At 38.0% G+C, this 57,671-nt stretch carries 53 protein-coding genes, 1 other RNA gene and 1 pseudogene (1 of these 55 running past the window's edge); 50 read left to right on the top strand and 5 right to left on the bottom strand.

Annotation, left to right across the window (positions count from 1 at the left end):
- The 20 genes and pseudogenes from MUW56_RS00275 to MUW56_RS00180 form a co-directional block, all read left to right on the top strand.
- Nucleotides 1-1,021, top strand: a pseudogene (locus MUW56_RS00275) (dipeptidase); it begins 358 nt to the left of the window's first position.
- A 215-nt stretch (nt 1,022-1,236) separates the two neighbouring features.
- Nucleotides 1,237-1,524, top strand: a complete 288-nt coding sequence (locus tag MUW56_RS00270) for a T9SS type A sorting domain-containing protein (RefSeq protein ID WP_292011299.1) — start codon at nt 1,237-1,239, stop codon at nt 1,522-1,524.
- 202 nt (nt 1,525-1,726) lie between these two features.
- Complete coding sequence (locus tag MUW56_RS00265; RefSeq protein WP_292011298.1) at nt 1,727-2,647, top strand: T9SS type A sorting domain-containing protein; 921 nt, start codon at nt 1,727-1,729, stop codon at nt 2,645-2,647.
- A 244-nt stretch (nt 2,648-2,891) separates the two neighbouring features.
- Nucleotides 2,892-3,899 carry a T9SS type A sorting domain-containing protein gene (locus tag MUW56_RS00260; RefSeq protein ID WP_292011297.1) on the top strand — a complete coding sequence of 336 codons (1,008 nt, stop codon included), beginning with the start codon at nt 2,892-2,894 and terminating at the stop codon, nt 3,897-3,899.
- A 77-nt stretch (nt 3,900-3,976) separates the two neighbouring features.
- On the top strand, nt 3,977-4,684 hold the full coding sequence (locus tag MUW56_RS00255; protein WP_292011296.1) for an SDR family oxidoreductase: 708 nt from the start codon (nt 3,977-3,979) through the stop codon (nt 4,682-4,684).
- A 151-nt stretch (nt 4,685-4,835) separates the two neighbouring features.
- Nucleotides 4,836-5,582: an electron transfer flavoprotein subunit beta/FixA family protein gene (locus tag MUW56_RS00250; protein WP_292011295.1), complete on the top strand. Its 747-nt coding sequence runs from the start codon at nt 4,836-4,838 to the stop codon at nt 5,580-5,582.
- A 104-nt stretch (nt 5,583-5,686) separates the two neighbouring features.
- Entirely contained in the window at nt 5,687-6,634 is a 948-nt protein-coding gene (locus MUW56_RS00245) for an electron transfer flavoprotein subunit alpha/FixB family protein (RefSeq protein ID WP_292011294.1), read from the top strand.
- A gap of 182 nt (nt 6,635-6,816) precedes the next feature.
- Nucleotides 6,817-7,416 (top strand): bifunctional nuclease family protein, encoded by a 600-nt coding sequence (locus tag MUW56_RS00240; RefSeq protein WP_292011293.1) that lies wholly within the window; start codon nt 6,817-6,819, stop codon nt 7,414-7,416.
- 22 nt (nt 7,417-7,438) lie between these two features.
- Nucleotides 7,439-8,821 carry a nucleoside permease gene (locus MUW56_RS00235; RefSeq protein WP_292011292.1) on the top strand — a complete coding sequence of 461 codons (1,383 nt, stop codon included), beginning with the start codon at nt 7,439-7,441 and terminating at the stop codon, nt 8,819-8,821.
- A 295-nt stretch (nt 8,822-9,116) separates the two neighbouring features.
- Entirely contained in the window at nt 9,117-9,521 is a 405-nt protein-coding gene (locus tag MUW56_RS00230; RefSeq protein WP_292011291.1) for a hypothetical protein, read from the top strand.
- Nucleotides 9,518-9,934 (top strand): hypothetical protein, encoded by a 417-nt coding sequence (locus tag MUW56_RS00225; RefSeq protein ID WP_292011290.1) that lies wholly within the window; start codon nt 9,518-9,520, stop codon nt 9,932-9,934. Before MUW56_RS00230 ends, MUW56_RS00225 begins: the two co-directional genes overlap by 4 nt.
- A gap of 11 nt (nt 9,935-9,945) precedes the next feature.
- Entirely contained in the window at nt 9,946-11,124 is a 1,179-nt protein-coding gene (locus MUW56_RS00220) for a thiolase family protein (RefSeq protein ID WP_292011289.1), read from the top strand.
- A gap of 106 nt (nt 11,125-11,230) precedes the next feature.
- The gene (locus MUW56_RS00215; protein WP_292011288.1) at nt 11,231-12,721 is read left to right on the top strand and encodes an MFS transporter; all 1,491 of its coding nucleotides are present in this window, start codon (nt 11,231-11,233) and stop codon (nt 12,719-12,721) included.
- A 592-nt stretch (nt 12,722-13,313) separates the two neighbouring features.
- Nucleotides 13,314-14,804: a ferritin-like protein gene (locus MUW56_RS00210; protein WP_292011287.1), complete on the top strand. Its 1,491-nt coding sequence runs from the start codon at nt 13,314-13,316 to the stop codon at nt 14,802-14,804.
- Between the two features lie 17 nt (nt 14,805-14,821).
- Nucleotides 14,822-17,080 carry a hypothetical protein gene (locus MUW56_RS00205; protein ID WP_292011286.1) on the top strand — a complete coding sequence of 753 codons (2,259 nt, stop codon included), beginning with the start codon at nt 14,822-14,824 and terminating at the stop codon, nt 17,078-17,080.
- Nucleotides 17,081-17,112: 32 nt separating this feature from the next.
- Nucleotides 17,113-18,489 carry a radical SAM protein gene (locus MUW56_RS00200; RefSeq protein WP_292011285.1) on the top strand — a complete coding sequence of 459 codons (1,377 nt, stop codon included), beginning with the start codon at nt 17,113-17,115 and terminating at the stop codon, nt 18,487-18,489.
- Between the two features lie 11 nt (nt 18,490-18,500).
- Nucleotides 18,501-19,985 (top strand): tryptophan 7-halogenase, encoded by a 1,485-nt coding sequence (locus MUW56_RS00195; RefSeq protein WP_292011284.1) that lies wholly within the window; start codon nt 18,501-18,503, stop codon nt 19,983-19,985.
- 193 nt (nt 19,986-20,178) lie between these two features.
- The gene (locus MUW56_RS00190; RefSeq protein ID WP_292011283.1) at nt 20,179-21,105 is read left to right on the top strand and encodes a mevalonate kinase; all 927 of its coding nucleotides are present in this window, start codon (nt 20,179-20,181) and stop codon (nt 21,103-21,105) included.
- Nucleotides 21,106-21,115: 10 nt separating this feature from the next.
- On the top strand, nt 21,116-22,045 hold the full coding sequence (locus MUW56_RS00185) for a UbiA family prenyltransferase (protein WP_292011282.1): 930 nt from the start codon (nt 21,116-21,118) through the stop codon (nt 22,043-22,045).
- Nucleotides 22,046-22,109: 64 nt separating this feature from the next.
- Complete coding sequence (locus MUW56_RS00180) at nt 22,110-23,297, top strand: proline dehydrogenase family protein (protein WP_292011281.1); 1,188 nt, start codon at nt 22,110-22,112, stop codon at nt 23,295-23,297.
- A 416-nt stretch (nt 23,298-23,713) separates the two neighbouring features.
- On the opposite strand, the gene MUW56_RS00175 is transcribed toward MUW56_RS00180, so the two are convergent.
- Entirely contained in the window at nt 23,714-24,247 is a 534-nt protein-coding gene (locus MUW56_RS00175; protein WP_292011280.1) for a helix-turn-helix transcriptional regulator, read from the bottom strand.
- Between the two features lie 938 nt (nt 24,248-25,185).
- Between MUW56_RS00175 and MUW56_RS00170 the strand changes: the two genes are divergently transcribed.
- Entirely contained in the window at nt 25,186-26,295 is a 1,110-nt protein-coding gene (locus MUW56_RS00170; protein WP_292011279.1) for a M14 family zinc carboxypeptidase, read from the top strand.
- A 417-nt stretch (nt 26,296-26,712) separates the two neighbouring features.
- Here MUW56_RS00170 and MUW56_RS00165 read toward each other — a convergent pair whose 3' ends face one another.
- Nucleotides 26,713-27,213: a DUF4920 domain-containing protein gene (locus MUW56_RS00165; protein WP_292011278.1), complete on the bottom strand. Its 501-nt coding sequence runs from the start codon at nt 27,211-27,213 to the stop codon at nt 26,713-26,715.
- A gap of 124 nt (nt 27,214-27,337) precedes the next feature.
- Here MUW56_RS00165 and MUW56_RS00160 point away from each other — a divergent pair, with 124 nt between their 5' ends.
- The 6 genes from MUW56_RS00160 to MUW56_RS00135 all read left to right on the top strand — a co-directional run bounded on the left by MUW56_RS00160 (nt 27,338) and on the right by MUW56_RS00135 (nt 35,105).
- A complete protein-coding gene (locus MUW56_RS00160) occupies nt 27,338-28,759 on the top strand; it encodes an APC family permease (protein WP_292011277.1) in 1,422 nt (473 codons plus the stop codon).
- A 171-nt stretch (nt 28,760-28,930) separates the two neighbouring features.
- Nucleotides 28,931-29,371 carry a GPW/gp25 family protein gene (locus tag MUW56_RS00155; protein WP_292011276.1) on the top strand — a complete coding sequence of 147 codons (441 nt, stop codon included), beginning with the start codon at nt 28,931-28,933 and terminating at the stop codon, nt 29,369-29,371.
- A gap of 29 nt (nt 29,372-29,400) precedes the next feature.
- Nucleotides 29,401-29,673 (top strand): hypothetical protein, encoded by a 273-nt coding sequence (locus tag MUW56_RS00150; RefSeq protein ID WP_292011275.1) that lies wholly within the window; start codon nt 29,401-29,403, stop codon nt 29,671-29,673.
- A complete protein-coding gene (locus MUW56_RS00145; RefSeq protein ID WP_292011274.1) occupies nt 29,576-31,285 on the top strand; it encodes a type VI secretion system baseplate subunit TssF in 1,710 nt (569 codons plus the stop codon). The genes MUW56_RS00150 and MUW56_RS00145 overlap by 98 nt, the downstream gene beginning before the upstream one ends.
- A 244-nt stretch (nt 31,286-31,529) precedes the next feature.
- A complete protein-coding gene (gene uvrA / locus MUW56_RS00140; RefSeq protein ID WP_292011273.1) occupies nt 31,530-34,361 on the top strand; it encodes an excinuclease ABC subunit UvrA in 2,832 nt (943 codons plus the stop codon).
- Nucleotides 34,362-34,700: 339 nt separating this feature from the next.
- Complete coding sequence (locus tag MUW56_RS00135) at nt 34,701-35,105, top strand: hypothetical protein (RefSeq protein WP_292011272.1); 405 nt, start codon at nt 34,701-34,703, stop codon at nt 35,103-35,105.
- 343 nt (nt 35,106-35,448) lie between these two features.
- Here MUW56_RS00135 and MUW56_RS00130 read toward each other — a convergent pair whose 3' ends face one another.
- Entirely contained in the window at nt 35,449-35,991 is a 543-nt protein-coding gene (locus MUW56_RS00130) for a hypothetical protein (RefSeq protein ID WP_292011271.1), read from the bottom strand.
- A gap of 154 nt (nt 35,992-36,145) precedes the next feature.
- Here MUW56_RS00130 and MUW56_RS00125 point away from each other — a divergent pair, with 154 nt between their 5' ends.
- From MUW56_RS00125 to MUW56_RS00115, 3 genes are all read left to right on the top strand, one after another.
- The gene (locus tag MUW56_RS00125) at nt 36,146-36,658 is read left to right on the top strand and encodes a DUF421 domain-containing protein (protein WP_292011270.1); all 513 of its coding nucleotides are present in this window, start codon (nt 36,146-36,148) and stop codon (nt 36,656-36,658) included.
- A 5-nt stretch (nt 36,659-36,663) separates the two neighbouring features.
- Nucleotides 36,664-37,155, top strand: a complete 492-nt coding sequence (locus MUW56_RS00120; protein ID WP_292011269.1) for a GNAT family N-acetyltransferase — start codon at nt 36,664-36,666, stop codon at nt 37,153-37,155.
- 107 nt (nt 37,156-37,262) lie between these two features.
- The gene (locus MUW56_RS00115) at nt 37,263-37,487 is read left to right on the top strand and encodes a hypothetical protein (RefSeq protein ID WP_292011268.1); all 225 of its coding nucleotides are present in this window, start codon (nt 37,263-37,265) and stop codon (nt 37,485-37,487) included.
- Nucleotides 37,488-37,562: 75 nt separating this feature from the next.
- Here the strand turns inward: MUW56_RS00115 and MUW56_RS00110 are convergent, their stop codons facing one another.
- Entirely contained in the window at nt 37,563-37,877 is a 315-nt protein-coding gene (locus MUW56_RS00110; RefSeq protein ID WP_292011267.1) for a DUF4286 family protein, read from the bottom strand.
- A 148-nt stretch (nt 37,878-38,025) separates the two neighbouring features.
- Between MUW56_RS00110 and gyrA the strand changes: the two genes are divergently transcribed.
- The 6 genes from gyrA to MUW56_RS00080 all read left to right on the top strand — a co-directional run bounded on the left by gyrA (nt 38,026) and on the right by MUW56_RS00080 (nt 45,028).
- Nucleotides 38,026-40,611, top strand: coding sequence for a DNA gyrase subunit A (gene gyrA / locus MUW56_RS00105; protein ID WP_292011266.1), 2,586 nt, complete (start codon nt 38,026-38,028; stop codon nt 40,609-40,611).
- Between the two features lie 29 nt (nt 40,612-40,640).
- A complete protein-coding gene (locus MUW56_RS00100; RefSeq protein ID WP_292011265.1) occupies nt 40,641-41,666 on the top strand; it encodes a tetratricopeptide repeat protein in 1,026 nt (341 codons plus the stop codon).
- Nucleotides 41,667-41,824: 158 nt separating this feature from the next.
- Nucleotides 41,825-42,661 carry a 1,4-dihydroxy-2-naphthoyl-CoA synthase gene (locus MUW56_RS00095; RefSeq protein ID WP_292011264.1) on the top strand — a complete coding sequence of 279 codons (837 nt, stop codon included), beginning with the start codon at nt 41,825-41,827 and terminating at the stop codon, nt 42,659-42,661.
- Between the two features lie 88 nt (nt 42,662-42,749).
- Nucleotides 42,750-43,676: a 1,4-dihydroxy-2-naphthoate octaprenyltransferase gene (gene menA, locus MUW56_RS00090; protein ID WP_292011263.1), complete on the top strand. Its 927-nt coding sequence runs from the start codon at nt 42,750-42,752 to the stop codon at nt 43,674-43,676.
- Between the two features lie 18 nt (nt 43,677-43,694).
- Entirely contained in the window at nt 43,695-44,162 is a 468-nt protein-coding gene (locus MUW56_RS00085) for an SRPBCC family protein (protein ID WP_292011262.1), read from the top strand.
- A gap of 179 nt (nt 44,163-44,341) precedes the next feature.
- Nucleotides 44,342-45,028 (top strand): metal-dependent hydrolase, encoded by a 687-nt coding sequence (locus MUW56_RS00080; protein ID WP_292011261.1) that lies wholly within the window; start codon nt 44,342-44,344, stop codon nt 45,026-45,028.
- 115 nt (nt 45,029-45,143) lie between these two features.
- Here MUW56_RS00080 and ffs read toward each other — a convergent pair.
- Nucleotides 45,144-45,241: signal recognition particle sRNA small type (gene ffs / locus MUW56_RS00075), an RNA gene on the bottom strand.
- Nucleotides 45,242-45,372: 131 nt separating this feature from the next.
- Between ffs and MUW56_RS00070 the strand changes: the two genes are divergently transcribed.
- From MUW56_RS00070 to MUW56_RS00005, 14 genes are all read left to right on the top strand, one after another.
- A complete protein-coding gene (locus tag MUW56_RS00070) occupies nt 45,373-45,975 on the top strand; it encodes a DUF4199 domain-containing protein (protein WP_292011260.1) in 603 nt (200 codons plus the stop codon).
- Nucleotides 45,976-45,991: 16 nt separating this feature from the next.
- The gene (locus tag MUW56_RS00065; protein ID WP_292011259.1) at nt 45,992-46,942 is read left to right on the top strand and encodes a glycosyltransferase family 2 protein; all 951 of its coding nucleotides are present in this window, start codon (nt 45,992-45,994) and stop codon (nt 46,940-46,942) included.
- The gene (locus tag MUW56_RS00060) at nt 46,942-47,334 is read left to right on the top strand and encodes a hypothetical protein (protein WP_292011258.1); all 393 of its coding nucleotides are present in this window, start codon (nt 46,942-46,944) and stop codon (nt 47,332-47,334) included. Before MUW56_RS00065 ends, MUW56_RS00060 begins: the two co-directional genes overlap by 1 nt.
- Nucleotides 47,335-47,833: 499 nt before the next feature.
- On the top strand, nt 47,834-48,535 hold the full coding sequence (locus tag MUW56_RS00055) for a DUF2807 domain-containing protein (protein ID WP_292011257.1): 702 nt from the start codon (nt 47,834-47,836) through the stop codon (nt 48,533-48,535).
- A gap of 345 nt (nt 48,536-48,880) precedes the next feature.
- Nucleotides 48,881-49,234, top strand: a complete 354-nt coding sequence (locus MUW56_RS00050; protein WP_292011256.1) for a four helix bundle protein — start codon at nt 48,881-48,883, stop codon at nt 49,232-49,234.
- A gap of 323 nt (nt 49,235-49,557) precedes the next feature.
- Nucleotides 49,558-51,273, top strand: coding sequence for a phospho-sugar mutase (locus tag MUW56_RS00045; protein ID WP_292011255.1), 1,716 nt, complete (start codon nt 49,558-49,560; stop codon nt 51,271-51,273).
- Nucleotides 51,274-51,292: 19 nt separating this feature from the next.
- Nucleotides 51,293-51,628, top strand: coding sequence for a hypothetical protein (locus tag MUW56_RS00040; protein ID WP_292011254.1), 336 nt, complete (start codon nt 51,293-51,295; stop codon nt 51,626-51,628).
- 39 nt (nt 51,629-51,667) lie between these two features.
- Nucleotides 51,668-52,108, top strand: a complete 441-nt coding sequence (locus MUW56_RS00035) for a hypothetical protein (protein ID WP_292011253.1) — start codon at nt 51,668-51,670, stop codon at nt 52,106-52,108.
- Between the two features lie 93 nt (nt 52,109-52,201).
- Entirely contained in the window at nt 52,202-53,455 is a 1,254-nt protein-coding gene (locus tag MUW56_RS00030) for an aminotransferase class I/II-fold pyridoxal phosphate-dependent enzyme (RefSeq protein ID WP_292011252.1), read from the top strand.
- Nucleotides 53,456-53,596: 141 nt separating this feature from the next.
- A complete protein-coding gene (locus MUW56_RS00025) occupies nt 53,597-54,148 on the top strand; it encodes a hypothetical protein (RefSeq protein WP_292011251.1) in 552 nt (183 codons plus the stop codon).
- A 157-nt stretch (nt 54,149-54,305) separates the two neighbouring features.
- Nucleotides 54,306-55,286, top strand: coding sequence for a phosphatase PAP2 family protein (locus MUW56_RS00020; RefSeq protein ID WP_292011250.1), 981 nt, complete (start codon nt 54,306-54,308; stop codon nt 55,284-55,286).
- Nucleotides 55,287-55,430: 144 nt separating this feature from the next.
- Nucleotides 55,431-56,153, top strand: a complete 723-nt coding sequence (gene kdsB, locus MUW56_RS00015; RefSeq protein WP_292011249.1) for a 3-deoxy-manno-octulosonate cytidylyltransferase — start codon at nt 55,431-55,433, stop codon at nt 56,151-56,153.
- A 99-nt stretch (nt 56,154-56,252) separates the two neighbouring features.
- Nucleotides 56,253-56,915: a histidine kinase gene (locus tag MUW56_RS00010; protein WP_292011248.1), complete on the top strand. Its 663-nt coding sequence runs from the start codon at nt 56,253-56,255 to the stop codon at nt 56,913-56,915.
- 37 nt (nt 56,916-56,952) lie between these two features.
- A complete protein-coding gene (locus MUW56_RS00005; protein WP_292011247.1) occupies nt 56,953-57,528 on the top strand; it encodes a glutathione peroxidase in 576 nt (191 codons plus the stop codon).
- Nucleotides 57,529-57,671: the final 143 nt, after the last annotated feature.

The raw sequence follows: 57,671 nt of genomic DNA, 5'->3' as shown, positions 1-57,671 counted from the left end.
CGAGAGGGGCAGCGGATGATAAAGGCCAGTTTTTCATGCACCTGAAAGCTTTTGAGGCAATGATGAAAACCAATGCTCTTCCTTGTAATGTTAAATTTATTTTAGAAGGCGAAGAAGAAATAGGTTCTGTGAGTTTAGGAGACTTCGTTAATGAAAATAAAGAAAAATTAGCGTGTGACTGTATTTTGATTTCGGATACTCATATCTACAGTAACGAGCAGCCGACTGTTACGACGGGATTAAGAGGGTTAAGCTATGTAGAAGTAGAGGTGGAAGGACCGAACAGGGATTTACACTCAGGCCTTTATGGAGGAGCGGTTCCAAACCCGATTCACGTACTTTCCAGAATGATCGCCAACCTGATTGATGAAGACGGTCATATCACGATTGATGGTTTCTACGATAACGTTGAAACAGTTTCTGATTCTGACAGGGCTGAAATGAACAAGTTGAAAGACAACCCGGAAGAATTCAAAAAGTCAATCGGATTGAGCGGAATAGAGGGCGAAAAAGGGTATACAACGCTTGAAAGAGCTTCTATCCGTCCGACTTTAGACTGTAATGGTATTTGGGGCGGATATACAGGAGAAGGGGCTAAAACCGTAATCCCTTCAAAAGCTTTTGCTAAAATCTCAATGCGTCTAGTTCCTTATCAGACTCCGGAAGAAATTACAGAGAAGTTTACAACGTATTTTAAAAAATAGCACCGGACACTGTAAAAGTAAAAGTAACCCCTCACCACGGAGGAATGCCGTATGTGCTGCAAAGCGATACAAAAGAGTTTTTAGCAGCTAAACAGGCAATGGAAACGGCTTTTGGTAAAGAAGTACTGCCATACAGAAGCGGAGGCAGTATTCCTATTACAGCCATGTTTGAGAAGGTTTTGGGAGCTAAATCCGTGCTGATGGGCTTTGGGCTGGATTCTGATGCGATCCACTCTCCCAATGAGCATTATGGGCTGTTTAATTTCTATAAAGGAATTGAAAGTATCCCATTGTTCTTTGAAAATTATTCAAAATAATTTAGAAAATAATACCGATAATATGCCGTTTCTCTCCAGGGACGGCGTATTTTTTTTTTATTATGTATAGCTGTAAATTATGAAAAATAATCTATTTTAAAATCTTTTTCATTCTTTTTTAAGGGATACTATCATTTTTCAACCCTAAAAGTAGGTTTTTTACCGGGTGAAAAATAACTTTGAACGCAAGATGCAGTAATTCAGTTTATAATCAGATGTCTTTAATTCTGGATAGTGTAAAGATCACGCAAAGTACGTTGGGAACTTCAGAAACCGGCCGGTCTTCAGAGCTTGGTATTTATCCTAATCCTGTTTCTGATTATGTTTACGTAAAATCCGGGTCTAAAATGGTTAAAGCCGAAATATTCGATTGGTCAGGCAGAAAGATTAAGACTGCATCAGGTGATCATAAAATAGACGTAAGAAGCCGTCAGCCGGGAACTTACCTGGTCCGTATTACAACTGAAAATACAACATATTCTCAAAAAATAATTAAAAAATAAAAAAAATAGACCTCCATATAAAAACGCTTCTGATGAAGCGTTTTTTTTGTATGTGTCTGACGGTTAATATTTTTAAAATGGAATTCATAATGTGTTTGGAATTAGATTTATTAAAAATAAAATCATTATTGTTATTTATATGAATGTCTTATTTCACTTTTGGTAGAAAATTTATATTTTTATTCCAAACTTGAATTTTACTATGAAAAAATACTACTCAATCGCATTAGCTTTACTCTCAACGTTTTATTTTGCCCAGGAAGCCATTTCTTTCGAATTGACAGAAGGCTTTATAATGGGAGTAAATATTGATGGGCAAAACGGCTGGATCACCACTCCTACAGGAGGAATACCGGCCAATGTCACCAACCAGATTATATGCACGGATAAAGCCAGTATAGGGAGCAGCTCACTGAACATTGTCAAAGAAACAATGTATGGAACCCAGACAGAGCCTATCATCGGGGCTTTCTATAATTTACAGGCACCCCTTTCCCTGAATGGCTTTTCAGTTTCTTTTGATATCAATATGTCTCAGCTCAATGGGTCTGTTTTTGGATTTCAGGGGGTAAACAGCGCTCAGGAAGCATCTGTGGTAAGAGTTGATTTTGATAAAACAGGCGTTGTCAAAATCCTGGACCTTGTTTCCGGAGCTTTAAATCTTATTCCTACTCCCGGAGTCTTTTCTCCGAATACCTGGTACGCATTCAAAGTCATCGGAACTGCTTCAGAGGTTAAATATTACCTGAATGATACCTTGATCTACATTGGCGCGGCCGTTTCTCCACTCAATATAGACCAGCTGCGCTTTGTACACGATAATGCTTTAGGTTCAGCTTATATTGATAATATTAAAATCAATAACGGGGTGGTTATGGCTGTAAAAGATTCCAAAATCAACCGGAATGAGGTGTCAGTCTATCCTAATCCGGCAACAGATTTTATAAAGATAGCAGGCCTGCATACAATAAAAGAATTTGAAATTTACGATGTTAACGGACGAAAAATGAAGGTTGAATTAAATGGCGATACTGTAGATGTAAGAGGTTTTTCTTCAGGAGTCTACCTGATAAAGGGAAGGACTGCGGAGGCTGGTTTTACTGAGAAATTGGTAAAAAAATAAGTTTTGAAAATCAGTGTGTCAAGCTGATGGGTATTTATTCATTTGATTTCATTTATATATTAAAAAAATTAATTTAATTATGTATTTATAATTATATTTTACCTAATAGATGTGTCTTTTTAAAATGATTAATATTTATTATAAATGCTGTTTTCATTGAATATTTTATTTAATTTTTCATCATTTTGTTTTTTATTTAGAATAAATGGACTATTTTTACCGGAAATAAAAAATAGAAAATATTATGAAGAAATTTTTACTGACTACCCTTGGTGTTACGTTTTCAATTGGAGTTTCAGCACAGACGGTTGCAACTGATAATTTTAATGCTTTGACAGCGGGGAACCTGGCTACAGATCTTACAGGAAATCTTGCGGGACAAGGAGGATTTTTAATTTATGGAGGAGCTGTATCGGATTACCAGATCGCAACAATAGATGCTGCCCATGGTAATTCTTTAAAAATTACGAGCGGGGCAAGCTATAATGCCGCAGATAATACACCCAATGTTAGGTTTGCTTTTAAATCAATTACGACACCAGCCACTGCGGGAAACAATATTTTAAAAGGGACTCTGGAAATTTATACTGGACCGGCGACGGGAACAGGTAAAATCCAGTGTGCATTGTACGATGCAGCCGGGGACGGAGTTGTGGGGATCAACTATGACTTTGCCACCAAGAAGATTGATGGAATGGGAAGACTGACCCAATTGGGAAGTACCGCTAAATTTTACAGTATTGGACTGGGAACTGCAAGCTATGCTGCTAATACATGGGTTTCAGTAGCGTTTACATATAATAAAACGACCGGAGCATATTCATGGACTTATCCTGAGGGAACATTTACTTTTGACAGTACAACGAATCCTCTTTATAGCGTGTCTACAGGATTAGTTGCCGCTGAATATGATATTGTTTCCAGTACGGATGTTGGAAATACTGTAGCTAATACGGCAGCAGTTGATAATATTAATATTGTGTATTCAAACGCAGCTACTTTAGGAACGAATGAAGTGACCAAACCGGCAACAGTTCCTGTTTCAGTTTATCCTAATCCGGTTTCTGATGTCTTAACCATCAAATCAGATGCAAAGGTAAATAAAGTTGAGATCTATGATATGAGCGGAAGAAAGGTGAATGCTGATTTAAATAATGATAAAGTAAATGTTGGAAACCTGAACCCGGGAAGCTACATCATTACTATCGAAACTAAAGAAGGGAAGACCACTGAGAAATTTATAAAAAAATAAGAACTGATAAATCTTAGCATCAGTAAAACGCTCCAATTGGAGCGTTTTTGTTATTTTAGGGAATTAAATTTTATGTTATGTCAGAAAATAAAACAGCTTATATAACGGGCGGAACCAAAGGAATCGGTTTCGGGATCGCCAAAGTATTGCTGGAAAATGGAATTTCAGTCGCATTTTCCGGAAGAAAAAGAGATGATGTCATGAAGGCTGAGGAGGAACTTAAGCAGTACTCAGAAAAGGTATTGGGGATTGTTTCAGATGTAAGGAGCCTTGAGAGCGAACAGGAAGCAATACGATATACAACAGAAAAATTCGGAAGGCTGGACTTTGTGATTGCTAATGCAGGATTAGGTATTTTTAAACCTGTAGATGAGCTGACAGCAGAAGAATGGAATGATATGATTGAAACAAATCTTACAGGAGTATTCTATACCTTAAAAGCGTCTGTAGAAGAGTTGAAAAAGACCAAAGGGTATTATATCACCATTTCAAGCTTGGCGGGAGCCAATTTCTTCGAGAACGGAACGGGGTATAATGCCTCAAAGTTCGGAGTCGTAGGATTTACCCAGGCGGCCATGATTGATTTAAGAAAATACAATATTAAATCTACCGTCATTATGCCGGGCTCAGTCGCAACTTATTTCAACGGAAATACTCCGTCAGAAAAAGACAGCTGGAAGATTCAGCCGGAAGATATAGGGAATCTGGTATTGGATATTTTAAAGATGAATCCAAGAGTTTTGCCCAGCAAAATAGAGTTTAGGGCAACGAAACCAGGTAAGTAAATACATCTAATGTATTGAATAATAATTTAGTAAGTATTATGCATGCATAATATATTTTTTATTTATATTAGCAAAAATTAATTCAAACAAAATCTCTGCATAAACCGTTGTGGGTTTTGTGCATAAAAAGGGAAAAAATAAAATAGTACACATGAAAATATTAGTTTGTATTAGTAGTGTTCCGGATACTACTTCCAAAATTAACTTTACAGCAGACAAATCTGCTTTCGACAAAAATGGAATTCAGTGGGTAATCAACCCTCTAGATGAATTTGCGTTGACAAAAGCGATTAAACTTCAGGAATCTCAGGGAGCTGCGGTAACAGTAATTAACGTAGGAGATGCTACTACAGAACCTGTCATCAGAAAGGCTCTGGCTATCGGTGCAAATGATGCGGTAAGAGTAAACCTTGATCCGAAAGACAGCTATTCTACAGCAAAAGAAATTGCTGCTGTAGCTCAAAACGGAGGATATGACCTTATCCTTTGCGGTAAAGAATCAATCGATTATAACGGAGGTTCTGTTCCGGGAATGGTTGCTCAGTTGTTGAACCAGCCTTTCGTTAATGCATCAGTAGGATTGGATGTAAACGGAAGTGAAGCTACTGCAGTAAGAGAAATTGAAGGCGGAAAAGAAACGATTTCTGTAAAATTGCCGGCAATCATTGCCGGTCAGAAAGGATTAGTAGATGAAAAAGATCTTATCATTCCCAATATGAGAGGAATTATGTCTGCAAGAACAAAACCTCTGCAGGTAGTAGAGCCTGCTTCTTCAGAAGTAAAAGTTCAGGGAGTATCTTATGACAGCGTACCGCCAAGAGCTGCTGTGAAAATGGTTTCTCCTGACAATCTGGATGAACTGGTGAGATTACTTCACGAAGAAGCTAAAGTAATCTAAAGGTTGGAAGCTGGAAGTCAGAAGAAGAAAATTGAAAATCCTGTCTGAATCCAATTTCTTAATCTTTTAATTTTTCAATCTTTTAATTTTTTAAATTTAAAAAAATGGCAGTATTCGTATACGCAGAAAATATAAACGGAGTTTACAAAAAAGCGGCTTTTGAAGCAGTTTCTTATGCTAAAGCTATTGCAGACAAAGCTGGAGATACCGTTACAGCAATTACTGTAAACCCTACTGATTCTTCAGATTTATTATACAAATATGGAGCGTCAAATGTAATCAATATCAAAGACGAAGGTCTTAAAAGTTTTTCGGCAAAAGCATTTGCACAGGCTGTAAGTGAAGTGGCAGAAGGAAACACTATCGTTTTCCCGCATACTACTGATGCTTCTTCAATCGCTCCCATGTTAGCGGTAATGAAGAACTATTCTTTAATTACCAATGCTTTGGAAGCTCCTGAAAGCCTTTCTCCTTTCCAGGTGAAGAGAAAAGCATTCTCAGGAAAAGGATTTATGCATGCAAAAGCTGAAGGAACCGGAGTAATCGTAACCGTTTCTCAAAATGCTTTTGGAGTTAAAGAAAATGCCGTATCAGGTTCTGAAGAGGTTAAAAACCTTTCGGTAGCTAATGAAGATACTAAAGTGATTTCTCACGAACAAAGTTCAGGTAAATTAGACCTTAAAGAAGCTGAAATCGTTGTTTCTGCAGGAAGAGGAATGAAAGGACCTGAGAACTGGGGAATGATCGAAGATTTAGCAAACGTTTTAGGCGCTGCTACAGCATGTTCTAAGCCGGTTTCCGACATCGGTTGGAGACCTCACACAGAACACGTGGGACAAACCGGTAAAGCAATTGCACCCAACCTTTACATTGCGGTAGGGATTTCAGGAGCAATTCAGCACCTTGCCGGAGTAAACTCTTCAAAAACTATTGTAGTGATCAATAATGATGCAGAAGCCCCTTTCTTCAAGTCAGCAGACTATGGAGTAGTAGGAGATGCTTTCCAGATTATTCCTGCATTAACTGAGAAAATCAAAGCAATAAAAGGATAAAAATTGAATGGTGAATAGTCCGTTCGCTCCGCTTGTCAATTTTTAATAATTCACTTGCGGAGCAAAATTCACCCTTAACAATTGACAATCATACACAATACAGTAAAAGCTCGGCTTTCCGGGCTTTTATTTTTGCGTAAAAAAGTGAAATCACAATAAAAAATTAATCTATATTTGTAGTTATGGATTATAAGCAGCTAATTATTCGCGGAATATCGTACAGCCAAACCCAATCCGGGGCGTACGCATTGTTACTGGAACATGAAGAAACACATATAAAATTACCTGTTGTTATAGGAAATTTCGAAGCTCAGTCGATCTCTCTCGGCCTTGAGAAAGATATTCATCCGCCGCGTCCTCTTACTCATGACTTATTTACAAAATTTATAGTTTCTGCCAATTATGAACTGGTTTCTGTTATTATTTATCAGATTGTAGATGGTGTTTTCTTTTCAAATATCAATTTCAAAAATAAAATTACAGAGGAAGAATTGATCCTTGATGCAAGAACCTCCGATGCTGTAGCAATGGCCGTAAGGTTTGACGCCCCTATTTTTACAACACAGCAAGTGTTGAGTGAAGCAGGAATTTTATTGGAACTTGAAGATGTTTCAAAAGAAGAACAGCCTTTCTCAGAAACCGTACAGAATGAAGACAACCTAAAATCTCTTTCCATGGAAGAACTTCAGAAATTACTGGATGAAGCCGTTAAAGAAGAAGATTATGATACCGCCCTTGAAATTCAGGAAGAAATTAAAAGGAGGAAAAAGAAAATTGATTAAAAGAGATACTTTATTATAAACTATGAATTTAAAATTACGACTGACCATCCTCAGTTTTCTCCAGTTTTTTGTTTGGGGAGCTTGGCTGATTACGATGGCAAACTTCTGGTTTGGTACAAAACATTGGGAAGGAACACAGTTTGGAGCTGTTTTCGGAACAATGGGAATTGCTTCCATTTTTATGCCGACCATTACAGGGATTATTGCTGACCGTTGGGTAAATGCCGAGCGTATCTTTTCAGTTTTACATATCCTTTACGGGGCTATTCTTTTCATATTGCCGCATTCTGCAGATCCAAACTCATTCTTCTCGGTAATGCTTGTTGCAATGTGTTTTTATATGCCGACTATTGCCCTTGCCAATTCTATTTCCTACACGATCCTGAAAAATAATAACCTGGATGTCGTGAAAGATTTTCCACCAATTCGTGTATGGGGTACCATTGGTTTTATTGTTGCCATGTGGATCACGAACCTGAGCGGAAACAAAGCAACGGAAGGACAGTTCTATATTGGAGGGGCTGTAGCGATATTTTTGGGAATTTATGCCCTTACTTTACCGAAATGTCCTCCACAGAAGCTTATCGATAAAGACGCTCCGTTATCAGAGCAGTTGGGATTAAATGCATTTAAGCTTTTCGGAAACTATAAAATGGCATTGTTCTTTTTGTTTTCAATGCTTTTGGGAGCAGCGCTTCAGCTGACCAATGCCTATGGTGATGTATTTTTAAGTGAATTTGCCCATTTTCCGAAATATGCCGACTCATTTGTAGTACAGAGATCTACGATCATCATGTCTATCTCCCAGGTTTCAGAGACCCTGTTTATTTTGGCGATTCCTTTCTTCCTGAAGAAATTCGGAATTAAAAAAGTAATGCTGATGTCTATGCTGGCTTGGGTATTGAGGTTTGGATTCTTTGCGTACGGAGTTCCGGACGGTTTCGGATTATCACTGATCATCCTTTCTTGTATTGTGTACGGAATGGCTTTTGACTTCTTTAATATTTCAGGCTCTCTTTTCGTAGAGACCACTACAGATAAAAAGATCCGTTCTTCAGCCCAGGGGTTATTTATGATGATGACCAATGGCTTTGGAGCTGTTTTCGGAAGTTATATTGCAGGCTGGGCCATAGATAAATTCTTTACCCACAAATTTACGACAGTTTCAGATCTGTCTGCCTATTTGGATACAACAGCAGATAACCCCAGTTTCCTGGAAATTTTAAAGACAAGTTTCAATGCCGCAGTCAACCCTGACGGAACCCTTTCCTCTGTGGTTATGGTAAAAGACTGGCAGCAGATATGGCTGTCTTTTGCTGTTTATGCATTGATCCTTGCTCTATTTTTTGCAGTCCTGTTCAGACATAAACATAAGCAGGAAGATGTATCTTCTATCAAGCATTAGTTTAGCTCAACATAAAAAATATGAAATTGCACTTTTGATAAGAAAGTGCAATTTTTTTGTTTAAAAGCTTATGGCTGCCAATCGAATTCGATGCATAACTGATTAGGGTTTAAAATAACACGGAAAGAAGAAAATAGGTTTTACAATTCAGTAATGAAAATTAGGTTTAATTATTAAATTATTAATGGTAACAAGGTTTGTTTGTGATAAATTCCTATTTAAGTGGGAATAGCCTGTTTTTAAATTACATGATTTAAAAATCTGTTTTTTTTTGTATTTTGGCACTTTAAGAAATATGAAAAATATTCAGTTATTAGGATTATTATTAGTGGTTATAGGAAGTTTTTTACCGTTGGTACATGTTCCTATTATCGGAAATTGGGATTATTGGAAGCTTGACCATTATCTAGCCATTGCATGCTGGATCTTTGCAGCATGTGCAGTTTTTGGAATTGTCAATAACAATGTAAAAATGGTAAGATTCTTTGGCGTTCTGCTGACCCTGTTGTTTGTATTTACATTAGTCGCAGTAAAAATGCAGTCTTTAGAGTATTTCAGCTTTTTACCCTTCAAATCCTGGAGAGAAACTTTTGCCGGTGTGGTAAAGCTGAAATGGGGCTGGGCTGTAGAATTTTTAGGAGCTGTACTGATGATTCTTGCAGGAACCGGTAAAAAAGAAAACAAACGAACACAAGTATGAGACTCTTAAAATTTTTTCCGGTACTCATGTTAGTATTGGGTACTTTACAGGCTAAAGCTCAGAGATTTGATCTTAAAAAACCGGATAATCCGGCTAAATGTGCCAATATCAAGGAGGGGAAGTTCTTTCGTATAAATTATCCCGGAGGAATTTGGAATATGACGATTAAAAACAATATTCAAACCGAATATCTTAATAATGGCAAAGACTATATAAAATCAACACTTGTTTTTTTGGACGACTGTACTTATAAAGCTATAGTGATTGAGAAAACAGATCAAAACAACCCGATAAAAGTTGGAGATGTTTTCAGTAATAAAATTACTCAGACTCAAGATAATTATTTAAAAATTTTAACACGTATCGAGGACTCACAAACGGAGCTGATCTACGTAAAAGCAAAACAAAAGTAAAAATTATACACATGAAAGAAGTATTCATTGTTTCCGCAGTAAGAACTCCTATGGGAAGTTTTATGGGAAGCTTATCAACAGTTCCGGCTACAAAATTAGGAGCTACTGCCGTAAAAGGAGCATTAGATAAAATTGGTCTTGATGCCGGTCTGGTTCAGGAGATCTACATGGGGAATGTATTACAGGCAGGAGAAGGCCAGGCGCCGGCTCGTCAGGTAGCGTTAGGAGCGGGTCTTTCAATCAATACACCTTCTACTACGGTAAATAAAGTTTGTGCTTCGGGAATGAAAGCTGTAACCATGGCTGCACAGGCGATCAAAGCTGGTGATGCGGAAGTAATCGTTGCCGGAGGTATGGAAAACATGTCTTTGGTTCCTCACTATTATAATGCAAGGGTAGCTGCAAAGCTTGGAGATATAAAAATGCAGGACGGGATGGTATTAGACGGCCTTACAGACGTATACAACAAAGTACATATGGGAGTATGTGCAGAAAAATGTGCTGCAGACTATAATATCACGAGAGAAGATCAGGATAACTTTGCTGTGGAATCTTATAAAAGATCGGCAAAGGCTTGGAGCGAAGGGAAATTTAATGATGAAATAGTACCGGTTTCAATTCCTCAGAGAAAAGGAGAACCAGTCCTCTTTGCAGAAGATGAAGAATATAAAGCCGTAAATTTCGACAGAATTTCAACACTTCCAACCGTATTTAAAAAAGAAGAAGGAACAGTTACAGCAGCTAATGCTTCTACATTAAATGACGGAGCTTCTGCCCTGATCTTGGTATCTAAGGAAAAAATGGAAGAATTAGGCCTTAAGCCTTTAGCAAAAATTGTTTCCTATGCTGATGCAGCTCAGGAGCCTGAAAACTTTACAACAGCACCGGCTAAAGCATTACCGATTGCTCTTAAAAAAGCTGGATTGGAGATCGCAGATATCGATTTCTTCGAATTTAACGAAGCTTTTTCTGTAGTAGGACTGGCTAACAATAAAATCTTAGGATTGGATGCTTCCAAAGTAAACGTCAATGGAGGAGCTGTTGCACTTGGACATCCACTGGGAAGTTCTGGTTCTAGAATCATTGTAACATTGATCAACGTATTGAAGCAGAATAATGCAAAATACGGTGCTGCAGCTATCTGTAACGGTGGTGGTGGTGCTTCTGCAATCGTGATTGAAAATATATAATATTCTGTTTAAGAATCTATTGCCATTAAGGAATGGATAATTTTTTTAAAAACTTATTCATTTCTTAATGGTTTTTTTATTTTTGTGCTACTAATATTTAATTGAAATGTCTGAAACTGAGATTCAACAGCCTAAAAACATAAAAAATAATCCAAAGATTATGAAAGCCTGGGCTGTATATGACTGGGCAAATTCTGTTTACTCTTTGGTCATTACCTCTACTATTTTCCCTATTTATTATTCCATTCTTACCACAGCTTATGAGAAGAAGGAATATGTAGCGGAAACCAAAAAATGGATCGATGTTCCGGTAAGGCATATGATCAAAATTTTCGGTGAAGAGTACCAGCCCGATGCAGTATATGGATATTCATTAACGATATCCTTTTTTATCGTAGTACTGCTTTCACCGTTTTTATCCTCTTTAGCAGATACCATTGGCAATAAAAAGTCATTCCTGCAGTTTTTCTGCTATCTGGGAGCTACCTCATGTATGGGATTAGCCATGTTTACCGGAATGCATAATGTATTTCTGGGACTTCTGTTCAGTATTACAGCAAGTGTTGGATTCTGGGGAAGTCTGGTTTTCTATAACTCTTTTTTGCCGGATATTGCAACGCCGGATAAGCAGGATGCGCTTTCAGCAAGAGGATATGTGTACGGATATATCGGTTCTGTAGTTCTGGTCGTAATCTGTTTGGTCCTGATTCAGGTTTTTGCCAAAGGAGCAGCCCAACAGTTGCTATTCACAAGAATAAGCTTCTTATTGACCGGAGCATGGTGGTTTGGGTTCTCCCAATATACCTTCAAACATCTTCCTCAGTTTGGAGATGTGAAAGATAAGCTGCCTAAAGATCTGGTTTTATTAAACTATAAGAATATCTTTAAAAAACATGCTGAGCAGGGAGGCTTTTTTGAAGTATTAAAAGATAATATGAGCTTCTATAAAGATATAGCAAAAGAAAGTTTTCATGAGCTATTCAAGGTAGGAGGCGAGCTTTTTAAGGACAGAAACCTGAAGTTCTTCCTATCAAGTTTCTTCTTTTATAGTGTAGGGATGCAGACTATTTTCCTGATGGCGACCTTATTTGGAAAAAGTGAGATCAACCTGGCTCAGGATAAACTGATCGGAACCTTATTGGTGATTCAGATTGAAGCCATCATTGGAGCTGTAATATTCTCAAGACTATCCAAAAGAATCGGGAATAAAAATGTTATTTCGATTGCCATTGTATTATGGATCGTAGCTTGTATATGGGCTTATTTCCTGAACAAAGAAAATCCAACCGTGGAATACCAGTTTTATGGAGTGGCGGCAGTAGTCGGATTGGTCATGGGTGGCCTTCAGGCAATGTCTAGATCTACTTATTCCAAACTTCTTCCGGAAAACTCAATGGAAAATACCACGTATTTCAGTTTTTATGATGTATTGGAGAAAATTGCCATCATTATTGGAACATTTATTTTTGCAACATTGATTGAACATTTCAATAATATGCGCATCGCAGCTTTATCAATGACTTTATTTTTCGGAGCAGGCTTGATTCTGATCAGGTTCCTGAAGGTGAAGATGAGAAAAGACAGAGATACTTTATAAGAGAAAAAAGCTTTTTCAAAAGCAAAAAAATAAAAAAGAGGATGTTTTTACGGTAAGACATCCTCTTTTTATATGATAGTGCCCTGATCCGTTAAATTGGATTTATATTGTTAAAAGACAGGTTTCATCAGTCCTTTAAGCCCGTATCTTTGTAATTATAAACATGTTATGTGCTGTTTTTTCATTTATTTTAATATAAATTAGTTGTTTGATACTGCTAAAAAACCTTATATTAGAATAACCATAAAAACGATGATTACATGTTCCCAAATTCAAAAATTTTAACGATGCATTGCAGGCATGCCCTGCAGTCTCATCACTTTAGGGATTATTCCCTGATTACGAATCCGTTCTCAACAATCCATCATTCAAGTCATATCGCTTGCCATAAATCGGATAGCTGAGGTTTTACTGTACCTTTTTTTTGATCAAAAGAGTTCCAGCTGCTATGCCGGGCTGTATTGAATGCACATTCAGTATCGGCCTTCATATCGTAATCCCTATCTGTAGAGTTTATTTTATTACCTATTTATCTGTAAATAAGGGGTATATCAATATATCTGTTACATTTTAAACACCAAAAAATAATACCATGCAAACTAATTTTGAAAGATTTCTAAAACCTGTTTTTCAACTGGCGGAGACCAACAGGCTAAGAAGCGTAAGTGTAATGAATCTCCAGGGAGATGAAAGTTCTGAATCTTTGGAAACGACAGATCCCAAACAACTAAAGGTAGAAATTCCTTATGAGTTTAATGCCAAAGACTACCTTTCCTTTTTGCTGTATATCAATGCTGAAATTGAACATGGGCTTATGCTGCAGTATCTGTATGCAGGCTACAGTATCGGAGGTTCCCATATCCCGGAAAAATACCAGCAGAAGGTAAAAAACTGGCAGGATATTATTCTGGGAATTGCCAAAGAAGAAATGGGACATTTTATCTCTGTTCAAAATGTGCTCAAATTAATCGGAGCGCCTTTGAACTTTGGAAGAATGGATTATCCCTGGGATACCCCGTTCTATCCGTTTCCTTTTAAACTGGAACGGCTTACCCTGGAATCATTGGGTAAATACGTGTATGCCGAATCACCGGAAGGATGGATCGACAAAGCTGATGATATTGCTAAAGAAGTAAAAAAGGATATTGATAAGGCAACCAGTGATCCGCACAGGGTAGGCGCCTTATTTGCTGTAATATTAAGTCTCATTAATGATGATAAACAGATTCCTGATGACCTTTTTAATGCCAATACCTATGCTTTTCAGGCCAAATTTGATGAATGGGGACGCGGCTATACAGGAGGACAACGCGGGAGTGCCCATGCAGGTCCAAAAGGGAGTCCTGATGTATTAGTCGTTCCTTTAACCTGTAGAGATGATGCCTACGCTGCATTATCAGAAATTTCAGAACAGGGAGAAGCTCCCAAAGAAGCTGAAGATGATGATAAACCCTCACATTTTGAACGCTTCTTGTTTGTGTATAAAGAGCTTCGTGACCTGAAAAAGGAATTGGGAGAATCCTGGGAGCCCTCAAGAAATGTAGCCACCAATCCGTTTATTGCCCAAAGAGAAGAGGATGGTAGCCTGGAATCATCAAAGAATGTAGGCACTGATTATGAAAAGGATGCCATCAAAAACCTTGAAGCGAGATCATGGGGCCACCTTTTTAACGTCCGGTACAGAATGCTGCTGAACTACCTTGCCCATAGTTTTGTATTGGATAACGGCTTTAACAATAATGGTGCTGTTTCACCGAGGGCCACCATCATCAATGCAACGTTTGGAGAGATGTATAATTTAAGAAGTATTTCTAATGTGCTGGTTCAGACTCCGCTCAATCCTGACGGAGAAGGAGATAAGATGGCCGGCCCGCCATTCAGTATTCCTTACACACTAGACCTGCCGGTAGGAGAAGCAAACCGTTGGCGTGAGCATCAGGATCTGATAGAAGCCAGCGAGACAATCATTCAAAGTCTTATTCCTTATGTATCACCGGCCAATTTAAAATACCTGAATGTATTAAGAGAAGCCGATCAGGGACTTTCTGCCATCATCAAAGAACTTATCTCTACTTCCAAATAACCATTAAAATTATTGTTATGAAAATTTTAGAACTTCGCATACTTCCACCCATAGCTATTGGCCGTTTAGGCTCTTCTGATACTCCATTATCAGCCTACGACCTTGGCCTTTCTGAGGATAAACCTCTTGATTTTAGAACTATTATTCCTCAGGAAACGTTCAGCATCGATCAGGTAACTGGAAAAATTACCAGTGAATTTCCGAACCATATCAATTTTAAAAAATCACCCACTATACAGTCAAAAGACGGGGTAATACATCCGGTAGCTCCCTTTTTGGAAGTATTTGCCCGCACCGACGAAGATGACAAGAATCTGGTCCCTCTTACCAAAAGTTTATTGGAAAAGGCCGGGCTGCATGTTGAAAATATAAGCTGGGATGTTGAGGTTGGAAATATTAAAATATTCCGGAGAACAGGAAAGGCGGATGACAAAATCTACGCTAAGATTTCAGGGATTACCAGTCATGATCTGCAACCTTTACTGGGAGAATGCGCTAACTTTTTACCTCATAAAAAATTACCGCTGGGATCAGTACAGTTTATAGCTCCAACGGATGAATTTCCCGAAATAAGGTTCCGTTTCACCCCTGCAGCAGGAAAAGTCTATGGTTCAAGCTGTTTCAGGGATGAAAGTGAAAGCAAGCGCTACCAGCCGGATCCGATCATCAATTCGGATGATTTGGTGATCTATGATGAAACAAAGGGCTGGAGAGGGTATTGTGAGAAAAGTAAAGTAGAACCTACCTATACCAATCCGGCACAAATATTTGCAGGCTATTCCCTTGCTAATGATGACCGGATCAGCTGGGGATATCTTGATGATGAATGTGACGGCTTTGTCTCAGTACATCTGACCGGCGGTGGGTATGACCTGACTGCACGGGCTCATATCAGTGCCGGTCCGCCGGCATTTGCTCCGGATACGCTTCCGGTAAGGGTAGTTTCTGATGAACTTGAGCAGATCTTACTAGGCCCTGAAGTTGAAGGCGAGGTGGATATCGATCAGGCTGAAGAGATTGTAAGGCGGGCTTTTGAAACCATCAGACTGATGAATACCGCCGTAATGAACGGTAATTCTTATGAGGGAATACAGAATGCAGCCAGTACCATGGTAAGACAGAATACCAATGATTTTGGACGCCTTTATGAACCTATAATGGCTACTTCTATTGTTGATAACCTGGCCTTGCGTGCCTTACATGAAAGAGTATTCGGAGGGCTGACTACGGGAGCCGCCGCCTGGTTTGTGGATGCATTGCGCCGTCCGGAAGAAATTGGAGACCTTTCCAGTCCTACACTGCGTAAAATGCCGGCTTTGATGCGCGGAGCAGACGGAAGAGCTTTAACGTTTACCCGCCGGCAGATCAGTATGGTGATCCGGGCCGCTGCCGGAGCAATGTTCAAGGATAGCCAGGATAAGGATACCCATGAAAAATCACCATCGGAAAATGCACTTCAGGCCAATAATCTTACAGCCCAGCTGCATTACCTCGGAAAAGGAAATCCTTTTTCCATTTTACCGAGATCTGCTATTTCAAACTGTTTCCCGGGACTTGAATTCGACTTCAGAAATCTATGGCGCCGTGCATTTGACGGTATTGTACTCATTGAAAACAATAATTATGTGATTGAGACGGATCCTGCACTGGACCATCTTAAATTGGTGGGATGCCGTTTAGTGGCTATAGAAAATAAACCGACCATGGTTTCTACTACAGGCCCCGTATTTCCGAATGGCGATAATGGCCCGCTGATTACTGCCGCCAATCCCAATGGAGTATCATTCATGGAATGGTCAAATTCAATGGCAAGCGTGCTGCAAAAGCAGGGACAGGAAGTCGTGTGTCATTTTACGAATGAACCTTCCCCGACAGAAATTGTCGTTACAGAAAAAGATCTTCATGATGAAAAACGTTTCCGTAAAATAAGTTTGAAGGTGAATTATTTTTTCGAAAAAGGGACCAGCGCTTTGTCAGACGCTATTATAAAACCTGGGGAAATGACTCAGGGATTATGTGCTCCCTGGCAAAATGATTACCGTGAATGTGCATGCTACTACTGGGCTGCCAGCAGACCTGATTTCGTGAATGTAGTTCCCGATGAAAAAGGATTGAGCACAGGAGACAACTGGATGGCAAAAAAACGGACAGGAGAATACATCCCTGATAACAGAACCGATTCAAGATTATTGAGCTACGATGATCTCTTCAGGAACTGGGAAGGAGAACTCAGCTTTATCATTAAAGGGAAGGATGCCATTGGAACAAATGATTAGAAAACAATTAGTAAACTATAAATTAGTATCATATGACAACGCTTATTGATACAGGCCATATCACGAGAGATGTGGCAGACAGGCTGGCGCAAAAAATAGCTTCCGAATCCGGCCCGGCTTCCCCATTGATCCATCTGGTAAAGGGCGGGCAGGGTACCCAGCTGTTGATTACAAATGGAAGCATGCTCTACCGGATCTCTCCGCAGACAGAAGCAGAATTTCAAGTATTGCTGGATTCAAAGGATGAGGCGGGTATTGAGAAAAAATTATCAGAGATGGGCCTGGAAGCAGCCCGGAAAATAGATGATGAACCTTTAAAAAGCCCTGCAGTACATGCACTTTCGCTTGCCATTGCTCAAAAATGCAATATGGGATGTACGTACTGCTATGCTGATCAGGGAAGCTTTGGAGGAGCCATGAAAAATATGACAATGGATGTTGCCACCAAATCGATTGACCTATTGCTTAACGGCTGCCCTGAAAATGGAAAAGTACAGCTTACATTTCTTGGGGGCGAGCCTCTTCTGAACCGGAAGGCTATCAGGGAAGCAACAGAATATGCTGTCAAGAAAGCGGCGGAAAAAAACATAAGCGTCGGTTTTTCCATGACTACAAATGGAACTCTGCTTACCCGGGAGGATGCAGAATTCTTTGAGCATCATGGTTTTTCAGTGACCATCAGCCTTGACGGGCTGAAAGAAGAGCATGACGCCCAGCGGCCCCTTAAAGGCGGTGCAGGCACTTACAGCCGGATCATGGAAAATAGTAAGTTCTTACTACAGATCCAGCGGAAAATGCAGGTGTCTGTCCGGGTAACGGTTACTCCTGCCAATCTGAACCTATTGGATGCGCTTGACAGTTTTATCAATATGGGTTTTCATAGCGTAGGCTTTTCTCCATTGCTGAATTCAAGCAGCGGGAAAGGAGAGATGAATACAGAAGATCTGGAACAGTTACTGAGTGCAATGATTGCCTGTGGGCTGCATTTTGAAAAAAAAATACTGGAAGGAAAGCGTTATCCCTATCTGAATATGATTAATGCACTCAAAGAGATTGATAAAGGAACCCACAGACCTTACCCATGCGGTGCAGGAGCAGGATATATGGGAGTATCGGCTGAAGGGGAACTTTCAGCCTGTCACAGATTTGTCAATGAGCCTGCAGGACGAATGGGAGATATTGAAAATGGCATTGATGAACAGCTTCAAAACACCTGGCTGCAGTCAAGGCATGTACATCAGCAGTCTCCCTGCAGCCAATGCTGGGCCCGCTATCTCTGTGGCGGAGGATGCCACCACGAAGTGCTTGATAAAGGAAGGAATGCCTGCAACTATATCCGGGGGTGGCTGCATTATACCATTCAGGCCCACGAAAGGCTTTCAAGAATGGTTCCCGGTTGGTTCCGCTAAAATATAAAACAATGAAAAATGCGGAACATTTTGATGTATTAATTATTGGCGGCGGACCTGCCGGCTCCTGTGCGGCATTAAGGCTGCTGGCGCTTGGCTACCGTGTAGGCCTTGTTGAGCAGCAGATATTTCCGCGTCACCAAATTGGAGAATCACTATCTGCGGGGATAAGAAATATTTTCGAATACCTTGATGCGGATCACCTTTTAGAGCTTCATGGGTACCTTCATGCACTCCCGGCACAGGTCATCTGGGAAAAAGCGGGCGAAAGAAATATGGAGTTTAGGCAAAGCGGCGGCGGTATTATGGTTGACAGAGGAAAACTGGACCATGATATGCTCCGTTTAGCCGTTTCAAGAGGAATGTGCCTTTTTCAGCCTGCAAAACCGGAATATTTTCACAGAGAATATGATCATTGGAAAGTAATCATTAGAGAAAATGGGGAGCAAAAGGAACTTCATGCTCTGTTTATAATAGATGCCAGGGGAAGAAGCGGCCTCAGAACAGTGGATAAAATCATTACTGCACCGGCTATGGTGGCTCTATATGCCAATACAGACAGTGCCGTTATGCCCCGGTCTACCCTGGTGGAAGCACAGCAGTCCGGCTGGCTGTGGGGTGCTCCTTTGCCTGAAGGAAAGTTTAGGATCATGATATTTTCAGCACCCGAAGACCTGAAAAAGAAAAATCCTGAACAGCTTTTTATTAACCGTCTGTCCTCATCAGTATTGTTTGCAGAAGGACTTCAAAAACTTGATTTTTCAACCATTAAAAGCTGTTCGGTCGTCAATTATAGCCATCATCAACCATGGGAAGAGAATTACATCAGGGTGGGTGAAGCTGCCTTTACTCTTGACCCGCTTTCTTCAACGGGAGTGGAAAAAGCCATGCGGTTTTCATTGCAGACGGTGATTGCCATCAATACCGTACTGAAAACCCGGAATATTGAACTGGCCCGCAACTTTTATGAAGATCATATGGCCCGCTCTGTGATCCGCCATTTGGAATGGACAGCAGGCTATTACGAAAGAGCATGGCCGAAAAGCAGTACCCGTTTCTGGAAAGAGAGATCGAAATTCAGTATTACCTCTCACGCTACCGAAAATCAATTTTATAACAAGTTGATGCTGAAGATGGAAGAAACCAAAACAGAAAGAGAAGATAAAATTGCAGCTGCCACTGCTGGAATAGGTTATGGAGAAGATATAGCCCAGCTATGGTACAAAAAGATACGGCTTTCTCCTCAGGTTACCCGGATAAAAGCCATATGCGTTGAAGATGATCAGCTTACATTAAAAAATGCAGTCAGACACCCTTTATTGGAACAGGAGATAGCCTATGTTGATAATGTAGAAATTATTCCCCTGCTTAGCCACCTGCAGGATACCGATACTTTTGGAGAACTGATGTACTCCTGGAGCCGGGACATGCCGTTTGAAAAAGCCCGTGCTATTATGATACGGCTATGTGATCTGGGAGTAATGGAATTAAGTTGAGCCCATTTTAAATGACTCATAAAAAGCCTGATAATTTCAGGCTTTTTCCTTTATTTACATCAGAAACCTCTATTTTTACAGAAAGATTATAAGGTGAAAACAATTTTTCTGTATCAATTTATTGGAATTCGGCTTGAATTTTGCTTATATTGAGCAGAATAATTTTAACTTTGCAAAAAGATTTATTGTCAAAATGACCAACCCTCTATTTTATGCAAAAATAATCCTGTTTGGAGAATATGGAATGATTGAAGATTCCCAGGGGCTTGTAGTACCTTACAGCTTCTATAAAGGGGCTTTAAAATTTTCAGATCTAAGCTCAGAATTTGAGCTTAAATCCAACAGACATCTGCAGAAATATGCTGATTACCTTTCAGCACTTGATCTTTCTGATGATTTTAAATTGGATATCGAAAGCTTTAAAAATGATATTTCAAACGGGCTTTTCTTTGATTCCAACATTCCGCAAGGCTATGGCGTAGGAAGTTCCGGAGCTTTGGTAGCTGCTATTTTTGAAAAATATTCGATCAGTAAACTTAATCCCGACAGTATTTCCAAAGAAAATCTTAAAAAACTAAAGGCTGTTTTCGGTGAAATGGAAAGCTATTTCCATGGCAAAAGTTCAGGAATGGATCCATTGATCTGTTATATGAACCTGCCGATCCTGATTGAAAATAAAGAAAATTTAGGCAGGGTATCTATTCCCGATGGTGAAGAAGGAAAAGGTGCTATTTTCCTTATTGACTCCGGCATAACAGGGGAAACGGGACCTATGATCCAGATCTTCTTTGAGAAAATGAAAACGGAAGGTTTCCGCAAAACACTGAAAGAAGAGTTTATCCGTTACAATAATGCCTGTATAGAGACATTTCTTAAAAAAGATATGAATCCGTTCTTCAGAAATCTAAAGAAACTTTCCCATTGGGCTTATGAACATTTCCGTCCCATGATCCCTGAAAGCATCTTTAATATCTGGAAAAAAGGACTTGATTCTAATGCTTATTACCTGAAACTCTGCGGAAGCGGCGGGGGTGGTTATATCTTAGGATTTACCAAAGATTATGAAAAGGCCGAAAAAATGCTTGACGGCTTCCAAAAAGAGGTGATTTACAGATTTTAAACAGATTGGAATGAATTCTGAAAAAGAAACTTTCCACTCTAAGAACTATATCTCTAAAAATCTATTTTACAGATTCTCACAATTCGTGGGCTTTATGCTCGGTGCCCGGTTTTTTGTGGCTGCCCTGCTGACGTTTGCACTGTATGTTTCCACTTTTTTCCTGTTCAACCAGGATGAAACGTTCCGAAATTTTGTATTTGACTTTAAAGTTCACGGTATTATTTTCTGTACCGTACTTACGATTTTGGCGGGCGGAATCATTAATCAGTTTTATGATCTGGAAAAAGACCATATTGTAAAGCCCTTCAGAACCAGGATCCAGAGCTTTATCAAACAGAAATATTTTTTATATGCCTACCTGGGGCTTAGTGCCATTTCTTTGGGGGTTGCCTGGATGATTTCCCATAATGTTTTTGTTTTTTTCCTGGTATATCAGTTTTTTATGTGGTTGTACAGCCATAAACTAAGCCGGATTCTTATTGTTAATAATCTCACATTTGTAAGCCTTACCCTCTATCCGTTTTTTGGAATGATGGTGTATTACGAAACATTTTCGAGAAAAATAATCCTGATGGCTGTTTTTCTTTTCCTTATCCTTCTATGCATTGATATTGTAAAAGATACCCTTACCAAAAGCGTTGATAAAACCTTTGGGTATACCACCATTCCCAATTATTTTAAAACCAGGAATACAAAGATGATCCTTATTTCTTTATTGGCTGTTACAATGGCTGTTTCGATGAAGATTATCGCTAAAACCGGAGTGACCAGCTTTATGGCTTATTATTTTGCCGGTGGGCTGTTTGTCATGATCCTTTGTATTTATCTTCTTTTGAATTCTTCCAGAAGGAGTAACTTCTTTACTATTAATATATTACGTTTCTGGGTTTTTGTCGGAATTATCGCCATGCTTTTGAACGGAATTGAGAGTAAATTCTAGAAAAATTTCTTTAAATAAACTGAGGTTATTATTACCTTTGTAAAACTAAATTTAATAAATAGGAATGCCCATTTTTAATGATACTAAAATTGCATTTGCAGACAAGTCTGATGCACAACTGAAAAAGGCTTACTGGATGTTTAAAATGATTGAACAGCCTGCACTGACCAGCCTTGGAACATCTGTCCTTAATTTTACGGTACACAACAACTTTCCTTTTGTGACGGGAATTGTTAAAAACACTCTTTTTGAGCAATTCTGCGGCGGAGAAACCCGTGAAGAAAGTATGAAAGTAGTAAAGCAGCTTTTCAAAAGAGGTGTTGGAAGTATTTTCGATTATTCTATTGAGGGGAAGGAAGATGAAGAAACCTTTGATGCAGTATGTAAAGAAATTAAGGATATTGTACGATTTTCAGTAGGAAATCCGGCTATCCCTTTTATTGTGTTTAAACCGACTGCATTTGGAAGAATAGACCTTTATGAAGCCGTTGGAAAAGGGGCTGAACTTACTTCAAGCCAGAAAGAAGAATGGGAGAGAGTAGTAAGGAGATTTGATGAGGTATGCAGCCTTTGCCATGAAAATGATAAAAAGGTAATGGTAGATGCGGAAGAAACATGGATGCAGGATGCAGCAGACCACCTTTGTGAAGAGATGATGGAGAAATATAACCAGGAAAAACCGATCGTTTGGAATACCATCCAAATGTATAGAACAGGAAGGCTGGAATATATGGAAGCGAATCTTCAGAGAGCAAGAGAAAAGAACTATTTTATCGGGTATAAGATTGTTCGCGGTGCTTATATGGAAAAAGAAAGAGCCAGAGCTGCCGAAAAAGGATATGCAGATCCGATTCAGCCTAATAAAGAAGCTTCAGATAAAAACTATAATGCAGGGATTGATTTTGTGATGAACCACCTGGATAAAGTGTCTGCATTCTTCGGAACTCATAATGAGATTTCTTCAGAGCTGATCATGGATAAAATGAAAACTAAATCCCTGGAAAACGGTAATCCTCATGTTTATTTCGGACAGCTTTACGGAATGAGTGATAATATTACCTTTTATTTATCGGATAAAGGCTATAACGTGGCGAAATATCTTCCGTATGGTCCGGTAAAAGATGTTGTACCCTACCTTACAAGAAGAGCTCGGGAAAACACTTCTGTAGCCGGACAGACCGGAAGGGAATTAGGGCTTATCAAGAAAGAGCTGGAAAGAAGAAAAAATAAGACTTACTTAATTGAAGTATGAAAAGGCCTGCAGTATGCGGGCCTTTTATTTTGTGGCAACTTAATAAAAAATAGATATTCCCGGTCAGACCCGTATATTGTATTAATAATAATGATACTAATTGTTAAATTTATTGAATAAATAATAAAATAAAAACATTTATTGTGTTGATTTGATTTTAATTTACTATATTTGGTTAATTACAAAAAACTAAGACATGAAAATATTTCTTATGGATCGTTTTATACTTTTGGCAAAGTATACTAATCCTGTCCTCTATAGTTTTACCCCAATTTAATTTGATAAATTTTGGCTGCTCCTGATAACACCTGAAAATGGTCCGGGGCAGATCCTCAAAATTTTTAAAATAATAAAGCAATAGCTTTAGTTTTCTTCAAATATTTTTTAGCCTGCCCATTATTCTATGGTCAGGTTTTTTATGGCTCAAAACTTTCAAATTTTCCGTTTTCATAGAACAAAACAATCCGCTTTATTTTATTAGACTGATTACCAATTACTTGACTCAAAATATGATCTGCTGAATTTTCTAATCGCTGAGAATCGGATATTTGTTCCTGCGCTTTATCCTTGGACGGTATAAACGATTCTCCGGGACCCTCTTTTGGAAGCTCTGTCTCATCAGATCCGAACTCGTCATCATCATTCATCATGGTGAAGAGATCGGGCAGAGGAGTTGGTTTTCCTTTTTCCTCCTCGTTATATCCGTTTTCATGTTCAGCTGTTTCGGGAAGTTCTGATTTCAGCATTTCACCTTCTCCGGTAACCAGCCAATCCCAAAGAAGTTCAGGGAATCGTGATTTTATTTTTATGATAAATTCCAGAGACGGTTTATTTCTTCCGGAAGTAATATGCGAAATCGAAGAACGCTGTACATCGATCTCATCGGCAAACTCAGATGGAGTAAGATGGGAATACTCTATAACTTTTGAAATTCTCTCATTTAAACTCATAAAAAATAAGTCAATTATTATTTTACAAATGTAAAGAATATAATTTACAAATGCAAAATACAAATGTAAATAAATGAGGGTTTAATGGGTATACAAATGTAAATGAATCCAATCTGTCTATCAATCAATATAGTATGGCTAAATTACAATTGTTATATGACCTGTTATTAATCTAATCCGGTAAGCTGCTATGATGTATTATTTTGCAATATAACTTGTTTAAAAATGTAAATCATAGTCCATTAAAGGACTATAAAGGTAAAAGACCAAGCTAAAAACGTTAATTTACATTGGTAATAGGTTACATTTCTGTTATGAGAATAAATTTATATTAAATAGCCTTTAAATAGGATTTTATGGGCATTACAATCGTAAATTACTGATGTAAAAACTCCATTTTAAGCCGATGCAAGGCTTCTTTTACCAATAAATAACTGCTATATCGCTCAACAGATTTTTGAGGTATCTGGATGACCTAAAAAAAGACTACAATGTCAGTTTTTTTGATACATCCCAATATTTCTATCAATTTACATTTGTATAAGCACATATAAAACCTAGTTATCCACCATTATAATGTTTAATAAAATAACCCTCAAATACTTCATTTAAGCCTTTTTTACACTTCAAGTATTATTAAAAATACAATTGAGATAGATTTTGTAAAGTGCTGAAAATTAATTCTTTGAATGCATGATATTAAATTATCCGCAATCCACAATTTTATCCACAGACAATTTGTCAGTTCGTCCTGTTTAGCAATGTTACAGATGTTAACTTACTAACTCCACTTTACAATCCGCAAATTTAACTCCTGTAAAATAGTGATGACAGATATGTAAACTGCAAATTTTCCCGTTTTGAGACTATTTACAGATGTTAATTTATTTTTTTAGGCTAAAAATGGTTAAATTTGACTCTTGTAAATAATTTATAAAATGAATTTCGAACAGATCTATTCTCCAAACTCTGATTTTCCTAATCGTTATATTTCCCCTGAAAAATTATTTTATTACCTGCAGACCAATCTCAGCGATTATATTCAGGAGATCGGAACATCGTATTTAGAGAAACCTATTTACCAGTTAAGCATCGGGACAGGAAGTATCCATGTTTTGGCCTGGTCACAGATGCACGGAAATGAATCCAATGCCACTCACGCTATGCTTGATCTATTGGTAAGCTTGGATAAGGCTCCCGAAATGAAGGAAGATCTGTTCAGTAAAATAAGTCTTGATTTTATTTTTATGCTGAATCCTGACGGATCGGAAAAGTGGGCCAGACTGAATGCTGCGGATATTGATCTGAACCGGGATTTTCACAATGAAGCGAGCAAAGAGATTAAGTTTCTTAAAAAAGCTGTTGCCTCTAAAAAATATGACTATGCCCTGAACCTGCATGAGCAGAGAACAATTTTTACAACAGATGGTATACATCCGGCTACACTTTCCTTTTTGGCACCTTCTGAAAATGTTGAACGTACCGTGACGGAAAACAGAAAAAAATGTATGGCCGTCATCGGGAGTGTTTACAGCCATTTAAAAGAAATGATTCCTGATCAGATTGGAAGATATTCTGATGAATTCTATCCGACGTCTACTGGTGACAACTTTATTAAAGCCGGAATGCCAACGATTTTATTTGAAGGCGGCCATTTTGCAGATGATTATAACAGAAAAGGAACAAGGAAATATTATACCATTGCGCTTTATTATGCCCTGAAGGCCATCAGCGAACTGAATTCCGATACTACAGGATGGGAACACTATCTTGAAATCCCGGAAAACAGAGAAACCCATTTTGATATCATTTACAGGAATGTAAAACTGAATACGGATCATGAATGTATTCTGGATATTGCCGTGCAGTACAGGGAAATGATCGAAGAAGGAAAAGATGAGATCTCATTTGTACCTTTTGTAATGGAAGTAGGAGATGTGAAAAAAAGAAAAGGCTGGCTGGAAGTGGATTGTACCGGGAAGAAATTTATTTCTGTGACTAAATATCCAAAACTGGATGCCCCTGCAGAATTTACCATTGAAGATTAACCGTATTTCTAAACTGTTTAGCTATACTAAAGCCTCGCAAACATACTGCGAGGCTTTTATTATCTATCAATTACAATGATCAGGGGTCGCAATGGGCTTGCCAGGGATCTCTGCTTAAGAAAAAATAATTCAACAGCTATCCGTATGAAAAAGATACTGATCTGCATGCTATTTCTATTAATGGGAATGGGACAAATAATAGCCTTAAGGTTCAAACCTGAATAGACCATGGAAGTGAATCAGGTATTTGAAGGAGAAGCATGGGGCGGATTTAAGACGGAATTTTATCCGACGTAGACTTTCTGCCGATTTATCCTGTTATGTTCGAAAAAGAGAAAAAATTAAATAATTCAGGTATAAATAAAAAACAGCAGCTTAAAAAATAAGACTGCTGCTTTTTTATATCATTTTTACAGATTAGTTAACTACTTTAATTCCGCTGGCTAAAAATCTGATCTCCTCTTTAGGTTGGGTAATCGCGTCAATTTCAGACTGGGGCTTTTTTGCATCCTCAGCATAATGTTTCTGCTCGTTCACAGAAGTTACTTTTCTTTCTGCATTTCCTTCCAATACTACATTTTTACCTTTTAAAGCAGTCGGTACAAAAAACGCATAATCCTTCATTTTCACGAAAAATTTGGAATTATCATCAGTTTGAATGGTAAGCCAGCATCCTTTTTTCTCACATACATCAGTTACTTTACCCTTGATGGCAACATTTTCCAGTTTTTTATTTTCTTTTTTAAGCTGCTTACTGAGTATATCTGCTGTGACTGCCTTAGATTCAACTCCACTGGCAACTCCGGCTCCATAAGTATCACCTGCCAAAGCCTTTCCTGCGGGAGGTCCTACTTCCTGGGCGAAAGCCAGAGTGGAAGCACTTATTGCTGCTGCAAATACGATCGCTTTGAATTTCATTTTTATTATTTTTTTCAAAAGTACTAATTAAAATTGAATCATAAATAAATAAAAAGTTGATAAAAAACATGTGCTTTGGTTATTTTTCAATAATATTTAAAATCAAAGGCTTATTTTTTTATATTTGACGCCTATACTTGACTATGCAAAAAAATTAAAACTCTGGGACGCCATTATGCTGGTAATGGGGTCTATGATCGGAAGTGGGATCTTTATTGTAAGCGCTGACATGATGCGTAATCTCGGATCAGGATACTGGCTTATCGTGGTATGGATTATAACAGGGATTATGACCGTAGCTGCGGCAATAAGTTATGGCGAACTTTCCGCACTGTTTCCGAAAGCCGGAGGCCAATATACCTATCTGAAAGAAATCTTCGGTAAGAAAATGGGATTTCTCTACGGCTGGGGTCTTTTTACTGTAATCCAGACCGGAACCATTGCTGCTGTAGCCATGGCTTTTGGAAAATTTACAGCTTACCTGATTCCATCGCTTAATGATGCTGCCCCTATTTTTCAAAGCGGGGAATTCAAAATTACATGGATACAGATTCTGGCCATAGCAGTAATTCTCCTGCTTACTTATATCAATACAAGGGGAGTGGAAAGTGGAAAACTCCTTCAGAATATATTTACAGGTTCTAAAATTATTGCGCTGCTGGGCCTTATTGCTCTAGGGTTTATACTGGTAGATTTTTCGCATATGGCGGAAAACTTCAGCTTGGGTACGGATTCGTTCAGTAATCTTAAGAAAGATCTTAGCGGTAATTTTCTTAAAGAAGGCTGGGAACCCATTAGTGGAATGACATTGATGGGTGGGATAGCTGCCGCAATGGTTGGTTCTGTTTTTAGTTCTGTAGCCTGGGAAAGTGTAACATTTGTTTCCGGGGAAATTGACAATCCCAGGAAAAATGTGGTTAAGGCAATGATTTTCGGGACTTCTGCAGTAATGATTCTATATATCGCGGTCAATTTTGTGTATCTAAATGCATTGGACAGAGAGGGAATTGCTTTTGCAGCTAACGACAGGGTGGCAGTAGCCGCATCTCAGAATATTTTTGGGAGCGCAGGGACGATTATTATTGCTTTATTGGTCATGATCTCCACATTTGGGTGTGATAACGGACTTATTTTAGCTGGAGCAAGAGTTTTTCAAACCATGGCAAAAGACGGAATGTTCTTTACATCTGCAATTGAAAACAATAAAAATGAAGTTCCTGAAAATGCCTTGTGGATGCAGGGAATCTGGGCCTCCATTCTATGTTTGAGCGGACAGTACGGAAATTTACTGGACATGATCTCATTTGTGATTGTATTGTTTTATATGATTACCGTTTTCGGAGTGATCTATTTAAGAATCAAACAGCCTGCCCTTGAAAGGCCGTATAAAACCTGGCTTTATCCCGTCACTCCGGTGATTTATTTAGTGATCGGAACAGGATTCTGTATTTTACTTTTAATCTATAAACAACAGTATACATGGCCGGGATTCGTACTGGTTCTGTTGGGACTTCCCGTGTATTATTTTATTAACAGGAAAAAATAGGACGGAACAAGATCCGGAGATAATAGTTTAGGGACTTTCCAACTGAATGGAAAGTCCCTTCTTTTTGAATAATATTTTAATGGAGTATAACAATTATTTAGTGAAAATGTGTATTTTGGTATTTCGTTTTAAGTAAACCTGACCATGAAGTAAAAAATTAAGAAGTTGACTATGGATACACCAAATTACAGAATGCCTTTTGTGCCGTCTACTTTGATGACCGAAGGCGGAAGTATCGATACCTGCGATATGGGAGAGAGTATAGCCCACAATATTATGCTGCTGATCACCACTAAAAAGGGAGAAAACAGATATGATGAAAACTATGGCAATGACGTTTGGAACCTTGAGTTTGATAACGGAGTGACAAGTGCCATCTGGGAAAGTGTTTTTATAAAAAGTCTTAAAAGACAAATCCAGGAATATGAACCCCGCATTGTACAGCCGCAAGTGGAAGCCCATATCCAGTTTGTAGAACACAGCTACGATACTAAAGAACACACAGAAATTAAAAAGAAAGTAAGAATTGCCATCAATGCAAAAATGGAGGCAACGGGGGAACGTTTCAGTTTTTCAACGGAATTGTTCCTCAGTCCGATGTCTATTGATTAAATCTCTTTTTTTAACAGCACCAAAAATTTATGAATTTAGATCAAAATATTTATTCAAAAGAATCTGTAAAAGCCAGAATGCTTCAGAATGCCACTAAAGTCTGGGGACTGAAAAGCCCGCAGTCTTTAGACCCGTTTGTAAAACTGCTGATAGATGCATTCAGTACAGAGGTTTTTAAAGCAAATAATGAAATTCAGACGGTAAATGCCCGTATCTTTAGAAAAACTGGCCAAACTTCTTACCCCGTCTATCTATACTCATCCGATACCGGCTCATGCAGTTGCTTTTACACAGCCTTATGAGTCTTCTGAAGTCTTGCTGGAGCATACAGAGTTTTTCTTCCGTAAGCAGATGACATCCACGATAAAATCAGAATCGGATAAACAGCTGAATATCCCTTTTACCCCGGTTGGGAATGTAAGAATCAATAAAGTTCATACTTCCATCATGTTGGTGGGAAATACCTGTTACAGTATAGATGACCGTTTCAACAAAATTCCTATTGCCAGATTTCCCGGAAAACCTGAAGATTACAGAAAAATTACGGTGGGAGTTGATGTAAGCAAATATACGTATGAAAATTTCCCGAAATATTTGAGCGTTTTCTGTTCCAATCCGGCTTTTGAACATCTGGATTTTGTATATAAACTTCTCCCTTATATTACCGTTTCCAGTAGTGGGAATCCTTTATTTGTGAGAGAAGGGCTGAGCTACCTTACAGAAAATCAGCCGGACGGCTACGAACAGATGTTCAGGGAGCAGTCTATCCGCAATAAAGTCATTGAGGATATTAAAAGTATTTACCGCCACAAATTCATAGAAGTTACAGGAATCTCCCAAAGTCTGTTTTCAGAACCCGGACAGCTTCCCCAGAACCTTGAGTTCCTTCAGGGAAAAGAAGAGATTGTAAAATACATTGAAAATAAGAAATACCTCTGGCTTACCTTTGAATTCCCGCCTCAGTTTTCTGCTGAAATCCTCGATAATTTCTCATTTGTATTGAATGCATTCCCAATCTACAACAGAGGCTGGAAGAAAACAGAATACAGTTTAGACATTATGGGAAACAATATTCCTCTGGTAACTGATGAAGGTGAACATTTTCTGTATGTAGATGAGGTTCAGGACGGAGACGGAAGAAAATATACAGAAATTCCTTTTACCCCTGCCGACGATCTTAAAAAAGGCTTGTATACGGTAAGAAAAGGAGGTATGGAACGTTTCACCAATAGAAATGCTGTGGATATGATCGCTAACGTACTGGAGCTGACCAGAGATGAAATTGCTGCTTTTTCCCTTCTCAACAGGGATAATGTAAAAGGTGTTCTCAGTGAAATGTCCGACAAAATGAAGTCAATGGTGCAGAAAGTGAACAATGCCAAAAGAAATATCAGGCAGGAACTGAATTATGTTATTATGGAACCTGTAGAAAAAACAGACCATACCTATGCTTCTTTTTGGATCACACACTGTACCCTGGCGAATCATATGCGCCCGGGAACTGAGCTTTCTAACCAGCTGAAGTCGCAGACTATAATTCTGCTTACCGAAACTTTAGGAGGAGCTGAAGAACAAAAGGGGACAGACAGTATCCAGGCTTATAAATATGCACTGACAACAAGAGATAAGATCATTTCACTTGAAGACGTTAAAAACTATTGCAGAATGGTTCTGAAAGATGAAATGAAGGAAGTAAGAGTAAGAAGGGGAACCATGATCAGCAACAAGCCTAAAGAAGGTTTTGTGAGAACAGTGGAAGTGGAAATTGTACCTCAGAATTATTCTTTTTATGGAAGAGCATATTGGGAAAATATGGCCAATATCCTTAGGAACCAGATCATTGCCAAAGCAATAGACGGTATTGAATACCTGGTGAGAATAGTCAACGAAGATATTGAATTCCAGGATATGTAAAGTAAAATTAAAAAGGTCTTTGATAAAAAAAGGCTTTGTAAAGGATAGAAAGACCGATATACGCTGTATCGGTCTTTTTTATTTACGGGAGAAATCCGCAAAATATTTTGATAGATTTCCTGCAGGGAGCTTAATACGTTAAATTTACCAGGGATTCAATTTTTATACGTTTTACGGTTAATAAAATTCCATAAAATTCCGTAATTTTGCACGTTGTGATTTTCAGGCAAGATCACTCTGAATTATGAGCAAATCAACAGAATATATAGAAGTTTACGGAGCCCGTGAACATAATTTAAAGAATATTAATGTTAAAATTCCGAGAAACGAACTGGTGGTAATTACCGGACTTTCCGGAAGTGGAAAATCTTCACTAGCCTTTGATACAATCTTTGCAGAGGGCCAGCGTAGGTATATCGAAACATTCTCTGCATATGCACGCCAGTTTCTGGGCGGGCTGGAGCGTCCCGATGTTGATAAAATAGAAGGACTTTCACCTGTCATTGCCATTGAGCAGAAAACAACCAATAAAAATCCACGTTCCACGGTGGGAACGGTTACTGAATTATACGATTTCCTCCGTCTTTTGTATGCCAGGGTTTCGGATGCTTATTCTTTAACGACAGGGCAGAAATTAGTAAGCTATACCGAGGACCAGATTCTTGAAACCATTAAGGAAAACTACAAAGGAGAAAAAATTATGCTATTGGCTCCTGTTGTACGATCCAGAAAAGGCCATTATCATGAGCTTTTCGTACAGATGGCTAAAAAAGGGTATGGACAGGCAAGAATTGATGGAGAACTACAGGATATTGAGTATGATTTAAAACTTGACCGTTACAAAACCCATGATATCGACATTGTTATCGACCGTTGGATCATTGGAGAAAATGCTTCAGAAGCCAGAATGGAAAAGTCACTGCGTACGGCCATGGAAATGGGTGAGGGGATTATAGGAATTCAAAAACTGGGGAGTACCGATATCGAATATTTCTCGAAAAACCTGATGGATGCTGAAACAGGGCATTCTTTAGCACTCCCTGAACCCAATACATTTTCATTCAACTCTCCGAAAGGAAGCTGCCCGAATTGTAAAGGACTGGGAACCATTAAAAAGATCAACACAGATTACTTTGTTGATAATCCCAAGTTATCCATCAATCAGGGAGGACTGCTGCCGTTGGAAGATATTAAATCCAACAAATGGATTCTGTCCCAGATAAAAAATATTCTTGAAATTTTTGGATTAGGACTGACTACACCATTTAAGGACATCCCGGAAGAAGCATTGGATTATATATACAATGGCTGCCACAAAGAATTTAATAAGGATCTGAAATATGCAGGGATTACCAAGAAAATAAAAATCGGTTTTGACGGTTTAATTCCTTTTATGGAAGAGATTATTGAGGAAAGGGAATCATACGAGGCCATTTTGCTGGAAAGACACTTTACCACCGAAGAAACATGTCCGGAATGTAACGGAACACGTCTTCAGCCGTCAAGTTTAAGCTTTAAAATAGACGGAAAAAATATTGCCGAGGTAAACGCTTTAAGCTTAGCCGATTTAAAAGAATGGCTGGCGGACGTTAAAGATAAATTCTCGGAAAAAAATAAAATTATTGCTCATGAAATTTTAAAGGAGATCGAAACCAGACTTCAGTTCCTGCTGGATGTCGGTTTGGATTATCTAAGCCTGAGCAGAAGTTCAAAGACCCTTTCCGGAGGAGAATCCCAAAGGATCCGCCTGGCAACACAGATTGGATCTCAGCTGGTAAATGTATTGTATATCCTTGATGAACCGAGTATCGGGCTTCACCAGAGAGATAATGAGAGGCTGATTCATTCTTTGAAGAATCTTAGAGATATCGGAAACTCGGTATTGGTTGTAGAGCATGATAAAGATATGATTCTGGAAGCCGATGAGGTTCTTGATATCGGCCCGAAGGCAGGTAAATTTGGCGGCGAAATTCTTTGGCAGGGAAAACCCAAAGACCTATTGAAAGCAGATACCATTACGGCTCAGTATATCAATGGAAAACGAAAAATTGAAATTCCAGCGGAAAGAAGAGCAGGAAGCGGAAAGAATATAGTATTAAAGGGAGCTACAGGAAATAATCTTAAAAATGTAACCCTGGATGTTCCTTTGGGGAAACTCGTGGTAGTGACCGGAATTTCAGGAAGTGGAAAATCTTCCCTGATTAACGGAACATTATATCCAATCCTTAACAAGCACTTCTACAGAGCGGTTCAGGAACCTTTGCCTTATAAAAAGATTGAAGGACTTGATAATATTGATAAAATTGTAGATGTAGATCAGACGCCTATCGGAAGAACACCCCGTTCCAATCCTGCCACGTACACAGGAATGTTTACCGATATCAGAAACCTTTTTGCAGAGTTGCCGGAAAGCAAGATCCGCGGGTATAAACCTGGAAGATTTTCATTCAACGTAAAAGGAGGAAGATGTGAAACCTGCCAGGGCGGCGGATTAAAGGTCATCGAAATGAATTTCCTTCCGGATGTGTATGTTCACTGTGAAACCTGCAACGGAAAACGTTTCAACCGAGAAACCCTGGAAGTTCGTTACAAAGGAAAATCTATTTCCGATGTATTGGATATGACGATTGATGAAGCGGTAGAATTCTTCCAGCCGATTCCTAAGATTTTTGCGAAAGTAAAAACATTACAGGATGTAGGATTGGGATATATCACTTTAGGACAGCAGTCAACGACCCTTTCCGGAGGGGAGGCACAGCGTATCAAGTTAGCCACCGAACTGGCAAAAAGACAAACAGGAAATACCCTCTATATCCTTGATGAGCCAACAACAGGACTTCATTTTGAAGATGTTAAAATCCTGATGGATGCCATCAATCAGCTGGTAGAGCTCGGAAACTCATTCATTATCATTGAACATAATATGGATGTTATTAAACTGGCAGACCATATCATTGATGTAGGCCCTGAAGGAGGAAAATATGGCGGACAGATCGTAGCACAGGGAACTCCTGAAGAAATTGTGAAGTCGAAGAAAAGCTTGACAGGAAAGTTTTTGAAGAGGGAACTGGAGTAAGAATATCAACCTAACTATACAAAAGAATTTGCGAAAGCAGATTCTTTTTTTATTTTCATTGAAACCCGAATTTCTCGCATTTCCGGTTCATAAAAGTGACAATAAGAAACTGAATTTTATAGGCTATTTTGTAATTCAACAGTTTATATTTTGCTCATAAAGCCACTTCCAATATTAAATTTTCAGTTATTTTTAAAAATTATAGCACTGTAAATCAGTTGATTACATTTTAATGTTAACTCAATGTTAATTGAATGTGAAATTAATATGAATTATTTTTAATAACTTTGGTTAAGAGATACCAAATAAGGTTAGTATAATATTTAAAACCAAACAGTTATGAAAAATAAAATTCAGATATTAGTTGCTTCATTTTTCGTGTGTGGATTTGCTGCCGTCATGAATACGATTAAAGCACAAATTACCGATCATAATACCATCCAGGAAATTCAGCTGAATAAGAATGAAACTTTTAATGATATAAGAAATAAATTGGAAGCCAATTTTGATCTTACGAACCCTGATTATAAACAAGGAACAATCAATTCAGTTGTAAAATTCGATATTTCAGAAAACGGAAAAATAGTAAATGTTCATTCTAAGGGCGACTGCAAAAGTGTAAACAAAGAAATTGAAACTGTTTTAAGCGAACTTGATTATAGGGTAGACCGCAAAAAGCTCAGTGAAAATATGGTAGCCTATACCTATGTAATGCCTGTAACAGTGGAGATCCATAACAGATAATAGGGAGAAAGCTATCAAAAACGTATATCTTGCTTTAATCGTTTCAGTCAGATAATTTTGAATCTGTTTTAATTTGATGTTATAGATGTAAATTTTATAAAAACAGAATATAAACCTGTAATAAATTAGGATGAAATTCGTTATAATTTTACAAAACCATAAAATTAAAACTATATGAAAAATTTAAAGAAACTGACGAAGACCGATTTGAAGTCAGTGTACGGAGGGCAGCCAAAACAATATTGTACGTATTGCGAATGGGCAAATAAAGTTTTTTGCAGCGAAATTCCAATCGTTCAATGTCCATAAAAAATTAAACCGCTTCCTGGAAGCGGTTTTTTTATTAACGGGTACTTTGTACAAAATCCGTAAGCCTTGCTGCAAGGTCTTTAGAATTTCCTGTTTTATCAAAAGTAATATTATCTATTCTCCATCCTTTCTCTGTATCGGTCAGGTGTATGGTATCGCTCCAGGTCACTTTCGGTGAAGCCATGTTATATTCAAACGCTACCAATACCTGGGCTCTTTTATCCTTTATCGTAACGGACTTGATTTTATAACTTGTAAATCCCTCATACAAACTGGAAAAAATAGCGCCTTCAAATACCAAAGGTTTCTCATCAGGATGATCACTGCTCTTTACTTTTTCAATATCTGCTTTCGAAGCCTTGATGGCATCCTCCAAAGCCTTTTTCAGATCCTGGGAAAATAAATCATCAGGAACAGGCTGGTTGTAAATCGCTTCATTAGACTGGCCGTACTTTGTGTAGAGCTCATTTACTTTTATGGCAATAGCTTTATCAGAAGGGATTGCCTTGGGTTGCTTTTTTTCACAAGCGACACAAAGCAGCAGGATATTCAGATATAAAAATAATTGTTTTTTCATTTTTAAATGATAATTTCAGGGAAACGGTCAAATCTCATACCATTAAACATCTTCTAAGCTCTCAACTGTCAGCCGGCAACGGGCAACATATTTATTCCAACACGTCAATACAATAACAAAAAATCAATACATTTGAGCAGATAAAAAACATTCCGTGGATCCTATTCTTAACGTTGCTGTCCGTTCCCTCTGCGTTTACCTTTTCATGGTGGCCGCCATTCGTTTGTTTGGCAAAAATCAGCTTTCCCAGCTCAACGCGGGAGATGTTGTATTATTGTTGCTGATTTCAAATGCTGTTCAGAATGCAATGGTAGGTCCGGATACCTCCTTACAAGGCGGGATTATTGCTGCACTGGTTCTGTTTGCGGCCAATTTCATTTTAAAAAGACTGATGTTTTCCAGTCCTTCTTTTCAGACTTTTATGGAAGACGAGCCGGTAATTCTTATCAGAGACGGAGTTGCAGATCAGGCAGCTCTTAATCGTGTGAAAATTACGGAAAGTGAATTGGAAGAGGCAATAAGGGAACACGGGATTGAAAATATACAGGATGTAAAGCTTTCTGTTCTGGAAGTGGATGGGAATATCAGTGTCGTTTCTCAGGACGAAAAAAGCAAGCAGACTCATTATTCAAGAATCAAAAGAAAAATTAAAAGAAAATACCATTAATTACAATGAATTACGAATTAAGAGAAATGCTTCCCAGTGATGAGGCAAAGGTGTTGGAAATTTTCAGACAAGGAGTAGATAGTGGTATTGCCACTTTAGAAACAGAAGTACCTACTGCTGAAGCCTGGAGTATGGAATACTTCAATGACTGCCGCTGGGTATTGGAGAATGAGACTAATGAAGTAGTGGGGTGGTGTGCTTTAAAACCGGTAAGTAAAAGAGAATGTTTCAAAGGAGTGGCAGAAGTGAGTATTTATTTTGATAAAGAGTATCAGGGGCGTGGGCTGGGGTCTGTGTTGCTTAAAAAGATGATTCTGGACAGCGAAGACCACGGATTCTGGACATTACAGACTCATATCTTCCCTGAAAATGAAACGTCGATCAAATTTCATCAGAAAAACGGTTTCCGGATGGTGGGAATCCGAAAAAAAATAGGAAGACTTAATGGGGAGTGGAAGGATCTGATTATGTTTGAAAAGAGAAGTGAAAGAGTGTAATGAATGAGTAACTTCTCCTTATCGGCTTTCATTCTAAATTTAAGCTTTTAAATAACTTGGCATTAACATTGATATCTTTTACAACTAAGTTTGAAAAAGTGAAAATAATGAAAAGTATGTTTAAAGTAATGGGAGCAGGCGCAGTAATGCTTATGCTGACCTCTTGTATCGTTCATGAGCATCATGGAAGAAGGCTTCCTCCGGGCCAGGCAAAAAAAGTGTACGGCGGAAGTGCAAGGTATTATGCTCCGGGCCAGGTTAAAAAAGTTTATATTTATGAGGATGGAGGCCATCGCCATCACAGAGGCCGCGGACACGGACACCACAGATAGTAAAATAAAAAAAGCCCTGATATTTTAGACTGCCCCCAAAAAGTTAGACACTTTTTAGGGGCTTTTGTATTGGTATTAAAATCTGGACTTTTTCGGATTTAAAAAAGTATTAAAGATCATGACTTCCTGGCCGAATTTCTTCTCAATTCTTTCAGTAATATTTAAAAGTTCACTCTTAATAAAATCTTCTCTTAAGTCATCATTGTCAAAGATCAACAGCAGATTATAGTTTTTGCCTTCTTCAATATAATCACTGTGGACCTCGGAAAGGATATATTTATTGACATCCATTAAGTTTTCAGTCATTAAAACCAGTGTTTCATCAATATAATTTTCCCATTCTTCAAGGTTAGGTTTTGTACAATGGAAAGTTATACTTAATACGCTCATATTTTATGAATTTTTAAGATTTTTTGGATAAATTCTACAACAAAAATCGGCAATTTTTTCGTAAATTAGCCCGTTAATAAAAATTCGAAATAAATAATTTTCAGACGTACAGCTAAAGGTCTGGCAATCATTATAATAAAATTTGTTTATGCAAAAAGAAGGAGAAAGACTAATTCCTATCAACATTGTTGATGAAATGAAGTCGTCTTATATCGATTATTCGATGTCGGTTATCGTTTCAAGAGCGTTACCCGATGTAAGAGACGGCTTGAAACCCGTTCATAGAAGAGTGCTTTATGGTATGTATGGATTAGGGGTTTTTTCTAATAGAAAATACTTAAAATCTGCGAGAATTGTTGGGGATGTTTTGGGTAAATATCACCCCCACGGAGATTCCTCTGTATATGATGCAATGGTGAGAATGGCTCAGGACTGGAGTTTGCGTTATCCCCAGGTGGATGGGCAGGGTAACTTCGGTTCCATGGATGGTGATCCGCCGGCAGCAATGCGTTATACCGAGGCAAGATTAAAAAAGATCTCTGATGAGGTTCTTTCAGACCTTGATAAGGAAACGGTTGATTTCCAGAACAACTTCGATGACAGTTTACAGGAGCCGACAGTAATGCCAACTAAAGTTCCGAACCTCCTGGTGAACGGTACTTCAGGTATTGCAGTAGGTATGGCTACCAATATGGCGCCTCATAACCTGTCCGAATCGGTAGATGCGATCTGTGCTTATATCGATAATAAAGAAATTACTATTGATGAGCTCATGCAGCATATCATTGCTCCGGATTTCCCTACAGGAGGGATCATCTATGGCTATGACGGGGTAAGAGATGCTTTCCATACAGGAAGAGGAAGAGTTGTTTTAAGAGCAAAAGTTAACTTTGAAGAAATCGGAAACAGAAATGCAATTATTGTAACTGAAGTTCCTTATCAGGTTAATAAAGCTGAAATGATCGCCAGGACTGCCGAGCTTGTTAAAGATGATAAAATCCCCGGTATCCATGAGATCAGAGATGAATCGGACAGAAAAGGACTTCGTGTTGTTTATGAACTGAAAAATGACGCTATTCCTAATGTGGTCTTAAACCTGCTGTATAAGTACACAGCGCTTCAGACTTCTTTTAGTGTCAACAATATTGCTTTAGTACACGGAAGACCGGAGCAGCTGAACTTAAAAGATATCATTCATCATTTCGTAGAGCACAGACATGAAGTTATCGTAAGAAGAACTCAGTTTGAGCTTAAGAAGGCGAAAGAAAGGGCTCATATCTTGGAAGGGTTCATGAAGGTGATCGGAACCCAGGATTCATTAGATAAAGCCATTTCAATTATCCGTCACAGTGCAAACCCTCAGGCTGCAAAAGATGGCTTGATTGAAGCATTTGAGCTTTCGGAAATCCAGGCGCAGGCAATTCTAGATCTAAGGTTGGCCCGTTTGACAGGAATGGAGCTTGATAAGATCCGTGATGAATATGATGCCATCATGAAGGAGATCACTAATTTGGAAGATATCCTGGCTAATGAACCTAGAAGATTCCAGATCATCAAAGATGAGTTAATTGAAATCAAAGAAAAATACGGTGACGAAAGAAGAACAGAAATAGATTATTCAGGAGGAGAAATGTCTATCGAGGATATTATTCCTAATGAGTCTGTAGTTCTTACTATTTCGCACGCCGGATACGTGAAGAGAACTTCACTTTCAGAATATAAAATTCAAAGTAGAGGAGGTGTAGGAAACAGAGCTGCAACGACAAGGGATGAAGATTTCCTTGAGTATATCGTTTCAGCCACCAACCACCAGTATATGCTGTTCTTTACAGAAAAAGGAAGATGTTACTGGCTAAGGGTATTTGAAATTCCTGAAGGTTCAAAAACGGCAAAAGGAAGAGCGGTACAAAACCTTATCAACATCGAACCGGATGATAAGATTAAAGCTTACATCAGAACCAATAACCTGAAGGATTCCGAATATGTCAATCAAATGAGTGTGGTGATGGTAACCAAAAACGGTACGATCAAGAAAACTTCATTGGAAGCCTACTCAAGACCAAGGGTAAATGGGGTAAATGCCATTGAAATCAGAGATAATGACCAGTTACTGGGCGCTTATCTTACCAACGGTACTTCCCAGATCATGATCGCTACCAAAAACGGGAAGTGTATCCGTTTCCCGGAAGAAAAAGTGAGAGAAGTAGGTAGAGGATCTATCGGAGTAAGAGGTATTGCCCTTGAAGACGGGGATGAAGCAATTGGTATGATTGTTGTGAATGATGTTGACAATGAAACCGTGCTTGTAGTGTCTGAGAAAGGATACGGAAAGAGAACAGCGGTAGAAGACTACAGAATTACGAACAGAGGAGGAAAAGGAGTTATTACCCTGAACATTACCGAAAAAACAGGAAATCTGATCGCTATTCAAAATGTAACGGACGAGGATGGATTGATGATCATCAATAAATCTGGAGTTGCGATCAGAATGGGAATGGATGAAATGAGAGTAATGGGTAGAAATACACAGGGAGTGAAACTGATCAACCTTAAGAAAAATGACGAAATTGCAGCTATTGCAAAAGTAGAAATGGATAAAGATGTAGAAGATGATTCTGAAGAAAATGAAGAAGGATCCGAAATTGTAACTGATAACCCGGAAAGCAATACACCACCTCAGACTGAAAATGAAACTCCGACAGAGGGAAATGAGAATTCTGATTCTGAAGAATAAATTGTACAATTAAATATAAAATAGTTATTATGAAGAAACTAATTTTAGGTATGGCTATCGTAGCATCTGCTTTTGTTTTCGGACAGAAAACTGATGTGAATGCCCAGCTTCAAGCGGCTAATAAAGCTGCAATGGATGCATATAACGCAAAAAATTATACAGTTGCAGCACCTAAGTTTGTGGAAGTTTATGAATTGTTGAAGGCAAATGGTCAGGATAATAAGTTGTATATGTATTATGCAGGACTAAGCCATGCATTGGCTAATAACAGTGATGCTGCCATTAAAATATATACAGATCTGATCAACTCCGGTTTTACAGGAGTAGAGACTACTTATACTGCAAAAGAAAAAAAATCAGGACAGGTAGTAACTTTGGATAAAGCAAGCTGGGAGCTTATGAAAAAGACTTCTGATTATTCAGATTTCAAAACAGAGCAGTCTCAGAGTATAGAGCCGGATTTATATGAAACGTTGGCTACTTTACTTCTTAATGCTAAAAAAGGAAATGAAGCTGTAGCTATCATTGAAAAAGGATTGGCAAAGTTTCCAAACAATGCTAAACTTAAAGAAGCTCAAAGTACAGCATACTTCCAGTCTGGAAACACAGATAAGTTTGTAACCACTCTAAAGGAGCAGTTAGCTAAAAATCCTAATGATGCAACCAACTGGTATAATCTTGGAGTAATGCAGGCTAAAGACCCTGCTACTGTTGCTGATGCTCTTGAATCATTCAAAAAAGCAATAGAGATTAAACCTAATTTTTCGGATGCCTATCAGAATTTAGTATACACAACGATCGGCGATGATGCTAAAATTGTAACTGATATCAATGCGTTAAGAAAAGATAAGCCGGATGAGGCTTCCAAATTGATTGATGCAAGAAGAGAAAGATTTGCTAAGGCATTACCATTTGCTGAAGCTTGGTATAAAGCTGCGCCAACAAGTCTTGATGCTGTTACAACATTAAAAGAAATCTATGTAGTAACTAAAAACGTTGATAAAATTAAAGAAATGAAAGCTAAAGAAGCTGAGCTTAGTGCTAAAGCAAAATAATCGCTTTTATAGAAAATAATTCATAAAACCGGAACACACGTGTTCCGGTTTTTGCTTTTTGGAAATAAAAAAATTATGTGTTTTTTGTAGAAGAGATCGGTAAATTTCACCTTAAAAATTCTCTGTAATTCCGTATCTTTGAGAAAAATTTTTATACGATGATTGAGTGGAAAACCGCCAGAGAATACGAAGATATTACCTATAAAAAATGTAATGGAGTAGCAAGAATTGCTTTCAACAGACCGGAGATACGCAATGCTTTCAGACCTAAAACAACCTCAGAGTTATATGACGCTTTTTATGATGCCTACGAAGATGCTTCCATAGGTGTTGTTTTGCTTTCAGGAGAAGGGCCGAGTCCTAAGGACGGAGGATGGGCTTTCTGTAGTGGAGGTGACCAAAAGGCAAGAGGCCATCAGGGCTATGTAGGTGAAGACGGAAGACACCGTTTAAATATTCTGGAAGTTCAGCGTTTGATTCGTTTTATGCCGAAAGTGGTGATTGCCGTTGTTCCGGGATGGGCTGTAGGGGGTGGTCATTCACTTCATGTCGTATGTGATTTGACACTGGCAAGTAAAGAACATGCCATCTTTAAACAAACGGATGCTGATGTAACAAGTTTTGACGGGGGCTATGGATCTGCTTATCTTGCTAAAATGGTAGGACAGAAAAAAGCCCGTGAGATATTCTTTTTAGGAAGAAACTATTCCGCTCAGGAAGCTTTTGAAATGGGAATGGTGAACAAAGTTGTTCCTCATGCAGAATTGGAAGATACAGCCTATGAATGGGCCCAGGAAATATTAGCAAAATCTCCGACTTCCATCAGAATGCTGAAATTTGCAATGAACCTTACCGATGACGGTATGGTAGGACAGCAGGTTTTTGCAGGAGAAGCAACCCGTTTGGCCTATATGACGGAAGAAGCTAAAGAAGGAAGAAATGCTTTCCTTGAAAAAAGAAAACCTAACTTCGGAGAAGATCAATGGATATCTTAAACTGTAGAAAGTACAATGTTGCCTGTATTGATTATTCAACATATTAAACGCTTACATTGTACATCATACATTTTACATTATACAAATTATGACGGATTGGATTAAAGCCGCGAGGCTCAGAACACTGCCGCTTTCGCTGAGCGGAATTATTATGGGAGCTTTCATTGCAAAGTGGAGGCTTTATGGAGAAGGAGGAACCTGGGATTGGAGAATATTGGCTCTGGCCCTTTTAGTAACCCTTCTGTATCAGGTTTTATCAAACTATGCCAATGACTATGGAGATGGGGTAAAAGGAACCGATGCCAAAAGAATCAACGAAGCAGAAGCAAGAGCTGTAGCCTCTGGAAAAATTACCGCAAAACAGATGAAAAGTGCTGTGATCCTTTTTTCAGCATTATCTTTCATTGCTACCATAGCCCTGTTGTATGTTGCTTTCATTCCTGAGTATATGAATGAATTTTATATTTTCATAGGACTCGGGGTAGCTTGTATTTTGGCAGCTATAGGATATACAGTAGGTAAAAAGCCTTATGGATATATGGGATTGGGAGATATCTTCGTATTTATCTTTTTTGGGCTTGTCTCTGTATGTGGAAGTTATTTTCTTTTTACAAAAACGTTCAGCTGGGATATGTTGTTGCCTGGAACAGCCATTGGAATGATGAGTATGGCGGTCCTTAACCTTAACAATATGAGGGATATTGAAAGCGACAGGCTGTCAGGAAAGAATAGCTTTGCCTTGAGAATCGGGTTCAAAAATGCAATGATCTATGAAATGATCCTGTTGCAGCTTCCTTTGGTGCTGATCCTTATCTTTTTAGGAGTAAACGGATTTATACAGGCTCAGAATTATTATGTTTTCATCGTAATGATCCTGCTGTTCCCGTTGGCAAAGCTGAGAAGAAATATTATGTCGGTAAAGGAGCCTAAAGAATTAGATCAGTATTTAAAGCAGGTTGGAATCATGACGTTTGTCATGGCTGTTCTTACGGCGGCTGGACTAAATCTATTTTAACTAAATCTAATATAATGTATGAGTTCTAATATTTATGTTGAAGCTCAGATGCTTATCAGAAAACCGGTTGAGGATGTGTTTAATGCATTCATCAACCCTGAAGTAACTACGCATTTCTGGTTTACAAAATCGACCGGAAAATTAGAAGAAGGTAAAACAGTGATCTGGGAATGGGAAATGTATGGAGTAAAATCCGAAGTGAAAGTTCATCAGATTATTCAAAACCAGCTCATTAAAACTGAATGGGGAGAGCCTTCGGCAAAGGTAGACTATGAATTCACAGCAATGGAAAAAGGAACTCTTGTCGTGATTAAAAGTTATGGATTCAGCCAGACTGGAGAAGATCTTTTAAAGACGGTCAATGATAATACAGGGGGCTTTACTACCGTTTTAGATGGTTGTAAAGCGTATCTGGAACATGGGATCAAACTCAATCTGATTGAGGATAAATTTCCCCGAAATAAGTCTTTTCCTTCAATGATATGAAAAATACACTACTGTATGATAAGATCATTTCTTATTTATCGCTGATACCGGTGGAGGACCTATGATTTTCCAGATTGTACTGATTCTGTTCACAAGCCGGGTTACTGTACCGGATGTATGTACCGGACGTGCTTTGTACGGAAAAAGTGTACAGTCATTAACAAAAAAATAAATTTAAAATGAAAATACAATTCTTAGGACAAAACTGTTTTTTGTTCACGTATAAGGACAAAACTATTGTAAGTGATCCTTTTTACAATTACAAGAAAGCGGAATCAGGATTTGATATTACCGCTCAAAAAATTGATTATATTCTGCTGACTCATGCCCATGGAGATCATATTGCAGATGTGGGGGAAGTACTGGAGCACCATCCGGAAGCTACCATTATTGGGGTTCCTGAAGTATGCGGTTACTTTAAAGCAGCAAAAAACAAAAACGATGTGAACCTGGGAGGATCGGCAAAAATCGACGATCTTAAAATTTCAATGGTTCCGGCTCACCATACCAGTTCTTTCCCGGATGGAAGCTACGGAGGTGTCCCTGTAGGGTATATTTTCAGACTTCCTGAAGGTAAGAATATCTATTTGGCTGGTGATACAGGAGTAATGGCTGATATGGAGCTGTTTCCTAGATTATACGGAAATATCGGTCTTTCTATCCTTCCCATCGGAAGCCACTACACCATGTGTCCGAGAAAAGCATCTTTTGCAGCTGCAGAATTATTGAAAACACCAAAGGTTATCGGGTGCCACTTTGATACTTTCCCTGCTATTGAGATCGATCATGAAGGTGCATTGAAGCATTTTGCAGATAGAAATGTAGAACTTGTTTTACCAAAACTGGGCGAGGAGTTCGAATTTTAATAAAAATAGGAAGGAAGGTAATCTGAAAATTAGAAATGGAAATGATGCGTAAGGTATTAAAAACAAAAAAAGATAATTATCAAATTACCTCTCTTCTCACTTTAAACCAAAAAAAAAATGGCAAGCTACCTAAATCACACCGCTACGACCAATTACCTTTGCTGCGTTCCCACCCTGGAGGATTCTCAGGAGCTGGTTGTTTAGGACTTGCCGTTGCAAAGATAGGAATATTTTATAAACTTAAAAATAATATTAAAGAAAAATAATCGAAAAAATACCGTGATAGCGCTAAACTGCTGAAATTTAGGGTAATAATTTTTCAACTTTTTTCTAAAAATTTAAATATGACGAAAAGTCCATCAACACTAGGAATTATACTTTTTATCGCTACCATGATCGTTTTCTTTGTAGTGTATACTTTTTTCTCAGGAATCAATTACTTTGATATTTCATTGAAAGCCAATGCATTTGTACTTCCTATTTTATATGCCGGGGCTGCCTTCTGGTCTGTAAAATCATATTGGAACAACCACAGGGTGGTAAGTTTCAAAGAAGCTTTTAAAAGAGCATTTGTTCCGATGTTTATCGGGGGAATTCTTTCCATCTTCAGTATTTATGCCTTTTTAAACTTTGCAGATAAGGATGCTAAAAAACTGCTGAACTACCAATATGTTCAGAGACAAAAATCAGAATTGGATACGGAATATACTTCTGCAAGGAAGATTTTGAAGCATCAGAAGGATATTGATGAGCTGGATCAGAAGTACAAAGAAAGATTACAAAGCTTCACTCCGGAAGCGGTTAAAGGAAAAGATATGCTTACCGCAAGTCATTTTTCAGGATATTTTGCAGCAATTCTTATATTTTACGTAGTTTTGTCGGTGTTTTTCGGAGCATTTTTCAGAACAAGAACGATACATCAGCCCGAAGAAACAAATCAAGCTTAATTTTTATTGAAATTAAATGAATTTATCTATAGTTATTCCGTTACTGAACGAAGAAGACTCTCTGGAAGAGCTTTTTTCAAGAATTGATAAAGTATGCACAACCAGTAGTTTATCTTACGAAATCTGGTTTGTAGACGATGGAAGTACGGATTTGTCGTGGAGCATTATTGAGAATATGAAGGTACAGCATCCTCAGATCCACGCGATTAAATTTTCCAGAAATTATGGAAAATCCCAGGCGCTTCACGCTGCCTTTGAAAGAACAAACGGAAATGTAGTGATTACCATGGATGCCGACTTACAGGATTTCCCTGAAGAAATTCCGGAACTGTACAATATGGTGATTCATGATAATTATGATATCGTTTCCGGATGGAAAAAGAAACGTTTTGACAATGTCATGACTAAAAATATCCCGTCAAAATTATTCAATGCCGCAGCGAGAAAAGTTTCAGGGGTATATCTTCATGATTTCAACTGTGGTTTGAAAGCTTACAAAAGGCAGGTAGTAAAATCCGTAGACGTATACGGAGATATGCATCGTTATATCCCGGTGCTGGCTGCCAATGCAGGATTCAGAAGGATTACAGAAAAAGAGGTACAGCATCAGGCAAGGCCTTACGGAACTTCAAAATTCGGAACGGAAAGATTTATCAGAGGTTTCCTGGATTTGGTAACCCTTTGGTTTGTAAGCCGTTTTGGAGGCAGGCCCATGCATTTCTTCGGAGCAGTAGGAACTTTAATGTTTATTTTAGGTTTCCTTTCTGCCCTTTGGCTGGGAATTTCAAAGCTGATTGATGTTGCCAGAGGAATTTACGGACATTTAATTACCAATAATCCTTGGTTCTATATTGCTTTAACAATGATGATCATGGGAACACTTCTGTTTGTAGCAGGATTCTTAGGAGAAATGATTATCAGAACGAATCGTGAGCATAAGAATTATACTATTGATGAAGTACTGTAATGGAAGATAAGCTACCCAAAATTTATTCAAAAAAAGCAATTCTAGGATTTTCTATTTTTCTTTCAACTCTTTTTGGAGGTGTTTTGCTGTATCAAAATCTGATAGAGGCCAATAAGAAGAAAGAGGCATATACCGTGTTGGGAATCTCCATTTTGATAACGATATGTACTGCAATTATTGTTAATATTCCGGAAAAACCGGTCAGTGCTCTCGCTTATGTATGTGGTTTTGCTGGAGGGGCATTATTATCAAATTATTTTGTCCCAAAATATTTTCCGAACGAAGAACAATATCCAAAGAAAGCAATATGGAAGCCTTTAATTATTGGAGTAATTATAGTGGCCGTTCTTGTGGCCCTTGCCATTTATTCTCTTTCGGCTGAAAATGGATAAAATATATTAAAACATATCAGAATATGATAAATACCTCATAAAGTGAAAAACTTTTTTGAGGTATTTTTTTGATTCATTAATTTATTTTTCAATTCATATGAGGCAAAAAAAAGGGGAAGCATTAAAATGGAATGTAATAATGGGAAACTATCCGGAATCGTATTGCTGCAATTATGAAGTTTGTCTTTAAAAATACCTTAAGTGTTTTATTTTTTTTCTTTTATTGCCAAAAATAGACAATGTCTTTATTGTGTATTAAAAGATTTAACCGATTTCATTCTTTGAGGCGCCTCCGAATAGTTGGTTTTCCAGGAAAAAAATTGAAGATTATCAGGTATTTTATTGTCAAAAGACAAAGATTTTTAGAAATTTTAATCCTATTTTTGTTTAAAATTATTATTGAAAGTTTCTATATAGTGTGAAAAAACACTTCAGAAACTTCAAGAGAGCAGCTTACGTTGGCTGCTGCCATTGTATATAGAATATTTTAAAAATAAATATGAAGAAAGTATTGTACACATTGATGCTGGTTGCAGTAGTTTCCTGTGGAAAGGTTTCACCCAAAGGAAATATTGAAAAGAAAGATGTGGAGGTATCTGAGTTCGTGAACCTGAATCTGGATGGAAAATTCAGGGTATTTTATGCCAGAGGCCCGAAGAACTTTGTGGAAATAGAAACCTACCCGAATGTAGCGGGCAACCTTGATGTAGATGTAAAAGATAAGACCCTTTTTATCAAAGAGAAAAGAGGAACAAAAGGGGTTGACTTTTACAATGTAACCATCTATTCAAAGTATAATTTGGAAAAAGTTGCTGTTTCAGATTCAGTAGAAATGAATATTTCGAGTGAGATAAAGACTGATAATTTCAGGCTTAATATGAAAAATAATGCTACTTTCATGGGATCTGTCAATACAAGAAGGGCTGAAGTGGAAATGCATAACAGAAGCAGGGCCAACTTTTTAGGATTGACCAAAGAAGCGGTAATAAAAATTTCGGATACAGCAAGTTTAATTGCCCCATACTGGAAAATTACCAACCTGAATATTGATTCCAAAAATGGAAACTATGCAGAAGTAAATGTAAAAGATTCTTTAAAGGGACATATTCAGAATACGGCAAAATTTGTATATTATAACGATCCGATCAGAGCATTTAAAATTGATAAAACAACGAAGGTTGAGAATAAGAAATTAGATTGATGGGGTTAAGCAGGAAGTTAGAGGCTGGAGGCTGGAAGAACTTTTGAGTCTTTCATCAATCTTGTTTCTCAATTTGCTTTCAAGTTTTAGAAATAAGGGCAGGCTGGAAGTTAGAGCCAGGCTGGAAGAACTTTTGAGTCTTTCCTCAATCTTGTTTCTCAAATAAATTGCTTCCAAGTTTTAGAAATAAGGGCAGGCTGGAAGCTAGAGGCTTAAGAACTTTTGAGTCTTTCCTCAATCAATTTGCTTTCAAGTTTAAGAAATGAAAAATAAAGGCAGGACATTGAAACTGGCAGGATACAACTTCCATCCTCCGGCTTCCTTCTCCCAGCCAAAAAAGAATATATGAGTTTCAAATTTGAAAAATTAGTGATCTGGCAGAAATCGATGGATTTTGGAGAGCATATTTTTAATTTGTCTCAAGGTTTTCCAAAAGATGAAGTTTTTAATCTCACTTCGCAAATGAGAAGAGCAGCAGATTCTATTGCTCTTAATATTTCTGAAGTAAGTATATTACAGTCAAAATTGGAATTTAAAAAGTTTTTAGGGTACTCGATCCGCTCTTTGGCTGAAACAGTAACCTGTTTATATAAAGCAAAAGATAGAAAATATATTTCGGAAGAAGAATTTAGTAAATTGTATAATGAGAGTTATAGTCTTATGAACCAGATTATAGCTTTTAGAAATCAAATAATTTAGGCTGGAAGCCAGAAGCTGGAGGCTGGAAGGACTTTTAAGTCTTTCATCAATCAATTTGCTTTCAAGTTTAAGAAATAAGGGCTGGAAGTTAGAGGCTGGAAGCTGGAAGAACTTTTAAGTCTTTCCTAAATCAATTTACTTCCAAGTTTAAGAAATGAAAAATAAAGGCAGGACATTGAAACTGGCAGGATACAACTTCCATCTTCCGGCTTCCTTCTCCCAGCCAAAAAAATAAAGAGAATAACAAAATAAAGCTGAAAGGTTGAAATCGGGACAAACCACTCCCTTCTTCCAGCCTTCAGCTTCCAAACTTAAAATAAAATATGACAACAGTAGAAAAAGCGAAACTTTGGTTAAGTGATACGTTTGATAAAGAAACAAGAGATGCAGTACAGGTTCTTATTGACAGCAATTCCCCTGATCTTGAAGATTCTTTTTACAGAGAGCTTGAATTCGGAACAGGAGGGATGCGTGGCATCATGGGAGTAGGAACCAACCGCTTGAATAAATATACATTAGGACAGGCTACACAGGGACTTGCCAACTATATGCTGAAGCAGTTCCCAGGTGAGGAGATTAAAGTTGCCATTGCCTATGATGTCCGTCATAATTCAAAAGAATTCGGAAAATTGGTAGCCGATGTTTTGACTGCCAATGGAATTAAAGTGCTGCTTTTTAAAGACCACAGACCCACTCCGGAATTATCTTTTACTGTTCGTGACAAAAAATGCAACGGAGGAATTGTATTGACGGCTTCTCATAATCCGCCTGAATACAACGGGTATAAAGTATACTGGAATGACGGCGCACAAATTGTTCCGCCTCATGATGAAGCCATTATCAATGAAGTATATTCTGTGAAATTTGATGAAATTAAATTCAGCGGAAATGACGACCTGATCGAATGGATCGGAGAGGAGCAGGATGATGTTTATATCGCTGCCTGTATTGAAAACTCTACCTATCAGAACGTTGGAAAAGAAAATTTAAATATTGTTTTCACCTCTATCCACGGAACAACATATACTACAGTTCCTAAAGCTTTGGAAAAAGCAGGATTTAAAAAAGTGGATCTGGTTACAGAACAGATGATTCCAAGTGCAAATTTCCCAACAGTAGAATCTCCGAATCCGGAAGAACCTGCAGCTTTGGAAATGGCGATGGATCTTGCAAGAATTACCAATGCTGATATCGTTATCGGAACAGACCCAGATGGTGATAGGCTAGGAATTGCCGTAAGAAACCTTGATGGTGAAATGCAATTGCTGAATGGTAACCAAACCAACACGATCCTTACATATTATATTTTGAATGAATGGAGAAAGCAGGGAAGAATTACAGGAAGAGAATTCATCGGTTCTACCATCGTAACTTCAGATATTTTCTATGATATTGCTCAGAAATTCGGTGTTGAATGTAAGGTAGGTCTTACAGGATTCAAATGGATCGGAAAAATGATCCGTGAAGCTGAGGGTACTCAGAAATTCGTTTGTGGCGGAGAAGAAAGTTTCGGATTCATGACAGGAGATTTCGTTCGTGATAAAGACTCTTGTGGAAGTATCCTTTTGGCTTGTGAAATTGCCGCTTGGTGTAAGGCGAACGGTAAAACAATGTATCAGTACATGATCGAGATTTATGAAGATCTTGGAATGTATTACGAAGGATTGATCAATATCGTAAGAAAAGGAAGAGAAGGAGCTGAAGAAATTCAGAATATGATGAAAAATTTCCGTGAAAATCCACCGAAAGAATTAGCTGGTTCTCCGGTAGAAGAAATCAAGGATTTCAAAGAACAGACAAGCTTTACTGTTTCAACAAACGGGAAGAAAGTAATGAATGATATTCCCAAATCCAATGTATTGATTTATTATACCCAGGATGGAACAAAAGTTTGTGTAAGACCATCAGGAACAGAACCAAAAATTAAATTCTATGTTTCAGTAAAAGATGCCATCTCTTCTGAAGCTGATTTTAAAGATAAACTGAAATCATTGGAAGCTAAAATTCAGGCCGTTAAAACAGATTTAAAACTGGACTAATATTCTGGATAAAGCATAAATGATAAAAGAAATTATAGCAGTTTGCATACTGTCTGTAGCTGTAGTTTCCTGTAAAAAGGAAACTACAGTCTCTGATGTAAAGCCTGCAAACGGCTTAATAGCTAAAAACGAAACCAAAGAGGATCAGTACAAACCCATTGACACAGCGTGTTCTTCGGAAAATAAAACGGAAGATTATATTACAGCTTTGGAATGGTATCGTACTAAAACAGATAAGGAGATTGCAGGAAACAGCCCGGAGCAGAACAATAAAGTGTATGAAGATTATGTGAAAATCCGAGATAAATACACCGATTGTTTTAATGCTTCTCAAACCGAGATACTTGACAAATAGGTTGATTATCACACAGGAGAACCGGATACCATAAAGAAAATGGCAGCCGAATTGAACAAAGTAGGTCTTGAATTCCGGGTAATGGGAGAAGGGCTTACGGAAATTCATTCATTGCCGGGATATTATGAGTCTGTTTTTAAAAATAATGTTACTCCTGATTATGATGCTTATATCTCACAGATGGCAAAAGATAATAAGGAAAACTACGCCGTGAATGGTGGACTTTTGATGACCTGGGAAGAACTGGGAGACCGGTTGATCGTCTGGGAAAATTTTATAAATAAATATCCTAAAAGCCCATTGATAAAGTCTGCAAAAATATCTACAATGATTATTTGCTGGATGATCTTCTGGGAATGGACAGCGATCAGATTGATGACAGTAATGAAGGGAAAATTTTTGATGATAAAAGGGAAGCATGCAACACACTCATCAAAAAATATCCAAATTCTATTACCGCGAAAAAAACTGAAGAACTAATAGCCGCTTATGATGCCCATGTGCCCGTGGATCAAATAGAAAATAAAATTAATCTGAGAAGATAATATTCGTAAATTTTAAATAAAAAATAAAGTGAAAGTTTCAAAATTAGCAGCGAACCTGATCGGTTCTGAAATTGTAAAAATTGGTAACGAAGTAAATGATCTAAAAGCAAAAGGTGCAGAAATTGCCAATCTTACTATTGGTGACCTGAATTCTAATATCTATCCTATTCCGGCATTGCTGAAGGAAGAGATTCAGAAAGCCTATCAGAATAACCTGACAAATTATCCACCTGCCAACGGACTTTTATCTTTAAGAAAAGAAGTATCCAAAGACTTGAAAACAAGATGGAACCTGGATTATACCCCGAATGATATCCTGATCACGGCAGGTTCAAGACCGTTAATTTATGCTGTTTACAAAACAATCGTAGATGAAGGGGATAAAATTGTATATCCAACTCCGTCCTGGAACAATAACCACTACGCTTACCTTACTTCAGCCAATGCTGTAGAGGTAAAAACAAAACCTGAAACCAATTTCCTTCCCACTGCTGATGATTTGAGACCGCATTTGGACGGAGCAGTACTGTTGGCACTTTGCTCACCGTTGAACCCTACAGGAACCATGTTTACAAGAGAGCAGCTTTCAGAAATCTGCGAACTGGTAATCGCTGAAAACAAAAAAAGAGGAGAAGATCAGAAACCGTTATACCTTATGTATGACCAGATTTATTCTAACCTTACTTTTGGAGCCGAGCATGTAGATCCTGTATCTCTATTCCCTGAAATGAAGGAATATACCATCTATATTGAAGGAATTTCTAAATGTCTTGCTGCAACAGGAGTACGTGTGGGATGGGGATTCGGTCCGGCTCACATTATTGATAAAATGAAAGCGCTTCTTACTCACGTGGGAGCATGGGCACCAAAACCGGAGCAGGAAGCTACTGCAAAATTCTTTGAAAACCCTGAAAACGTAAATACATTCGTAGATGACTTTAAAACAAAGCTGGAAGACAGCTTAAAAGTTCTTCACGGAGGAATCCAGGAATTAAAAGGGAAAGGACTGGCTGTAGACAGCATTGAACCCATGGGGGCGCTTTATCTTACCATCAAACTGGATTATATCGGAAAAACAAAACCGGATGGAGGGGCTATTGAAAACTCTTCGGATCTGGTATTCTACCTGATCAATGAAGCAGGGGTTGCTTTGGTACCGTTCTCAGCGTTCGGAGAAGAAAAATCTGAACCTTGGTTCCGTGCTTCTGTAGGAGGACTGGCCATCGACGAAATCAAAGTGATGCTTCCAAAGCTGGAAAGCGCATTGAATAACTTAAAATAATTGATCAATCAATCAATGTAACGATGTATCAGTGTAGCAACGGACTTATTTTTTAAGGTCAGGATTGTTACACTGGTACATTTTTTATTAAATCTGCCGGTAATGAAACTCCCTGGAAAGTACTTTCTCAAAACCAAACTGTTGAGTTATTCAACTATAGGTATTATTATTCTGGTGATCCTAAGCGTTTGGATTTCCGGAAAGGAGGCTCACAGGTCTTTATTTCAAAACTCTGTTCTGTCAACCTCTGTTCTGGCCGGGGCCTTTTTTATGTTTATCAGTTCAGGGCTGTACTATGGCATGAAATTAAAAGATGATATCGGATATATTTTAGATAAAGAGAGGCTGAAAAGTTTTTCTGACAGGACTTCCGGTTGGGGAGACTTTGATTTTGATCCTCCGTCTTCAGGAGATGGAATCGGAGAAGTGATCATTTCAATCATCCTATGGATCGTATTTTCTGTTGTTCTTGTATTTCTTGTCTACTTTTTTGGCCTTTTTTTCTGGACTGCCGTGTTATTTTTCGTATCCATGTTGTATTGGATTTTTTTCCGGGCTTTACGGTATGTATTTAAAAATTCAAAGAACTGTAAAGGAAATTTGTTAAAAAGCTTACGTTTTGGTTTTTTCTACTCTTTCCTGTACATTTCTTGGATCTATGGAATTATTTTTTGGATCAATTATATCGGTTAAAAGATAGCTGAAATCAAAGAAAGGGCAGAATCACCCGTTTCTTTTTACAAAAATAATAATCAATATTTTTAAATAAAAATTTGCTAAAAAAATAACCAGGTTGCCTTTGGAAGAATTGATGGATAATTTTACTGCCGGAGGCTATAAACATTTAAGGATGAGAAAATTAAAACTTCTATTACTGCCTGCTGCTGTATGGGTAGGAGCGCAGGAGACTGATTCTGCAAAGGCTCAGAAGCTCCCTGAAGAACAGCCAAAAGTGCAGACTTACACTTTAAAAGACGGGTCTGCCAGAACATATCCAAAACCTAAACTGCTGGATTTTGTGACCAAACTGCCAAGAAACTTTATCAATACCAACAAAGATTTTGTAGCGAAAGATCATGCCTATTACCTTGGGGGTGCAGTAGCCGCAACATTGATTCTTATACCGGTTGACCAAAAGTTAACTGATAATTCCAGAGAAATCGCTGAAAAATGGGGAATGAGTGAGGACAATACCTACAACAAGATCGGAGGCGTTTTTAAAATACCTAAAGATATCGGATCTACACTGTATCTGATAGGAAACGGATCCACAGTAGTATTGGCCGGGATTGGTTTTGGAGTCTATGGTTTAATTAAAAATGATTACAGAGCCCAGGCTACGGCAAGCGGATTGATGGAGAGTTTGATACTTTCCGGAGTTTTCTCACAAACGATCAAAAGAATCACAGGAAGGGAGAGTCCGTTTATAGCAGAAGCCAACGGTAACAAAGGGGGTGACTGGAATCCGTTCCCAAGTTTTTCAGCATTTGCCAAATATACATCCAACTATGATGCTATGCCCTCAGGACATTTGACAACTTTTATGGCCGGGATTACGGTTATTGCAGACAATTATCCTGATGCCCGCTGGATAAAACCAGTAGGATATACCTTAGCAGGAGCCTTGTGCTTCCAAATGATGCAAAGCAAAGTGCATTGGGTCTCAGATTATCCTTTAGCCTTATTGATGGGATACTTTATTGGGAAAACCATTTCAAAAAGCAGGTATACCATTTCGGATTCTAATGCAAAGAATACACAATATAAGCTTGATTTTATTGCGTCCCGCCAATGGGAGTACAATATGGTAGGGGTAAAACTTTCTTTTTGACCCCAGCTCATAGACTTGTTGATAAAAAACGAGGCTATCAGAGAGTTTTTTAGTACTTTTGATCTGAATACAGGCTGTATTTATTCTTTTTGAATATTCAGCAGCAATGATAGAATGAAGAACATTTAATTAATTTTTTACTTAATGAAAATAATCGCCGTCATCCCTGCCCGATATGAAGCAAGCCGCTTCCCGGGAAAATTGATGCAGAATTTAGGAGATAAAACTGTTATTGCCACCACCTATCAAAATGTTGTGGAAACAGGTCTGTTTGATGAGGTATTTGTAGCAACGGACTCTGAAATTATCCTTGATGAAATTGTAAAAAATGGAGGAAAAGCTGTGATGACAGGACAGCATGAAACGGGAAGTGACCGTATTGCAGAAGCAGTACAGAATATTGATTGTGATATTGTAATTAATGTCCAGGGAGATGAGCCTTTCCTTAAGCTGGAGCCTTTACAGCAGTTGATTGAAGTCTTTAAAAAGGATAATCAACAGGAAATCTCACTGGCTTCCTTAAAAATAAAGCTATTTGAAAAAGAAGAAATTGAAAACCCCAATAATGTAAAAGTAATCACGGATAACAACGGTTTTGCTTTGTACTTCAGCCGTTCCGTAATTCCCTTTCACAGGGAAGTTTCTTATGATGTAGAGTATTTTAAGCACATCGGGGTTTATGCTTTCAGAAAACAAGCTTTGCTGCAGTTCTCAAAACTGGGCATGAAACCTCTGGAGATTTCTGAAAAAATAGAATGTATCCGCTACCTTGAATATGGCATGAAAATCAAAATGATTGAAACCAATTTTATTGGAGTAGGCATTGATACACCGGAAGATTTGGAAAAAGCACGAAAATTAATTTGAAACAGATAAGGCAGATCAGCAGATTTACCTTCTGAGCTTTCTCAGCCTTTTTGTTTTTTCGATCAATTCCCCTTATATTTGAATTTATAAATAAAATTAATGAAGAAGTTACTTTTAGTATTTGTCTTGATATTGTCGCAGTTAACTTTTGCGCAGACCGCAAAAGAAATTATAGATAAAAACATTGAACTGTCCGGAGGATTAACCAATTGGAAACTTTTAAATTCAGTGTTGCTTCAGGGAAAAGTAGTTTTGGGAATTAAAGATGAATATGCAATAAAGATTTATCAGCAGCGTCCAAATCTTACCAAAACAGTGATTACTGTGAATGGAAAAGAAACAGCAATTGAAGGATTTGACGGAAATAAAGGCTATGCAATGAATTATGCAGCCAATAAGCTTCAGGAGTACCCTGAATATGTTCCGGAAAGTTTTGATAATGACTTCATTGATTGGGAAAGCAAAGGTTTTGATGCTAAATACCTAGGAAAAGAAAAAGTAGGAGAAATCTACTGCCATAAAGTAGAGCTTACAAAGAATGTCAATAAGAATATGTATTATTTTGATGCAAAAACTTATATGCTTGTAAAAGAGGTTAAAAAAGATGAAACCATGGTCTACTCAGACTACAAGAAGGTGGGAAATCTTACCATGCCTTTCAGAATTGAATCTTCAAGCCCTAAAAAAGATGGAGACTATGTTATGTTGCTGAACAGAATTGACATCAACAAAGTTTTTCCGGTGAATATTTTTAAATTTTAATTCAGTAGAGCTTAGTTGCACATAAAATCTATAACAAATGAAAAATATTTTTTTACTGCTGCTTTCTTTTATCGCATTCCTGCAAAGCTGCACCAACCAAAAGAGTGAAATATCTCAAACTAAAACCAAAGAACTTATGGGAAAAACAATATATGACTTCAAAGTAGAAAGCCTTGACGGTAAGGAAATCAATTTTGCTGATTTTAAAGGAAAAAAAATTCTTATTGTGAATACGGCTTCCGAATGCGGTTTTACTCCACAGTATGCAGATCTGGAAAAAGTATATGAGCAGTATAAAGATAAATTGGTGATCGTAGGTTTCCCGGCAAACAATTTTGGAGGGCAGGAGCCTGGAACCAATACCGAAATTGGAGCCTTCTGCCAGAAAAATTACGGAGTGACCTTCCCATTGGCTGCAAAGGTTTCTGTAAAAGGAGATGATACTGCCCCGATTTTTAAATATTTAACAGAAAAAGAATTAAACGGAGTTAAGAATACAACCATTCTTTGGAATTTTACAAAATTCCTGCTAGATGAAAACGGAAAACTGATCGATACTTTTGTAAGTACTACCAAACCTACCAATGAGGCTATTACAAAATATCTGAAATAAAAATATAAGAATAAGTGTAGAGCTTATCGTAGTTCGGCTCCGCTCAATGTGACATTCCAGTGCTGCGCTTAGTATTAGAATATCACGCTGAGCGGAGCCAAAGCGTTTAGAATAAGTATAATAGTCCCATACTTTCTGCTTTC

The organism is Chryseobacterium sp., from assembly GCF_022869225.1.
Classification (GTDB): Bacteria; Bacteroidota; Bacteroidia; order Flavobacteriales; family Weeksellaceae; genus Chryseobacterium.
This window is presented reverse-complemented; position numbering and strand designations above follow the sequence as displayed.

Coding starts and splice junctions, on each gene's coding strand:
- MUW56_RS00270 (WP_292011299.1), top strand. CDS start 1,237: ATGTCTTTAATTCTGGATAGTGTAAAGATCACGCAAAGTACGTTGGGA.
- MUW56_RS00265 (WP_292011298.1), top strand. CDS start 1,727: ATGAAAAAATACTACTCAATCGCATTAGCTTTACTCTCAACGTTTTAT.
- MUW56_RS00260 (WP_292011297.1), top strand. CDS start 2,892: ATGAAGAAATTTTTACTGACTACCCTTGGTGTTACGTTTTCAATTGGA.
- MUW56_RS00255 (WP_292011296.1), top strand. CDS start 3,977: ATGTCAGAAAATAAAACAGCTTATATAACGGGCGGAACCAAAGGAATC.
- MUW56_RS00250 (WP_292011295.1), top strand. CDS start 4,836: ATGAAAATATTAGTTTGTATTAGTAGTGTTCCGGATACTACTTCCAAA.
- MUW56_RS00245 (WP_292011294.1), top strand. CDS start 5,687: ATGGCAGTATTCGTATACGCAGAAAATATAAACGGAGTTTACAAAAAA.
- MUW56_RS00240 (WP_292011293.1), top strand. CDS start 6,817: ATGGATTATAAGCAGCTAATTATTCGCGGAATATCGTACAGCCAAACC.
- MUW56_RS00235 (WP_292011292.1), top strand. CDS start 7,439: ATGAATTTAAAATTACGACTGACCATCCTCAGTTTTCTCCAGTTTTTT.
- MUW56_RS00230 (WP_292011291.1), top strand. CDS start 9,117: ATGAAAAATATTCAGTTATTAGGATTATTATTAGTGGTTATAGGAAGT.
- MUW56_RS00225 (WP_292011290.1), top strand. CDS start 9,518: ATGAGACTCTTAAAATTTTTTCCGGTACTCATGTTAGTATTGGGTACT.
- MUW56_RS00220 (WP_292011289.1), top strand. CDS start 9,946: ATGAAAGAAGTATTCATTGTTTCCGCAGTAAGAACTCCTATGGGAAGT.
- MUW56_RS00215 (WP_292011288.1), top strand. CDS start 11,231: ATGTCTGAAACTGAGATTCAACAGCCTAAAAACATAAAAAATAATCCA.
- MUW56_RS00210 (WP_292011287.1), top strand. CDS start 13,314: ATGCAAACTAATTTTGAAAGATTTCTAAAACCTGTTTTTCAACTGGCG.
- MUW56_RS00205 (WP_292011286.1), top strand. CDS start 14,822: ATGAAAATTTTAGAACTTCGCATACTTCCACCCATAGCTATTGGCCGT.
- MUW56_RS00200 (WP_292011285.1), top strand. CDS start 17,113: ATGACAACGCTTATTGATACAGGCCATATCACGAGAGATGTGGCAGAC.
- MUW56_RS00195 (WP_292011284.1), top strand. CDS start 18,501: ATGAAAAATGCGGAACATTTTGATGTATTAATTATTGGCGGCGGACCT.
- MUW56_RS00190 (WP_292011283.1), top strand. CDS start 20,179: ATGACCAACCCTCTATTTTATGCAAAAATAATCCTGTTTGGAGAATAT.
- MUW56_RS00185 (WP_292011282.1), top strand. CDS start 21,116: ATGAATTCTGAAAAAGAAACTTTCCACTCTAAGAACTATATCTCTAAA.
- MUW56_RS00180 (WP_292011281.1), top strand. CDS start 22,110: ATGCCCATTTTTAATGATACTAAAATTGCATTTGCAGACAAGTCTGAT.
- MUW56_RS00175 (WP_292011280.1), bottom strand. CDS start 24,247: ATGAGTTTAAATGAGAGAATTTCAAAAGTTATAGAGTATTCCCATCTT.
- MUW56_RS00170 (WP_292011279.1), top strand. CDS start 25,186: ATGAATTTCGAACAGATCTATTCTCCAAACTCTGATTTTCCTAATCGT.
- MUW56_RS00165 (WP_292011278.1), bottom strand. CDS start 27,213: ATGAAATTCAAAGCGATCGTATTTGCAGCAGCAATAAGTGCTTCCACT.
- MUW56_RS00155 (WP_292011276.1), top strand. CDS start 28,931: ATGGATACACCAAATTACAGAATGCCTTTTGTGCCGTCTACTTTGATG.
- MUW56_RS00150 (WP_292011275.1), top strand. CDS start 29,401: ATGAATTTAGATCAAAATATTTATTCAAAAGAATCTGTAAAAGCCAGA.
- MUW56_RS00145 (WP_292011274.1), top strand. CDS start 29,576: ATGCCCGTATCTTTAGAAAAACTGGCCAAACTTCTTACCCCGTCTATC.
- uvrA (WP_292011273.1), top strand. CDS start 31,530: ATGAGCAAATCAACAGAATATATAGAAGTTTACGGAGCCCGTGAACAT.
- MUW56_RS00135 (WP_292011272.1), top strand. CDS start 34,701: ATGAAAAATAAAATTCAGATATTAGTTGCTTCATTTTTCGTGTGTGGA.
- MUW56_RS00130 (WP_292011271.1), bottom strand. CDS start 35,991: ATGAAAAAACAATTATTTTTATATCTGAATATCCTGCTGCTTTGTGTC.
- MUW56_RS00120 (WP_292011269.1), top strand. CDS start 36,664: ATGAATTACGAATTAAGAGAAATGCTTCCCAGTGATGAGGCAAAGGTG.
- MUW56_RS00115 (WP_292011268.1), top strand. CDS start 37,263: ATGAAAAGTATGTTTAAAGTAATGGGAGCAGGCGCAGTAATGCTTATG.
- MUW56_RS00110 (WP_292011267.1), bottom strand. CDS start 37,877: ATGAGCGTATTAAGTATAACTTTCCATTGTACAAAACCTAACCTTGAA.
- gyrA (WP_292011266.1), top strand. CDS start 38,026: ATGCAAAAAGAAGGAGAAAGACTAATTCCTATCAACATTGTTGATGAA.
- MUW56_RS00100 (WP_292011265.1), top strand. CDS start 40,641: ATGAAGAAACTAATTTTAGGTATGGCTATCGTAGCATCTGCTTTTGTT.
- MUW56_RS00095 (WP_292011264.1), top strand. CDS start 41,825: ATGATTGAGTGGAAAACCGCCAGAGAATACGAAGATATTACCTATAAA.
- menA (WP_292011263.1), top strand. CDS start 42,750: ATGACGGATTGGATTAAAGCCGCGAGGCTCAGAACACTGCCGCTTTCG.
- MUW56_RS00085 (WP_292011262.1), top strand. CDS start 43,695: ATGAGTTCTAATATTTATGTTGAAGCTCAGATGCTTATCAGAAAACCG.
- MUW56_RS00080 (WP_292011261.1), top strand. CDS start 44,342: ATGAAAATACAATTCTTAGGACAAAACTGTTTTTTGTTCACGTATAAG.
- MUW56_RS00070 (WP_292011260.1), top strand. CDS start 45,373: ATGACGAAAAGTCCATCAACACTAGGAATTATACTTTTTATCGCTACC.
- MUW56_RS00065 (WP_292011259.1), top strand. CDS start 45,992: ATGAATTTATCTATAGTTATTCCGTTACTGAACGAAGAAGACTCTCTG.
- MUW56_RS00060 (WP_292011258.1), top strand. CDS start 46,942: ATGGAAGATAAGCTACCCAAAATTTATTCAAAAAAAGCAATTCTAGGA.
- MUW56_RS00055 (WP_292011257.1), top strand. CDS start 47,834: ATGAAGAAAGTATTGTACACATTGATGCTGGTTGCAGTAGTTTCCTGT.
- MUW56_RS00050 (WP_292011256.1), top strand. CDS start 48,881: ATGAGTTTCAAATTTGAAAAATTAGTGATCTGGCAGAAATCGATGGAT.
- MUW56_RS00045 (WP_292011255.1), top strand. CDS start 49,558: ATGACAACAGTAGAAAAAGCGAAACTTTGGTTAAGTGATACGTTTGAT.
- MUW56_RS00040 (WP_292011254.1), top strand. CDS start 51,293: ATGATAAAAGAAATTATAGCAGTTTGCATACTGTCTGTAGCTGTAGTT.
- MUW56_RS00035 (WP_292011253.1), top strand. CDS start 51,668: ATGGCAGCCGAATTGAACAAAGTAGGTCTTGAATTCCGGGTAATGGGA.
- MUW56_RS00020 (WP_292011250.1), top strand. CDS start 54,306: ATGAGAAAATTAAAACTTCTATTACTGCCTGCTGCTGTATGGGTAGGA.
- kdsB (WP_292011249.1), top strand. CDS start 55,431: ATGAAAATAATCGCCGTCATCCCTGCCCGATATGAAGCAAGCCGCTTC.
- MUW56_RS00010 (WP_292011248.1), top strand. CDS start 56,253: ATGAAGAAGTTACTTTTAGTATTTGTCTTGATATTGTCGCAGTTAACT.
- MUW56_RS00005 (WP_292011247.1), top strand. CDS start 56,953: ATGAAAAATATTTTTTTACTGCTGCTTTCTTTTATCGCATTCCTGCAA.